We start from the raw sequence: 41,683 nt of genomic DNA on the forward strand, positions 1-41,683 counted from the left end.
CTCTATGAACAGCGAAGCCATAGAGAGTGTCGGCCGGGTGGGGAGGGAGACGACGCCAAACTCCCCAGCTCAGCCCATGTTTCTCGCGTACCCTGATCCGATTTTGATCGGACTCGGAGTCGCATCAGAATCGGATCAGGTCCGGATCAGATCCGGATCAGGTCCGCATCGGATTCCGGCGTCGAGAGAACGAGTAGGCCCCGCTGGCGATGCCAGCGGGGCCTATTCGTATGCGGTTCAGTGCTGCTTTTCGGGTGGGCTACATGCGGCTACTGGGCGTCGTCGGGGTACCGCCAGCGGATCCGGGTGACGAACGTGTCCGGGGTGCAGCCCTTGTGGCTGCGGCAGAAGAACTCCACGAACGCCTCCGGGCTCATGTCCGAAAATCCCTCGGCCTCGACGTCCTCTGGACTGATGAAGGCCAGGCGCTCCCGGCGGACATCGAGGACTTCGACGTCGACGATACGGACCAGCGGCTCGCCAGCCTTGCGGCCCATGACCTTGCGGCACAGAGTGAGCCGCGTGCCGGGCGTCAGCGTGAGCCAGCCCATCCGGCGGGTGACGGTCTTTCTGCGGGCGCGGACCGCGTCCTCGGTCAGTGACACCGACATCAGTCTCGGCATGACGTGCTCCAAGCGGTGTCGGTCGAGTTGATCCCGGTCATGTTGTGATCATCCTTTCGATTCGCTCGTGGTAGTTGTGGTGCAGACCGCTGGTCACTGACGGGCTCTTCCACGAGGTATTCCTGGGCCGCGGTGAGGGTGCGGGTCACCGAGGACGAGCTGAGGCTGACATGTTCGGCGATGCGCGCGTGTGACCAGTTCTGTTCGTGACGTAGGCGCAGGATCTCGGTCACCTTCTCCGGGTCACGCCGCCCGTACGGGTCAGCGCTGCACAGCAGCTCGGCGACCCGCACCCACCGGTCGACCTCCGCACCGGGCGCGGGTGCGTGGTGCGTGGGGGCGTCGAGCGCGGGCTGTTCGACGGTGCGCACGCCCGGGGGCGCCTGTTGCGCGGTGAGTTCGGTCGAGGTCGACCGGGTCTCGGTGCGAACCTCCCGCACCGACACGGTGCGTACCGGCTCCGGCCGCTGCGCTGGTTCCGGCTTGGTGCGCACCATGGGTTCATTACTGGTGCGGTCGGTGCGTGCGAGAACCAGCAGAGCGATGGTGGCTTGTCCGATGGCGCCGTCGATGATGACGGGGAACAGCCCTGCCAGTGATTTGCTCATACCGACTTGGATGGCGAGTTCCCGCAGGGCGTCGAAGGACAACGCAAACGCAATGCCCGCGATCGTGGCGGTGAGCAGGACAACTACCCAGTAGGCGAACCGTGCCTTGTTCTGGGCGCGGACGAGCAGACCGACACCGTGGGTTGCTGCCAGCAACGCTACTGGCGGGAAACACGCGACGAACGCTGCGATCCACCGCTTGTCCTCCGGTGCGTTGATCCAGGCATGGACGATGTTGCCCGCGATCGACATCGCCGCCACCAACAGCAACTCACCCCAAAAGAACCGGACCGCCGACGCCTCCTCCGGGGTCCGTGCACCGCCCTGCGCACTATCTGGTGCGCGGCGGTGCGCAGCAGAATCGCTCCTGCGCACCGCGTCCGCACCGGAATCGAATCCGGTCATCACTCACCTACCTCGAAGAGAGATTCGCAACTACTACACAGCCGCCCCGTCACAGACCGTCGGCCTTGCCCATGCCCCCAGGTGGTCAGAGGGGTGGGCCAGCCTGCGGTGCGAACCGCCGCGGTGATGGTGTCGATCTGTTCGGCGGCCCGGGGAAACCATGTGCGGATCTCGTCGAGTTCGCCCGGCTTGGCGAAACTGCCGCAGAGGCATTCGCCACTCATATGCAGCAGTTCGGTCACCGGGTTGACCGGTACATCTTTGGTGATGAGCCGGTAGGTGTTGAGGTCCAGCGAGGTCCAGTTCGCCAGCGGCGAAACCCAGATAACGGAGCCTTGCCGTTCATACAGCGGGACACGTTTGCGCCGTGCAGATTCTTGGCGTCGACGGCCCGCAATGAATACGACTCGCTCCCGGCGGCTGTCGCCGACGAGCTTGCGCTGAGCCTGCCGCAGCCCCCGTTCTTTCAACCGCTGGTACATGAGCCAGTGCATGGCCGGCCCGGGAAACCCGCGGGCGATCACCAACTCGGCGTATGACTGCGGCGGGTACTCCTCCAGCAGCGGTAACCCCCACTCCGTACAGGTTGTCCGGACGAATTCGCGTGTTTCTTCGATGCCGATGGTGGTGTTGCAGTGAATCGCGTGAGTCGCTCTGCGCCGGAACAAGTGCGCGAGCGCAGTCGAGTCGTTGCCTCCGGAGAACAGCACGCAGACCGCAGCAATCCGACGGTCATCCAGATGCGTTCGCACACCGTCGACCACGATCTGTTCGGCTTGTTCGATGAGCCAATACACGCGCGCTTCACGTTGGCTGCGATTCAACCTGGCTACGTCTTGCACCGGCGTCGGTGCATGCATTCCAGGCCGCACCGGATCGCCTGGCGCGTTCTCGATCTCGAACAGCACCGAATCGTGTGATGTGTCATGGTGCAAAGCATCGGTGCTGGGCACAACGTCCGCGGCGCCGGTCGGGTATCCGGTCACGCCCCACCTCGTTCCGCAGTGGGGGTGTAGACGGCGGTGAACAGTCGCGCCCGCGAGTACTCGGGGTCGGGTCCGGTGTAGGTGACCGACAGGGTCGCACCGATCTCGAAGTCCTCGCTACCGGCGTTCTCCAGCGCCAGCCCGATGGCCTGTTCCATGCGCCAGGACACATACAGGTTGCGCGGTCCGGCGCCGGTGTCGAGGGTGACTACGGTCTGCATGACCGGCTGGCCGTCCTCGTCGAGTTCGACCTCGCCGGGCGCGCCGCCGAACTTCAGCTTGGGTTCCTCGACGGCGGCGATGATGCGGCCGTAGACGGTGGTTCCGGGCTTGCTGGTCTTGGTGAACGCCGACGCGGGGCGTGCGGCACGGCGGAAACGCTGTCCGAAGGTGTTGGTGCTCATGATGGATGGGGTCCTTCCTGTTGTGGTGTTCAGCGGGTGCGGGTCCGGTCGGCCCGGTCGCGGCTGGTCGGTGTGGGGTGCAGGTCGTGGATGCTGCGCGGGGGTCGGGGTCGGTCCAGGTAGGCGACCGGTTCCAGTTCGTCGAGGTCGTGTCCGGCGTCGAGGTGGTCGCAGAGGTCCTTGCCGTCGCGGGCCTGCATCACGCGGACTTCGCCGACGCGCTCGGCGAGGGATTCGGCGACCTGGGCGGCGTGGCGGTAGCCGGGCCGGTCGCGGTCGGCGATCACGATCACCCGGCCAGCGCCACGCAGCCAGCGGGCGTGGTCGTCAGTCCACTTCCCCGCGCCCATCGCGTTGCACGTCGCCAGCTGCCTGGCCTGGCGGGCTCGTTGCACGTCCTTCTCGCCCTCGCACACGTACAACTCGCGCCCGGTGTCGAGCGCTTCGCGCACGTCGCCCAGCTGCCACGGCAGCGGAGCAAAGCCCGTATTGACCCACTCGGTTCCGGTCCAGCGCCGTTGGTAGAAGCTCTTGGCGTGCCCGTGCTCGTGCGGGGTGTGCAGCCGCACCACCGCGCCCTCGACGCGGCCGCCCGGCCACCGGTAGACGTAGGTGTCCACCGCCGCGGGCTCCCCGATCTGGGCACCCAGATCCCGCTTGGCGGGCAGGGGGAACCGGGCCGCCAGAATGGCTTTCTCGACCGGGGAAGCCACGTTCACCGGGCGGGCGGGCCGCCCGCCGCCCTCGTAGGGCCGACGAGCGGAACTCTGCTGGTTGGTGCGCTCTGGCAGCCGATCCCACAGATCGCGCACCCGCAACCCGATGCGGTCGAGCACGTCCTGGTCGTCGCAGCGGGCCCAGCAGCGCACCATCGTCTTGCCCTGCCGCGGGTCATACCGCACACCCAGGCTGGGGTTGTGGTGGTGGCCGTCGCCCTCGTGCACCGGGCACAGGTAGTTCGTCCACTGCTGCGGCTCCCGCGGCCACCGCGCTGGACCCACCCGGCGAATCAGCGCGTCGGTGACGATCTCGTAGGAGCGGCCCTGCTGCGGTGCCGGTTTGGTCATCGTCACCGCCCCCGCTCGATCTCCGGGCGCTGCGCGTCGGTGAGGATGCGGGCCTGCTCGATACTGCGCCGCTGCACCCCGTCCAACGAATCCGCGCCCGGCAAAGACAGCATCCGCCGCACGGCACTGGGCGACGGAGACCACAGGTCGTGCACGTCCTTCAGGTACTTCCACTCCCCCGGATGCGGCCCGTTGCGCCACTCCTGGTCGATGGCTTCTTGCTGGGCGTAGAGGCTGTGGATCTCCGCCTCGCTGGCGCCCGGCCGGTCCCGCAGCCGCGACAGCCGGTCGACCTCGGCGAACGCTTCGCGCATCGCTTCCTCGTGCTCGATGTGCATGCTCACCGCCCCCGCTCGATCTGACGGCCGCCCGATCGGGGTGTGGACTGCTCGGATGTGGCGCGGTCGATGTAGCGGCGGGCGGCGTCGCGGACTTTCTCGCTATCTCGACCGGCCAGTTGCCCGGCCTGGCGCAGACTGCGGTGCTGGAGGTCGGTGACTCCTTCGCCTCCGTTGTGGTCGATGTTGTCGAGGAACCGGAACATGGTGTCGGGTGCCTGCCGCCAGTCCTCGTAGGCGTCGGTCAGGTAGCTCCAGTGCTCGGCGTGCGGCCCTTCGCTCCACCGCTGATCGGTCTCGCGAAGCTGGGCGGTGATCCGGTCGCGGTCGGCGTCGGTGGCGTCCGGCCGGTACATGTCCTCACCCAGCTGGGTGTAGCGGGCGAACTCGACGCGCATTGCTTCCTCGTGCTCGCGCTGCATGTCAACGGCTCCTCTCGATACCGTTGCGGCCGTGGCCGTTCCGCTTCGGCCGTGGCCAGGACTGGGTGTCCGGACCGGCCTGCTCGCGGCCGGCGCCGGTGAGGTCGCGCAGGTAGCTGGCGCGCTTGCCTACCGGCCCGTGCTCGCCGGTGTCGTTGCCCGGCTGTACCGAGTTGCGAAGCTCATCCAGGGTCGGGTTCGGTTGCTCCTGCTCTACGCCGTTGCCGTTGCCGTTGCCGTGCTGGCGGTTGCCGTAGCGCTCCTGATGAGCGCGGGCAGCCTCGCGCGCATGATCCAGCACATGCTCGACCAGGCCCCGCTCAGAGGCTTTGCGCCCGGCCTCGAAAACCGCAGTGGCGTCGGCGATCTCCTGAGACAGGCCACCGCCGAACCGATCCCGTCCCGCCTGCGGTCCACGGCTGCCCAGCCGCTGGTCGGCCGGGGTCCGCTCGGACCGCGCGGCCTGGCGAGCCTGCTCGGCTCGGCGTTCGGGGCTGCCGAACCGCTCATGGGTCGGTGTGCGCTCGGCGAGCTTCGCCACCGCCTCGTCGCGTTCGCCACGCAGCTGGTCGCGCTCAGCGGTCAGCTGCTCGACACCCGGCCGGTCCCGCAATTCACCGATCTCCGCGGACAGGCGCAGGTTGCGGTTCTTCAGCGCCTCGATGTGTCCCTCGGCCGAATCGAGTTTGCGGCGGATCTCGTCGCGGTCGGCGGTGACCGAATCCAGGCCGCGTTGCAACATCCCGACCCGGCTTTCGAGCCGGTCCCGGTCGGCGGCCATGTCGTTCAACTGGCGCTCCACCTGCGCCAACCGGTCAACACCGGCGGTTTCGGGCGGGCGTTCACGGTCGGTGGTCCCACGCTGCCGCGGGGCCCGCTCGACCTGCTCGGCCTGCTCGCGGTGAACCTGCCCGGACAACGTCCGCTCCCGCAACACCGACTCGCGGTCGGCGAGCTGCCCGGCGACGGTCTCGGGGCGCCCGTAGTCGGCGTATTGCTTCGCGGCGTTGAGGGTGTCGCGGGTCTCGACCTCCAGGGTGGTGCCGTCCGCCCACGACGTGCCGCTGATGTTGCGCTGCAACCAGCTGGTGGCGGCGTGCTCGGTGGCGAACGAGCGGGATTCGGTGAGCTTCCCGCCGTCCGGGTCGGTCCACGTCATTCCCGCGGTGTAGCGGTGGCGGTGGGGTTGGGCGGCGTCGATCCGTGCGAGCAGCGACTCCTCGGCGTTGCCGCGGCGCGCGGCGTCCAGGCTTTGCTGCCAGCCCTGCTCACGCTCTGCCTGGGCGCGCTGGCGGGCGTTGACCGTCTCACGAGCGACGTGGGCGCGGTAGCGCAGTGCGTCGATGCCGCGGACCTTATGCGCTTTGGCGAAGAGGTTGCCGACCTTGAAGTGGGGGAAGATCGTCGCTGAGTCCAACCCGTCGAGGGCTATGCCCTGCTCGGTGCGGGTCAGGTGCTCGTTGCCGATGAAGCCGCGGGCCAGGCGGTTGCGGTGCTCGGCCAGGGCATCAGCGTCGCGGGCGCGCCGGTCATGGTCCACGCGCGGGTCGTTCGCGCGCTCAGCGACGGTTTGGACGTGTACGCGGTAGCGGTCGATAGCCTGGCCGGTCCAGGTCAGCTGGTGCTTGCGCATCACCTCGGCCTCGCGGCGCTGCTCACGCAGCGTGCGGCTGATCTCCTTGCGGATCTTGCGGCGTTCGAGGAAGTTGCGGGCTTGGGCGTGCAGGCGGGTCAGTTCCGGCAGCGATCGCGCGAACTTGCGGGCTTCGGCGATCATCTCGTCTTCCGGGCTACGGTCGGTCATTGCGGTGAATTCCTCTCGGTGGTGGGTGTTTTCGGTAGTCATCGGGTCCGCTCGACGCGGTTGCGTCGGCGGTCGAGTTCGTCGGCGGCGGTGTCGGTGAGCTTGAGGCGGGTCGCATACCGGCCGCGGGCGCGAGACAGCCAGATGTCGGCGGCGTCCAACTTCTCGTCCGCCATCGCCAGCGCGGTTTCCGCGCCGAGCGCGGCGGCGACGGGGTCGATCGGATCGCCGAGGTTGTCGACCGCCAACGCGTCGGGGTGGCGTCGCAGGGCGGCGTACTCGCGCCGGATCTCGCTGACTTCGCGGCGCAGCTGGAACAGCCGGTCGTCGACGTTGTGCAGGCGCTCGTACAGATCAGCGGGCGCAGTGCGGATCGGGTCGTCGGGGATTCGGTTGGTGCTCAACGGTTTTCCTCCTTTGTGGTTGATTACTGGGTTTGGGTGGTGGTGGTGCGGTTGTTCTCGTGCTGGGTGCGGGCGCGGTCGACGCGCTCGACCAGGGCTCGCAGCAGCCCGACGATGGCGGTCGCGACGGCCGCGACGGCGTGGCTGATACCGGCGGTGACGGTGCCGATGGCCTGCGGCAGAGGCGGGCGGTGGGCGGCGTTCCACCACAGGTAGGCCACCCAGGCGCCGCCGTAGACGGCCAGCGGACCGACCACCAGCGGCCCCTCACCCCATCCGGCGGTCATTGCCGCGCCGACCACAACAGCGGAAGCTGCCGCGGTGCGGCGCGTGGTCTGCGCCCGTGACCGCGCCGGAACCGGCGCCACCACGGCGGCTTGTGCGTCGGGTTCGTCGTCGAGGTCGGGCACGACGCTCAGCCCCACCCGGCGCACCGGCCTGGTGTCGGCGGCGGGTCGTTCGGTCTGTGCAGGTGTCACAGTCGGGGCGGTGTCGAGGTCGGCGATACCCGCCAGCCAGTCCTCGACTTCGTCGGCGAACAGTTCGCCCGCGATCGCGGGATCGGTCGGTGTCGGGGCGGGGTCGGGCCGCCGTTGGTCCTCGTTGTCGTCGTTGTCGTCGTGGGGTCGGATGATGCGCATGGGGTTGCCTTTCAATCGGTCGGAGAAATAGGGGTCAGGCGGTCGCGTCGGCGGTGACGGGGTCGGCCTCGGGATCGGCGCTGGTGGTGCCGGGCAGGGGGCGCACGATGGCGAGGTCGACAGGCACGACGTGCCCGAACTGCGCGCGTCCGGCCTTGGCGTAGACGAACTGGCCGGTGTCGAACTGGCGGACACGGTCGGGGTCGACCAGCCACTTCTCACCGACCGACACCTGACCCTCGTCGCCGGTGCGCTGGCCCTTGATCAGGTGCCGCGACGGCAGCATGTGCCGGACCGACCCGAAGTGCTTGCACAGCTCTCCGGCGTTCTCGACGTAGCCCAGCAGCACCCCACCCGCACAGGACTTCAAGATCCGGTCGAGCGCCCACTGATCCCCGGCGACACCCTCGGGGCTCTGGGCGGCGAACAGCACGCTCACGCCTTGGGAGCGGCCCCGCTCGCACACCTCTTCCAGCCCGATCGAGCCCTGGCCGGTGGTGAGCGCGCTCAGCTCGTCGATGATCAGGGTGACGCTGCGACGCTGGTCCTTGGCGGTGCGGGCCGCGCGCTGCATCAGCATCCGCAGAATGGCGGCGACCTGGGCGCGGGCGGCGTCCTTGTCCAGGCCGGGCACGGTCACATACAGCACGTCGAGGTCGTCGAGGTCGACACCACCGTCGAACACCATCCGCCCGTCCTCACCCTGGAGGCTGTCGAACAGGTTGGATGCCTTGATCAGCATGTCGGCGAGCTGGTCGACCTTCTCCGATTGAAGGGCTTCGACCATCCGCTTCACGTCCGGGGCGTTGCCCCACAGATCCAGCAGCGTCTCGGGATTCAAGCGCTCCAGGAACTCCCGGCTCGACCGGGGCGGCCCGGCCGGGGCGTCCACGACGAGGGAGACGATGCGGCGGCGCAGCTCGTCGAAGTGCTGGCCTTCCGATGTCGACGCCTGTCCGGCGTTGAGCATGTCGCCGAGCACCGCACGCTGATCGCGGCCACGCATAGCCCACACGTTCAGGCGGGCGCCGTGGGGAACTTCGGCGATGCGGTCGGCGGCGATACCGCGGCGCTGGGCGATCTCGCGCAACTCGTGACCCAACACTTTGTCGTCGTTGCCGCCCTTGCAGGACACGACCACCAGCAGCGGGCGCGGGTGCTTGCCCCGCATTCCCGGCACGTCCTTCCACCGCTGCCAGGCGTTCCACTCGTATTCGAGCATCCCGACCGCGTACCGCTTGATCAGCTCCGTCTTGCCCGAACCGGTCGTGCCGAACGCGGCCATCTGGCGGCGCGCTTCCTTGTGCGGCACCACCATCCACGCCTGATGCCGCGCGGTCAGCTCCGACCACAAACCGAGAGGGTTCGCCGAACGCCGGCCCGCCAGCGGACCCAGCACGATCCCGTCCGTTGTGGTGAACGGGGCGCCGACCGACCGCGCCGCCCGAGCGGCCCCGGCGAACTGGCGTGCGGCCAGCGCCGCCTGCACCCGCTCGGTGCGGCCGAGGTTCTTCAACCCGACGGTGTTGGTCTTGTGCACGAACGACGCCCACCAGTACGTCGCGGCCAGCGCGGCCACCGGGGCACCAAGCACGACCATCGTTCGCAGTCCGCCCAGGTCGCCGTCGGCGACCCGCGCCGCACCTGACCACAACAGGGAGGCGGGGGTGATCCACGATCCGCCGGCCATCGCCGAGGCCGCGGGCAGCAGCAGCGACCCGATTGCGAAGTTGCGCAACCGGTGCGGCGCCAACGGCCACCGCGCCGCGACGGCCACGATCATGACCAGCATCGCCACGATCACGACACCGCACACCGTCGCTGTCGAGGCCGCGTCACCGACCGCAGACAAGTCCAGCCTCGGCAGATCCCAGCCTTCGACATGGCGGATCGGCGGCGCCTGCGGCACCAGCGGGCCGCTACCGGCGCCCGGCTCCACCGGGGGCGCGTCCGGCTGTCCGGTCGTGGGGACTTGTGCGCTGCCGTTGGGGTGGCAGTCCTGCGGGGTGATGATCCACTGGCAGTTGCTCATGACGCTTCCTGAGTGAGAAGAAGGTTCGGGCGCCGGGTCTTGCGGGCGGCGCGGCCCTGGTTTCGGCGGTTGAGGAACTGGCTCCACTCCTCGTCGAAGTCGCCGATCGCGAACAGCAACTCGACGGCGGCGAGTTCGCGAGGAAGCCGCTGGTAGGCGGCATTGACGGTGTTCATGACGCGCTGGGAACGGCACAGGTAGAGCAGGCCCATCACGGCCTCGTCCTCGCTGTCGCGTGCGGCGCGGATCGCGCCCGCAAGCGCGGTGTCCATGTGGACGCGGTCCTTGGCGCTCAGCTCGATCTCCAGCGCCCACCAGCCGTGCTGACCGCCGACCTCGCCGAGGAACCGCCCGTCATGCACGTGCGGGCGTCCCTTACGTGGGGTCCGGCTGTCGCTGAACACCACATGCCCAGACTTCGACTCCGCGGCAGCGACTTCGGCGCGGCGGCGCAGCACGCGCTCGGACACCCACAGCTGCGGGTCGGAACCGACCAGCATCACCCGCGCCTGCGCGACGGCGCGGTAGTGGTTGGCGAACATCAGCGGCGGCTTCCAGTCCTTGGGCCGCCACCCCAGATACCGCTCGGCCACCTCACGCCTCGGGTACACCCACGCCCGGCCACGCTGCACCGACAGCAGCGGATGCACCATCCGACGCTTCAACAGAGCGTCGGCGAGGTCGTAGGCGCTGCTGAGACTGCTGAAGCTCATGAGCTCGGCCAACACATCGACCTGCATCCCGTGCATGTCCACCAGCGCGGCCAGCGCCGCGTCTTGCTGCGCCGACAGGCCCTTACTGCGCCGCACAGCCAGCACCCGGCCCAACGACCCGTACGGGATGCCGATCTCCTCGGCGACCTCCTGCTTCGTCAGCCCCTGCTCACGCAGCCGCGTAGCCTCACCCAGGCACGACTCGACCTGAGCCAGCGAAATACCCAGCTGCTCGCCGATCTGCTGGTAGGACAAGCCCTGATCACGCAGCCCGCCTACGATCTGGGCACGGTGGTGACGCTCCAACGCGGTGTAGCGGTCGCCCCCCTTCCTCTTGTGGTTCATTGGGTTCGATCCCTTCCCTGCCGCGAGCTGCGGCTGTGACCGGCCGCGCGGCGGCGCTCGGCGATGTCGGTGCGGGCCTGCGCGATGAACTCGCGCATCTCCGTCGCATCCACCCCTCGCCGCTCCGCGGCCATCGCCGAGCGCGTCCACCGCGCCAGCTGCAATGCCTCCAGCTGCGCCTCGCTCGAAACTCGCTTCGGCACCGCTGATTCCGCGTCATACAGGTGCGCCTTCAGCGGCCCCCGCGAACCACCCCGCGCCCGCAGCATCTGCGCCTCGTACTCACCACCAGGGCTCATGCCCTCACGCGCGAGCTGGCGCCGAGTCCGCAGATGCTGCGGCGCCAAACCCCACGGCCACGTCGGGATACCGAACCGCTTGCCATCCGGATCGTGATAACGGCTCATCGCGAACGCTCGATCCCACGCGAACGCTCCCCCCGCAAACGGTCCCGCTCAGCCGCGACCTGGGCGCGGATCTTCACCGCCAACGCCGGACCATGGCGGTAGTCGAGCAACCGGTCCCACACCACAGTTCGCTCGGCGTGAACCTGCGCCTGATGCTCACCGACGTGCCGCGCCCTCGACATCTCGAAGTCGTTGTCGCGGTATCCCTTCGCCTCCGACACGTCGCCAGCGGTGAACACCATGTCGGCCAACACACCGTGAACGAGATCCAAGCGGGCCTTCTCGGCCTCCAGCTCCGCCTGCTCCCGGCGGTGGTCCTGCGCGCTCACCGCGCCACCCCCTCAGGCAGCTGCGACCGCGGCACACACGACCCCGCCGGTTCAGGCGGAACCCCGGCATCCACCGGACGGCAGATGTTCGGCGACGGCACGTAGTCCTGCTGATCGATCCACGCAGCGGTGCAGCCACCCATGCCGATGAGCAGCAGCACACCGAACGCGGCCAGCCGCACCATCGGCGGCAACAACCCCAGCGGGGCGAACACCGCGCTCGTGCCGGTGAACTCCGGCCCGGCCATCGAATGCAACGGGTTGTGTCCGCCACGGCGGTCGAAATGCGTGACCGTGTACCCCTGAATAGGTGGGTCCTGCCTCCACTGAGTGCTCATCGCCGCACCCCCCACCGACGCTGCGCCCGCCAGAACCAGACCGCACCGGACACCATCAGGACGAAGCCCACAACCCCCGGCGCCGTCAGCACCGTGTAGCCCACTGCCACCGCAGCGAGGGCCAAGCCGAAGGAGCGCATCACGCTGCCCTCCGATCGGTACTGCGGCCCAAGACGGCCGCGAGACGCGCACGCGCATCGGACGAGATAGGCGGCGCCGTGGCGACAATCTCGGCGACGTACTCCGCCAAGCGCTCGGCCTCGTTCTGCTGCTGGTCCGCAGCCTTCTTCGCGGTGCTCATGCCACGTCCTCAGGTACGGGCGCGAGCACCGGCTGAACCAGCGCCAGCAGTTCGGCGTGGTTGACCCGCAGCAAGTGGCCGTTGATCCGGAAGCCACGGAGGTGTCCTGCGGCGATCCAATTGCGGATCGTCTTCGTGTCGACGTCGACCAAGTTGGCCGCTGTCTTGAGGCTGATCAGTCGGCGGGCGTCGGACCCGCTGACATCACCGAACGTCTTGTGCGACACGGTCGATCACTCCTTCGAGAAGTAAGGGAAATGCGTTGCAATTCCTCACTTTTCGGGAAATCGACAGACGTAATCAGTAGCTGGCGACCTCAGGGGTGGACGTCGATAGAACGTCTCCTGTACAGTGAAGACGTCCCTAGTCGTCCCAAGGGGGTTGCGATGCCGAACGACAGGCTCCGAGAAGCACTGCTACGCAATGGCTTGGATTTCGCCGATGTCGCGGAAGCGACCGGCGTCGACGAGAAGACCGTCGAACGATGGATTACGAAGGGCCGCACACCCTATCCCCGCCACCGCCATAAGGTCGCGTCGATGGTGCGCGAAACGGAGAACTACCTATGGCCGGAAGCGCTGCCCGCGGAGCGCCGGATCGAGATGGCGCAGTCAGAACTGCTCCAGGTGTATCCGCACCGGAACTCGATCCCCCTCGACGTGTGGACACGCCTGCTCTCGCAAGCGACAGAACGAGTCGACGTACTCGTTCTGGCGGGCCTGTTCCTCGCGGAAGAACCATCCTTCGCTAGGACGATCAGGCAGAAGACCCGCGACGGTCTGAAAGTACGCATGCTGTTCGGTGATCCCGATGAGGACGAAGCGACCAAGCGAAGCGCCGAAGAACGGCTGGCCGCCGGAACCGTGCCAGCGAGAATCCGCAATGCCCTGGCCCTCATCGAACCGCTGTCGGAGATCGACGGTGTCGAAATCCGCTACCACCGGACCACGCTCTACAACTCGATTTTCCGGTTCGACGACGAGATGATCGTAAACATGCACGTGTATGGGCAGCCGGGCGCATACGCCCCGGCGATGCACCTGAAGCTGTTGCCAGCCGCCGACCTTTTCGAAACGTACACAACCAGTTTCGAACAGGTCTGGACCGAGAGTTACGAAGCCAACTTCGGGAGTCACGCATGAGCCGGACCGACTATTTTCATGATCCGACCGCCCCACCCGCGAACAGCATCAAGGTGGCAGTGAGCGCGCTGGTCCAGGACGACGAAGGGCGGATACTGCTCATTCGTCGCACCGACAACGGCAAGTACTCGATCCCCGGCGGTGGCCTCGAAGCGGGCGAAACAGTGGCACAAGCAGTCGTCCGGGAAGTAAATGAGGAGACGGGTATCGATGTCAAGGTCACTGAGTTAATCGGTGTCTTCTCGGACCCTGATCATGTCATCGCGTACAACGACGGCGAGGTCCGGCAGGAGTTCTCCATCTGCTTCCGCGCTCGACCGATCAGCGGCAAACCACGGCCGAGTGAGGAATCGGCTGAGGTCGAATGGGTTGCGCCGGAGAAACTCCGCGAACGGGATATCCATCCGTCCATCCTGCTCAGGATCCACACGGGCCTTGAAGGCACGACAGTTCCATACTTCACCTGAAGGGTAGGCGAGCCTTCAGCCGAGTCTCTGTCCGGTCGGCTGCACCAATCAGATGCGGTGCAGCCTCCGTGACCGACTGCGAGACGACATGGTCAGGGCCGTACCGTTCTTCCACTTCGGAGATCCGTTCACGAACCCCGGTCACCTCCCCCGTTGGCGTTGTGGTCATGTCCGCCCACCACAGCGCATCGCGCAGTGCAGTCTCCTCGTCAGGCCATCCGATGGACATCCCGCGGCGGCGAGCTTCAACACACGCGCACGAGTGATTCGCGACCAGACCGCACAATCGGTCACCGAAACCCCGTTCGCGAAGGAATTCCGCGCCATCGACTGGATGGAACCCGATTCGCTTCAAGGCCGGGGCGTAGCCGACGTCGTGGAGCCACGCTGCTGCCACCAGCAACGACGGATCATCCACCACGGCGGCGGCACAGCTGGCCTGCCTCGCCACCCCTTCAACGTGCGCTAGTCGCCGCGGCAGGGATGCAAGGTATCTGCGGGCCAACTGCTCAGCCCATGCGACTGTCTCCGCGCCCGTCATACTACGACCGTAGCGAGTCTGCACGTGAACCGTAAGTCGTGATTATCGTCGGCAGCCGATTCCCTCCGCACACTCTCATGCAGCATACGGACGTGGGATTACCTCACGGATGCTCCGTTGTCGCCTTCGTCTGGCCTATCCCGAAGTAGCGACTTTACAAGATTTAGTATCGAAGTCAGCAAGTCAAGCTGTTCACGTAAATAGTCGATATTCGGATCAGCATGCCCATGGATCAAACTATTCCGAAAGGTTCGAGAATACCTGATTGCTTTCATCAACTCATCAGACAATATCCCTTGGTCATGCAGACTACTTAAACTACGAACAAAGCTTGGCTGCACCCTGTCCGAAGCTGCATTTATTATGCGTTCGAGTTGCGCCCACATAATAGAATATCGGCCGACGAGTTGGTACCACTCCTCTTCGGACGGAACCCTGCCATCACCTACAGCCGGTCTCATCACTTCTCCCGGATGCCTATACATCCTAGAGAGATAAAGGTTAAGATAGTCCGGGTTATCGGCAATAACAGCGTCGGCAATCTGGTCAGTTAAAGGTCGACTTTCGAAATCAGAGTTGATTCGCTCAAGATGCGGTCGAAGGCTATCCGGCGTCGTCAGCTCTACGCGTTTCAGAAAATCGAATAGAACATCGACGCGGCCCATTTCGGTCTCTGAAATAGACTCCTCACGTAGGCGCTTAACATGACTAAGGAGATATGCGGCGAGCTCATAGTGAGTGACAAAGCTCCGCGCGCCTTCCTCAATTCTTCGCTGACCAGCCTTCTGGAGAAGCTCCAGAGCAACCTCTCCGGCGTGGACAAGACCGTTCAGCTGGTCAATGAGCTGTCTTTCTTGATCAGAGAGCGAATCCCCCAGCGGCTTATAGATTAAATCGTGCTCGACCTCGGACCAGCCGTGCATAAGAACGGAAGCGACCTGGACCTCAACTCGAGCTCGGGCAAACCGTATATCTTTGCCCTTGAGGCCGTCCTCTCTTACCGTTATCCTATAGTGCACTGCCGAATAGCCCGGAAACCTTCGCTCGACATGAGTAGACCCAGACTTTTCACCTTCCCCAGCGCTAACCAAGGGAAATTCTTTTTTCACTTCAATATCGAAAAGCCGAGAAATTATCGCCTCAACCCGACTGCGTTCACCAGGAAAATATAGAGCGATACGGACGCCAGCAAGATCGGGTATATCTGCACGTATCTCATCTGCTGAGGAATAACACTTCTCTGCATGCCTCTTTATACACTTATTGCGAAGACTATCGAAATCTTTCGCGCGACTGGTCACATAACAGCTGATCCCCTCAGCTTTGCACGCCTCAGTCACGTGTCGTTCGACTAGCCTCCCGACCTCTTGATAGAAGTCGAACTCTCGTCGATAATGCGCAAGGAAATCTGAAATTACCTCGTCCACCGTGCCCCTACTACCGAATGCATCATGGGCCAAATATCGGCCAATAGGATGCCGTTACTATATAGGCAAGTCCGAGATCCTGGGCTTCCTTAAGCTTTTTTGCCACCAGACGCTAGTCCGCTACGGAACTCGACCACGTCGCCGTCGGTCATGACGTAGTCCTTGCCTTCCATGCGGACCTTGCCCGCGGCTTTGGCGGCGGCCATGGAGCCTGCATCGACGAGGTCGTCGAAGGCCACCACTTCGGCCTTGATGAAGCCGCGTTCGAAGTCGGTGTGGATGACGCCGGCGGCCTTCGGGGCGGTGTCGCCCTGGTGGATGGTCCAGGCGCGGGCTTCTTTCGGGCCCGCGGTGAGGTAGGTCTGCAGGCCGAGGGTGTGGAAGCCGGCGCGGGCCAAGGCGTGCAGGCCGGGTTCGGTCTGGCCGATGGATTCGAGGAGTTCGGTGGCGGATTCCTCGTCGAGTTCGAGGAGTTCGGCTTCCACCTTGGCGTCGAGGAAGACCGAATCGGCCGGGGCGACGGAAGCTTTCAGCTCGGCGACCTTCGCCTCGTCGGTGAGCACCGACTCGTCGGCGTTGAAGACGTAGAGGAAGGGCTTCGTGGTGAGCAGCGAGAGCTCTTTCAGCAGCTCGGTGTCCACCTTGTCGGCCGCGGCGAACAGGGTGGTGCCGCTGTTGAGGATCTCCTGCGCGGCCTTCGCGGCGTCGGCGACCGGCTTGCGGTCCTTCTTGACCTTCGCTTCCTTCTCCAACCGCACGACCGCCTTCTCCAGGGTCTGCAGGTCGGCCAGGATGAGTTCGGTCTCGATCACCTCGATGTCGGCGCCCGGGTCGACGCGGCCGTCGACGTGCACCACGTCGTCATCGGCGAACACCCGTACCACCTGGCAGATGGCGTCGGCCTCGCGGATGTTGGCGAGGAATTTGTTTCCCAGGCCCGCCCCCTCGGACGCGCCCTTCACGATGCCGGCGATGTCGACGAACGACACGGTGGCGGGCACGATCCGCTCGGAAGAGAAGATCTCGGCCAGCTTGTTCAGCCTCGGATCGGGCAGGGGCACCACGCCGACGTTCGGCTCGATGGTCGCGAACGGGTAGTTCGCGGCGAGCACGTCGTTCTTGGTCAACGCATTGAACAGCGTCGACTTGCCGACGTTGGGCAGACCGACAATTCCGAGGGTGAGACTCACGAGGAACAGAGTCTACGCGGCGCGCCGACCCGGCTCTCCCGCGAGTGGCACATGGCGGAGAGGTCTCTCGGACTTCGCCGCAGCCATGTGCCACTCGCGGCCCGTTTCAGGGGATGAGGACGACTTTGCCGAGGTTGGCGTGGGCTTCGATGGCGGCGTGGGCTGCGGCGGCTTGGTCGAGGGGGTATTCGGCGTGGACGGCGGGGCGTAGTCGGCCGGAGGCGAAGTATTGCCAGAGTTCTTGGCGCCAGTGTTCGTAGACGTCGGGCTGGGTTTTCGCGATGCGGGCCATCTGGAAGCCGATGACGGATTTCGCGCCGACGAGCAGGTCGTAGGCCTGAATGGTGCCGCCGCCGGAACTGTAGGCGATCAACCGGCCACCGGGAGCCAGCGCCGCGATCGCGGGTGAGAGCAGATCGCCGCCGACGGCGTCCAGCACGTAGTCGGCGGGAGCCCCCCAGGACTCCTGGCCGTACTCGACCACGTCGTCGGCTCCGAGTTCCCGCACGAACTCCGACTTCGCGAGATCCGACACCGCGCCGACCACCCGCGCCGCGCCACGGACCCGCGCCAACTGGACCGCGAGGTGACCGACGCCGCTCGCGGCGGCGGTGATCAGGGCGGACTCCCCTTCCCTGGGCGATGCGGCACTGAGCGCACCGAGCGCCACCAGGCCGCTGCGCACCAGCGCGACCGCGTCCACCGCCGACGCACCGTCCGGAATCGGCGACGCCATGGCCGCCGAGAGCAGGGCGTAGTCGGCGTAGCCGTGTCCGAACACGAGACCGGTCACGCGGTAGCCGGGCCCGTATCGGTCGACGCCCTCGCCCACCGCGACCACCTCGCCCGCGATCTCGCCGCCCAACGCGATCGGTTCGCGCTGCTCACGCACCTTCCGCACCACCGGCAGGGTCACCCCGACCGCCTCGACACGGACCAGAAGCTCACCCGGCCCTGGTGTCGGGACTTCGACCGAGACGAGCTCGAGCACCTCGGGACCACCGCTGCGCTCGTACTGCACCCGCCGCATCACACCTCCAGAAATCGTCAGGAGGCGCAACGGTAACCGGATCGCGGGTGGTGATCACAGTCCACTACACGCTGTAGTGGTACATCTCACCGCTGGTCGAGACCGGCGGAGAGCAGCCGGAGCGTTGGGTCCGCGCCGATGCCGTGCGGTCCATCGTCGAGGCGATGGCTATGGCGGACCTCGCGCGGATGGTCATCGTCAGCAACAGCGCCCGAGTCGCCGCACCCGGCGACGATCGGTTCCCCCGCTTGGCGGTGAAGCCGCTGATCCCGTGCCCGCTGTTGCGGCACAGCCTGGCCGGCACGTCCGCGGCGGAGCACGTCGTCCGTGATTCGGCGCTGGACTGGACGATCGTCCGCGCACCTCAACTCTTGAGGCACTCCTGTCGGTCCCCCGGCGTAGCGTGACCGCATGGAGCCGACCTCCGAGGTGGTGACGGCGCGTCCGGCACCCACGCTCGCCTCGTTCATCGACCGGTACGTCGGTTATCGCATGTCCGGGTTCGCGGCGGGGATGCATCGTGGGTTGCCGTCGCGGCACATGACTTTCATCGTCGCGATCGGGCCCACGATCGACGTCGTCGAGCAGACGGATCCACGGCAGTCGCCCCAGAACTATCGGTGTGTGCTGAGCGGCCTGCAAGCGAGCACGGCGCTGATCGCGCACGACGGTCGTCAGGAAGGTGTGGCCGTGTCACTCACACCGCTGGGTTGCCGCACCTTGTTCGGCATGCCCGCAGCGGCGCTGTGGGACACGTCGGTGGAATTCGCCGACGTCGTCGGACCTGTCGGATCGGAGCTGTGGGAGCGATTGCAGTACGCGCCGAGCTGGCCGGAGCGTTTCGGTGTCTGCGATCGGGTGCTCTCGGCGCTGGCCGATCCGGTCCGTGTGGTCGGTCCAGAACTCACCTGGGCATGGCGTGCGGTGGTCGGTTCCGGCGGCGGAATCGCGGTCGGCTCGCTCGCCGCGGAGGTCGGGTGGACCAGACAGCATCTGACGCGCCGGTTCAAGCGCGAGTTCGGCCTGAGCCCGAAACTCGCGGCCCGGATCACGCGCTTCGAACAGGCGCGCCGGATGCTGGCGCACACGCCCTCCTACGTCACCATCGCCCAGGTGGCCGCCACGTGCGGGTATTACGACCAGGCTCATCTGGATCGAGACTTCGCCGACCTCGCCGGAACCAGCCCGACCGCGTGGCTGGCCGAGGAGATTCCATCCGTCCAAGCCCCGGACGAGTCCGCCGGATGACGATGAAGGCATGACGAATCCGACAGAAGTCAGCACCCGCACCGCCGTCTGGCCCACGCTCGTTTTCCGCGATGCCCGCGCGATGGCCGCCTTCCTGATCGAGGCGTTCGGCTTCCGGGAGGCCGCGCTCTACGCCCGCGAGGACGACCCATCGATCGTCGAGCACGCGGAACTGCGCTGGCCGCTGGGCGGCGGTGTCATGTTCGGCTCGGCAGGTAAGGACGACAGCCCGTTCAGTACCCGCCCGACCGGCACCAACTCGGTCTATCTCGTCTGCGAGGAGCCCGACGCGCTGTTCGCCCGCGCCACCGCCGCGGGCGCCGAAGTGGTCCGTGGCCTGCGCGACGAGGACTACGGCTCACGCGGCTTCACGGTCCGCGACCCGGAAGGCAATCTCTGGAGCTTCGGCACCTACTGGGGCGCTTGATCGGCCTGAGGGCGAAGCGCGGGCGTCACCGAAGAGCACCGGCAACCGGAAAGGCGCGCGAATCAGGCGAACCGAGCACACTCGCTCAGCGCCCGCCGAAGCCCGACATCGCGATGCCGCGGATGAACGCGCGCTGGGCTATCGCGTAGATGAGCAGCAGTGGGAGCAAGATGACGACCGCGGCGGCCATGAGGATGGGCCACTGGGTGTAGTACTGGCCTTGCAGCCGGACCAGTCCCAGTGTCGCGGTGGCGACGTCGTCGCGCTGGATCATGACCAGCGGCCAGAGGAAGTCGTTCCACACGGTGATCCAGGTGAGCACGGCGAGCACCATCAGAGCCGGACGGGTGTGCGGCAGCAGCACCCGCCAGTACACCTGCCAGGTGGAACAGCCGTCGAGGATGGCGGCCTCCTCGAGTTCCTCGGGCAGCGTGCGGAAGAACTGCCGCATCAGATACGTGCCGAACGCACTGCCGAACAGGCCGGGCACGATCATCGCCCACGGGGTGTCCACCCAGCCGAACGCCCGCATCAGCAGGAACTGCGGGATCACCGTCACGGTCAACGGCACCATCAGCGTCGCGAGGTAGGCCAGGAACAGCATGTCGCGCCCACGGAAACGCAGACGCGCGAAGGCATAACCGGCCAACGAGCAGAAGAAGACCTGCCCCGCCGTGACGCACAACGCGTAGATGGTGGTGTTGAGCAGCATCCGCCCCATCGGCAGCAGATCGAAGACCTTCCCGTAGTTCGACCACTGCGGCCGCTGCGGAAGGAACGCCGCATCGGCGATCTCGCCGTCCCGTTTCAGCGAGCCCGACACCGCCCACAGGATCGGCAGCAGCGCGCACCACGCGATGCCGACCAGCACCGCGTATATCGCGGTTCCGCGCACCACTCGCCGCACGATAGCCCGGTCGACGCGGCCGACCGCGATGAACGCGCGGTCGCGTCGAACCGGCAGCGCGCGCCGCACCGCCTCGTAGGTGTTCACTGTTCCACCTCCGACCGCCGGGCCATCCGCAGTTGCACCAGTGTCAGCAGGAACAGGATCGCGAAGATCACCCAGGCGAGCGCGGAGGCGTACCCGACCTCGTAGAAGCCGAACGCGTTCTGGAACAACATGATCCCCAGCAGGTACGTACCCGTCTCCGGCCCCCCGTTACCGCCGGTCAGCGCGTATGCCTGGTCGAACGCCTGCACCGAATTGATGATCGTGATGATGAAGACGAACGACAGCGGCCCCCGGATCAGCGGCACGGTGATCGCGAAGAATCGCCGCAGCGCCCCGGCTCCGTCGATCTTGGCGGCCTCGTAGAGCGTCTCCGGTACGCCCTGCATGGCAGCGAGCAGGATGACCGTCGCGAAGGGCACACTCTTCCACACGGTGACGATGCTGAGCGAGACCAGCGCCCAGTCGGGGTCGGTCAGCCAGGGCACCGCGTCGATGCCGATCCAGCCGAGCGCGACGTTGAGCAGCCCGTCGTCGGTGAACAGGAACCGCCACACCACGGCCATGGCGACCGCCGAGGCGACCAACGGCAGGAAAGCGATGGTGCGAAACACGCCTATGCCGGCCAATTTTCGATTCAGCGCGGCGGCGACGGCGAGTCCGATCAGCACCGTGGGCACCAAGGTCAGCAGCGTGAAAACGGCCGTATTGCGTAATGCGATGAGAAACAACGGGTCCGAGGTGAACAGCCGCCGGTAGTTGTCCACACCGACAAATCGCATGGGGCTGAACAGGTCCCACGAATGAAAACTCAGATAGAGCGAAAAACTCAACGGGAACAACAAGAAAACCGCGACGGCCGCCACGTTGGGTGCGACGAATGCCCAACCGGCCCGCTCGCGCCGCCGCGCCAATCGGGACGCGACCCCCGCTTTGCCCGATGTTTGCGATCGCCGCCCTGCCATCATGGCGTCTCCAGCAGCGCGTCGACGTCGGAGGCGAAACGGCCGTCCAACGAGGCGGCGGTGGCGGCGCCGCGCAGCACTCGGTTGGAGCCGCGCTCGAGCAGGGCGGACACCTTCCCCCAAGCGGGGGTGATCGGCAGCGGGCGGGAATTGGCCGGGCCCGCCGTGAACACCTCGAGATTGCGGACCTCCCGGTGCGCGGCGGCGAACCCCGGTGAGTTCATCGCCGACTGGAGCACGGGGACGAACAGCCCGGACGCGGCGATGATCGCCTGACCCACCGGTCCGGTAGCGAATTTGACGAATTCCCAGGCCTGTTCGACACGCGGGCTGCCCGCGGCGATGGCCAGGCCCGTGCTGCCGACGTCGGTGATCGCGCCGGGACCGCCGTGCGGGCCCACCGGCAGCACCGTGATGTCGATCGGGAGATCGTCGTGTCCGGCGAATTCGGAATACAGCCAATGCCCGCCCAGCGCCATCGCGGCCCGGCCCCGCCGGAACAGGTCTGGGGCCGAGACGGAAAGCGTGTCGGCGGCTTTCGGCGCCACGCGGTGGCGTACGGCGAGGTCGGCGTAGAACTGGAATCCCTCGGCGAACCGCGGATCGCCGAGGTTGGTCCTGGTCGGACGCACCGAGGGCGAGAACCATTCGGCGCCGTTGTTCATGCCGAAGCAGGCCGCCGAGAAGTACGGCACCCAGGCGTCGGCGAACCCCCACCGGGTGCGAGACGAGTCATGCCTGGTCAACGCCTCGGCAGCGGCCAGGAACTCGTCGAAAGACCAGGCGTCGCGCCAGCGCGCGGGCGGAGTGATCCCGGTTCCGTCGAACAGCTCCCGGTTGTAGTACAGGAAGACGCCGGACCACTGTTCGGGCAGGGCGTACTGCCCGCCCGCGTAGGTGAAGGTGTCGTACAGCGCCGGATAGCTGTCGGCGCGCAGCTGGGTGGCGTACCGCGGATCGCGGTCGAGCAGGGTGTTCAGATCCAGCAGTACCCCGCGCTCGGCCAGCCCCGCGTAGGTCAGCTCCCACGCCATCAGCACGTCCGGGCATTTCCCGCCCGCGCAGTAGGTGAGCATCTGCTGGAGCGGGTCCGGACCCGACATGATGGTGCGAATCCTGATGTCGGGATGCAGCTTCCGGAACTCGTCGATGATCGTCAGCCGGACCCTGGCCTCTTCCGGCCTGGCCTGGAAGAAGAAGGTCAACGCGTCGTCGTCGGAGCCGCAGCCGCCGCTCGCCAGTAGTGGCGCGGCCAGCGCCGACCCGAGCAGCGTCCGGCGACGGACCCTGGCGACGGGATTCGCACGCAACACAGCCCTCCTCCAGGGCGGATGTGGAGCTTCTCGAACGGCATGGCAGCATACGTTCGGCAATCACATGGTGACGGCCGACACATGAACAATATTTCACGGTGCGCGTCCGACGTCCGGAATCGGCACGACGGCGATCATCGATCGGTTACGTTGTCACGTGTTTGAGCAAGATCCTGCGCGTTTTACAGGAGAGTAGGCAGATGGCGACAATCGAATATCTGCGGACCGATCCCGATCTGCCGCCCGTCGGCGTGGTCGACAAGTCCCCGATCACACCGGCCAAGAAATTGATCTTCGCGGGGATCGCCGCACTCGGCGCCATAGCGTGGGCGGTGCTCGCCATCTCACGCGGCGAATCGGTGAACGCGGTGTGGATCGTGATCGCAGCGGTGTGCACCTACATCATCGCGTACCGGTTCTACGCCAGGTTCATCGAACGCAAGATCGTCAAACCACGCGACGACCTGGCCACACCCGCCGAAATCCTGGAGAACGGCAAGGACTACATGCCGATGGACCGGCGGGTGCTCTACGGGCACCACTTCGCCGCCATCGCGGGCGCGGGGCCGCTGGTCGGTCCGGTGCTGGCCGCGCAGATGGGCTACCTGCCGGGGACCATCTGGATCGTGGTCGGCGTGGTGCTGGCCGGCGCGGTGCAGGACTACCTGGTGCTGTGGGTCTCGATGAAGCGGCGCGGGCGCAGCCTGGGGCAGATGGCGCGCGACGAGCTGGGCGTGATCGGCGGCTGGTCGGCCATCGTGGGCGTTCTGGTGATCATGATGATCCTGCTGGCGGTGCTCGCGCTGGTGGTGGTCAACGCGCTCGCGCACAGCCCGTGGGGCGTGTTCTCGATCGGCATGACCATTCCGATCGCACTGTTCATGGGTGTGTACCTGCGGTTCCTCCGGCCGGGCAAGGTCGGCGAGGTCTCCGTGATCGGGTTCGCCATGTTGCTGCTGGCCATCGTCGGCGGCGGTTGGGTGTCGGAAACCGAGTGGGGCGCGGACTGGTTCACGCTCTCGCCGGTGACCATCTCCTGGCTGCTGATCGCCTACGGTTTCGTCGCCTCGGTGCTCCCGGTGTGGCTGCTGCTCGCCCCGCGCGACTACCTGTCGACGTTCATGAAGGTGGGCACCATCGTGCTGCTCGCGGTCGGCATCCTGGTCACGTTGCCGGTGCTGCACGCGCCCGCCGTCTCGTCGTTCGCGTCCAGCGGTACCGGACCGGCGTTCGCGGGTTCGCTGTTCCCGTTCCTGTTCATCACCATCGCCTGCGGCGCGCTGAGCGGCTTCCACGCGCTCGTTTCCTCCGGCACCACGCCGAAACTGCTGGAGAAGGAATCGCACGCGCGGATGATCGGCTACGGCGGCATGCTGATGGAGTCGTTCGTCGCGGTCATGGCGATCATCACCGCCTCGATCATCGACCAGCACCTGTACTTCGCGATGAACGCGCCGCTCGGTCTCACCGGTGGCACCGCGGAGAAGGCCGCGGCCTACACCAATAGCCTCGGGCTCAGCGGTCCGGCGATCACTCCGGCGGAGCTGAGCCAGGCCGCGAGCGATGTCGGCGAATCATCGATCATCTCCCGCACGGGCGGCGCGCCGACGCTGGCGGTCGGCATCTCCGAGGTGTTCCACCAATTCCTGGGCGGCGCGAGCATGAAGTCGTTCTGGTACCACTTCGCGATCATGTTCGAGGCGCTGTTCATCCTCACCACGATCGACGCGGGCACCCGGGTGGCCCGGTTCATGCTGTCGGACGCGCTGGGCAACTTCGGCGGCGCGGCGAAGAAGTTCCGTGATCCGTCCTGGCGGGTGGGCGCGTGGCTGTGCTCGGCCGTCGTGGTCGGCGCGTGGGGCTCGATCCTGCTGATGGGTGTGACCGATCCGCTCGGCGGCATCAACACCCTGTTCCCGCTGTTCGGCATCGCCAACCAGCTGCTGGCCGCCATCGCGTTGACTGTCGTGCTGGTGATCGTGGTGAAGAAGGGCCTCGCGAAATGGGCCTGGATTCCGGCGATTCCACTGGTCTGGGACCTCTTGGTGACGATGACGGCGTCGTGGCAGAAGATCTTCTCCGCCGATCCGAAGCTCGGCTACTGGAAGCAGCACAGCATCTGCCAAGCGGCGCAGGACGCCGGGAAGCTGTGCCTGACGGCGAAGACCCAGGACGACATGAACGCGATCGTGCGCAACACCTTCATCCAGGGCACTTTGTCGATCATCTTCGCGGTGCTGGTACTGATCGTGGCGGTGGTGGGCGCGCTGGTGGCCTTCCGCGCCTGGCGCTCCGGGGAGTCGACGACCACCGAGACGCCGGAACAGCCGTCGAAGATCTTCGCGCCCAGCGGATTCCTCGCCACCGCGGCGGAGAAGGAAGTCCAGAAGGAGTGGGACGAGTTGATCGCGACCGGGAAGGCGCGCGCCTCCGGCGCGGCACACGTACACGCGCAATGAGCGACTCCGCGAAGCAGGGCGCCGATCGGTCCGCGCGACCGCTCGGCGCCCGGCTGCGCGCCGCGGCCCGCGCCTGTGGCGACGGCGTCCGAGCGGGCGTCTGGTGGTTCGACTCGATCCTGGGTGGGCAGGACTACCAGCGTTACGTGGAGCACCTGCGGCGCAGCCATCCCGGCTGCGCCATCCCGACCGAGCGGGAGTACTGGCGGCAGCGGCATGCCGAGGCCGATCGCAATCCAGCCAACCGGTGCTGCTGACCGAAAAGATTTTCGGCGCGCGTCACCACATGCCGATTCGGTAGTTTTCACAACAGTTGACCGGGCAACGGCTGTGCGATCTCATCATCGTCGTGCGAGGTCGCGGCTACCCCCAGCACTGGTGGCCGATTCCCGCTAGCACGGGTTCGCCGCAGCTGCCATTGTGGTGTGCGTGACGATCACGGCATTGGATTTCGAACGTTGCTACCGGGCGGTGTCGACCCGGGATTCGCGATTCGACGGGCAATTCTTCACCGCGGTGCGAACCACTGGAATCTATTGCCGTCCTTCGTGTCCCGCGATCACGCCGAAGCGGGCCAACGTGTCGTTCCTGCCGACCGCCGCCGCGGCGCAGCAGGCGGGTTACCGTGCCTGCCGCCGCTGCCTGCCGGACGCGGCGCCCGGCTCGCCGCTGTGGAACACCAGGGCGGATCTGGCCGCGCGGGCGATGCGGCTGATCGGAGACGGCGTGGTCGAGCGGGCCGGGGTGCCGGGGCTGGCCGCCACGCTCGGCTATTCCCAGCGGCAGCTCACCCGGGTACTGACCACCGAACTGGGCGCGGGGCCGCTGGCGCTGGCCAGGGCGCACCGGGCGCACACGGCGCGGTTGCTGATCCAGACCACCGCGATGCCCATGTCCGACATCGCGTTCGCGGCGGGTTTCGCCTCGATCCGCCAGTTCAACGACACGGTGCGCGAGGTGTTCGCGGTCAGCCCCACCACCATGCGGCTCGAAGCGCAGCGCGCGAAAACCGGAACCCCCGCGCGTCCCGCGCCGTCCGGCAGCGGCTCGCTCACGCTGCGGCTGCCCTACCGGGAACCGCTCGACCGGGCCTGGCTGGAATGGTTCCTGTCCGCGCACGTGGTGCCGGGCATGGAATTGTGGGAGGACCGCGCCTACACCAGGAACCTGCGCACGCCGCACGGGCACGCCACCGCGCGGCTGAGCTTCCAGCGCGACCATGTGCGCGCGGATTTGTCCCTGCACGACATGCGCGACCTCGCGCCGACGGTGACCAGGCTGCGGCACCTGCTCGACCTAGACGCCGACCCGGTCGGCATCGATGAAGCACTCGGTGTCGGGCCCACGGCGCACGGCGGCTCCCCGAAACGGCCGCCTGAGCAGGCCGCCGAATATCTGCCGGACGCGGGGGCGGGGTCACCGCCGGAGAGCGAAGCGCTGACCGAGATCGACCCGGTCGACGTCGGTCGCCCGTCGTTCACCCCCGGCATCCGCGTGCCCGGGTGCGTCGACGGCGCAGAACTATTGCTGCGCACCATGATCGGGCAGCAGATCTCGGTGGCCGCCGCCGCCACGCACACCGCCCGACTGGTCGAGGCACTCGGAGAACGGGTGGACGGGCCGATCCCGCTGCTGTTCCCGACACCCGAGGTGATCGCCGAACGCGGCGCCGATATTTTGACCGGACCGGCGCGGCGCATCCGATCAATCACCGCGGCCGCCGAGGCGCTCGCCTCCGGGGAGCTGGCGCTGCACCAAGGGCGCACCGCCGCCGACCTGCGCCGCGACCTGCTCGCGCTGGACGGTGTCGGGCCGTGGACGGCCGATTACGTGACCATGCGCCTGCTCGCCGATCCGGACGTCCTGCTCGGCACCGACTTGGTCGTCCGCCGCGGCGCGAGCCTGCTCGGCATCGATCTGACGGACACCGCACGCTGGGTGCCGTGGCGGTCGTACTTGTCCATGCACCTGTGGAAAACGGCACTGACCAGCCGCGCCACACCTTCCATCGTCCCCGCGCTCGCCACTACGAAAGGCAGTGTCGAATCATGAACGCCAGCTTCGCCGTCCGCACCGACGTCGGTAGCGCCCGCACCGTCACAGCGGATTTCGCCGTCACGGAGACACCGCTCGGCCCGTTCACCACGCTCGTCGACCCCGACGGGGCGGTGCTGGCCTCCGGTTGGACCTCCGACGCGGAAAACCTGCGCGGCCTGATCCATCCCGCCTTGCGGCCCGGCCGACTGCGGCAGCGGGATTCGCTGGGCGAGGTGACCGGTGCCGTCACCGCCTATCACGAAGGCGATCTCACCGCGATCGACCCGATTCCCGTTCGCCAGCAGTCCGGGGAATTCCTCGTGCACGCCTGGGAAGTGCTCCGCGCCGTCCCGGCGGGAAGCCCACTCACCTACACCGAATTCGCCGCCCGCGCCGGCCGCCCCGACGCCACGCGCGCCGCGGCCAACGCTTGCGCCCGCAACGCCGCCGCCCTCTTCGTGCCCTGTCATCGGATCCTCCGCATCGGCGGCGCACTCGGCGGCTTCCGCTGGGGATTGCCGGTGAAACGGTGGCTGCTCGACCACGAGGGCTGAGGTCTCGCGACTCGCCGCGCAGGGCATCGGCCACGAGCAGGAGGACCTACAGCAACGGCGTGCGTCACGTCGGCGTGCTGGCCCGAGACGGCAACAGCCTGTCGTTCGGCGAGGCCGTAACGTGCTGATCGCCGACCGTCAGTCCTCGACGCTCAGTCAAGAGTGCGCCCGGGCAGCTCAGCGTGCCCCCGCGCGGCCTGCACGGTGCCGCTCATCCGGGTAGGTCGCGCGGACGCCTACGGTCGCCGTGGCCCATTCGCGCGGCTGATTTCCAGCCGGAAGCGTGCACGTCGTTTGGGCGGCTGCGAGGCGAACACGCCCACGCTCCGCTGCCTACGGGCCGGCTCTCGCGGGTGAGGACGTGATGCGCTGCGTCCGGACAGGCCGCTCGGCAGTGCAGCCGATATGTTCACGTCCGGTACGCAGCGGCCGGTAAACCGTCGGCAGCGTGTCGCCACGGCCGGGTGCACCCACCGCCTGCAGGGCTCAACCGCCGAGCAGCCGGAACCGCCGAGCAGCCGGAGTCCGCGCTCAGGCGATCGTCGCCTGGAGGTGGGAGCCGTCGCGGCCGCGTACGACGTGCAGGCGGCTGGGGATGCGCTGGCGCATCTCGTCCACGTGGCTGACCACGCCGACCACGCGTCCGCCCGCGCGGAGTTCGTCCAGCACGCCCATCACCGCGTCCAGGGTGTCGGCGTCCAGGCCGCCGAATCCCTCATCGATGAACAGAGTGTCCAGCACGAGGCCACCGGATTCGGCGGCGACCGTGTCGGCCAGGCCGAGCGCCAGCGAGAGCGAGGCCATGAAGGTTTCGCCACCGGACAGCGTCTTGGCCGGGCGGATGGCTCCGGTGTAGTCGTCACGGATGTCCAGGCCGAGGCCGCCTCGGCGACCACGCGGGCCTGCCTTGTCCGAGTGGACGAATTCGTAACGGCCGCCGGACATTCTGCGTAGCCGCAGTGAGCCCGCCTGCGCGACTTCCTCCAAGCGTGCGGCCAGGACGTAGGAGTGCAGGGACATGCGGCGGTTGTTCGCACCGCGCCCGGCGACCAGGTCGGCGAGACCGTCGAGTTCCTCGAACGCTCGTTGCGCCGGGGCGATCCGATCCACAGCGGCCCAGAGTTGGCCGCCGAGCTCCTCGAGCTGACTCGCTCGCCTGCTCGCCTCGGCATGGGCGGCCACAGCGGCGTTGAGCGCGGTCTGCGCGGCCGTCACCAGCGCGTCGAGTTCGGCGGGGTCGCCGGGCTCCTGCTCCGACGCCGCTCGGATCTCCGGTTCCGCCAGCACCGCTTCCGCCGCGGCACGGGCACGGTCGGCGGCCACGAGTTCCGCTTCGATCTCGGCCTGCCGCCGAGAGTCACGCGACGCGGCGTTGACGACTTTCGCGTAGGCGGTCAAGCGCGCGACATCGTCTCCCATCGTGTCGCGAGTTCGAGTGCCGACAAGCGCCGGTTCCTCGGCGCCGACGGAGTCCGAAGCGGCCGTCTCGGCGGATTCCGGGAGCTGAGCCGGACCACCGGACAGAGCCGAGCCCTCAGTAGTGACCGACGCGGAGCCCGGAGCCGACGACGAACCGCCATACTCGCCTTCCGGCACGAAACCCGCGACGCCGGCGAGATTTTCGACCCGATCGGCGATCAGGGACACCTGCTCACGCGCCGCCACCGCTTCGGCGCGGGCGTCGCGCAGGGCGATCGCCTCGGCGACGAGAGCGGCGAGCCGGGCACGGCGGCGGTCGATGGTCAGGTCGGCGCCCGCCGCGCTCCGCAGCCGGTCGGTGAGCTCGCCGAGGCGCCTTTCGGCGGAGGCGACGGTGGCGGCGACCGCGCTGCGGCGCGCCTCGGATGCGCGCAGCTCGTCGTGCAGGCGCGCCTCGTCGCCGCGCAGGCGCGTGAGTTCGGCTTCCAGCCCGTCGGCGTTGGCGGCCAGTTCCGAAGTGTCCTCGTAGCGGTCGGTCGCGGCGCGCAGGGCCGCGGCGAGTTCGACGCGGTCGGTATCGCCGCCGCGAGCGACCAGCGCTTCGATCTCGCGCTCCAGGCCGGTGATGCGAGCCAGCGCGCGATCGCGGACGTCCTCCGCGGCACGCTCGGCCGCCACCGCGGCTTCCTCCTCGTCCTTGGACACCGCGGTGTCGGTCGGCTGGGCGGGTGCGGGATGCTGCGCGGAACCGCAAACCGCGCAGGGGCTTCCGGCGACCAGCTCGCCGGCCAGTTCGGCGGCCATTCCGCTCAGCCTGCGCTCACGCAGATCCAGCACGAGTTCTTTGACGTCGAGATGCGCGGCGCGGGCGGCGTCGAACTCGATGCGGGCGTGATCGAGCGCGGTGCGCCGGGCGGCCAGCTCGACCGCGGCCGTGGCGGCCCCCTGCAACCGTTCGGTCTCCGCGGTGATGCCGGGCAGGGCGGCGACCGCTTCGGCGGCCTCGCGCAGCCTGGCCTCGGCCGCGGTGAGCACGGCGGGCAGCTCCTCGCGCCGCGCGGCGAGTTCGGTGACACGCCGGGCCAGCGTCGCGTCCTCGGTGCGCAGGGCGTCGAGTTCACCGCCGAGCCGGGTGGCGGTCGCGGCGTCGGTGCGCACTTCGTCCAGCGCACCGATCTGCGCGCTCCAGCGCTGGACCGCCGCGTCGATGTCGGCGTCATCGCGAACCCGGTCGCCGTCGACCAGTTCGGCGCCGCCGAGTTCGGCGCTCGCCGGTTCCAGCAGGCGGGCTGCGAGCCGCTCTGCCGCCGTGTGCTTTTCGCCCTCGCGCCTGCGCTGGGTTTGCACCGCCGTACGCGCTTCGTCGATGGCGGCGACGACCGGCGCGGCTCGGCGAGCGAGGTCGAGTTCGGCTTGCAGTGCGGCGCGCCGATCCGCGCCCGCCACGTAGTCGTCCAGTTGCGCGCGTGCCGAGCTCATGCGGCGACGCAATTCGCGTAGCCGACGCTGCTGTTCGGCCTGCTCCCGGACGCGCGCCGATTCCGCCTGGCAGCGTTCGACTTCTGCCGCGGCCGTGGCCAGGTCGACGCGCGCGGTGGACAAAAGATCCTGCGACCACCCGACGCATTCGCCCGTACCGACCGAATCCGCTACCCCCGCGGCCATGCCCACCTGCGTGATCAGCCGCTTGATGCCGTCGGTACGAGCATCCAGATCCGCTTCGGCGGCGCGGCGCTTGTCGGCGAGCCACTGCTCGGCGGTGCCGAAACGCTTCGTGTCGAAGAGTTTTTCGAGCAGCTTCTCGCGATCTTCGTTGTCCGCGCGCAGGAAGCGGGCGAAGTCGCCCTGGGGCAGCAGCACCACCTGGAAGAACTGGTCGGCGCTCATGCCGAGCAGGCGCAGCACCTCCTCGCCGATATCCGGTATCCGGGAGAGGTTTTCGCCTCGGCCGTCCAGCCAGGCCAGCGTCGCCTTCGGATTGATCGTGCGCATGCCCGTGCCGTCCCGCTTGGGACGCTGGAACTCGGGGCTTCTGGTCAGACGCAGTCGCCGCCCGCCCAAGGTCGCCTCCAGCACCACCTCCGGTGGTGTCTGCTCCGGTGCGTGATCGGAATGCAGGCGCTTGCTCTCCCCGCGCGCACCGGGCACCCGGCCGTAGAGCGCGAACGCGATGGCGTCCAGCACCGTGGTCTTGCCCGCGCCGGTCTGGCCGTGCAGCAGGAACAGCCCGTCGGCGCCGAGCGCGTCGAAGTCGACGACCGTGGTGGCGGCGAACGGGCCGAAGGCGGTCATCTCCAGCTTGTGCAGCCTCATGCCGCCGCGCCTGCTCCCGGCCTGGGCAGGGCGCTCATGCGGTCAGTTCCTCGGCGGCGGCCACGGTGGCCACCTGCTCCGGTTCGGCGACGGCGGCGGACAGCGCCCGCTCCAGCCAGGTCATCTCGCTCGAGCTGGGTGCGCCGCGGACGTCGGTGAGGAAGCTGTGGGCTACTTCGATGTCGCGGCGGCCGTGCACTCGCTCACGGTAGCGCAGGTCCGGGCTGCCCTCGGGCCGCACCCATTCGACGTGCACCGCGTAGGGGAACCGTTCGCGCAGCTTGCGCATGGCGTCGACCGGGCGGGCGACGTCGGTGAGCACCGCGGACACGTAGTGCTGTTCGGCCGTGCCGTACTCCGCGCCGCTCAGCAGTTCGTCCAGGGTGCCGGTCAGCTTGCTCAGGCCCCGCACCGTCGGTAGGTCCCGGCGGCGCACCGCTCGCAGGCCGGACGCATCCAAGTCGACGATCCAGACCGCTTTGCGATGCGCGTTCTCGCCGAACGAATACGGCAGCGGCGAGCCGGAGTAGCGCACCGCCTCCGCGAGCGTCTGCGGTGAATGCAAATGGCCGAGGGCCACGTAGTCGATGCCGTCGAAAGCGGCCAGCGGAACCGTCTCCACGCCGCCGACCGAGATGGAGCGCTCCGATCCGGTGGCTTCCCCGCCGACCACGAAGGCGTGCGCCAGCACGACCGTCCGCACCCCGGGCCGCCGCGCGATGTCGGCCCGTACGCGAGCCATGGCCGCGTCCAGGATCTCCGCGTGCGAGCGCGCTTGCGGCACTTCGAGTTCCGCGCGGGTGATCTCCGGTTCCAAGTACGGGATGCCGTAGAACGCCACCGGCCCGTGCTCGTCTTCCAGCAGCACGGGCCGATCGGCGTCGGCCACGGTGGTGCGCAGATGCAGCCCGCCCGCGGCGGCGAAGCTCGCGCCGGCGCCCAGCCGAGCGGGCGAATCGTGGTTCCCCGAAGTGGCCACGATCCGAGCCCCCGCACTGCGGATCGCCTCGAATCCCCGGTTGCACACCGCGATCGCGTCGGCGCTGGGAATCGACCGGTCGTACACGTCACCCGGCAGCACCACCACATCGACCGATTCCTCGGCTACCAGCTCCGCGATGGCGGTCAGTGAACGAGCCTGGTCGGCAAGCAGATCGACCCCGTGGAACGTGCGCCCGATGTGCCAGTCCGAGGTGTGCAGCATCCGCATGCCGCGAAACCGTAGGGCAAGGCACCGACAGACTTCAATCGCCCCGCCCGCTGTGTCGGGTTCGCCCGGCCGGAACCCGGCGTGTCCAGCGGACGTGTCCGAGTCGCCGGGGTCCCGTTCGGCGACGAGCCGAACCTCACGCACCTCTTGACCTCCCGAATCCCACGGCGTCGGCGATTCCGGATGCCAGAATCCGAGCAGCTATGTGAACTATGCGGCAACGCACTGGCCCAGCCGGTTTCCGACGCGATGCCGGGCAGTTGCCAGATGCTCGTTCTTGTCGGTGACGTACGGCACTATCTCCGCTATGACCGCACCGATGCTCGTCGCCCTCGTGCTGGTGTTCGCCGCCGGTCTCGGCCTCGGCTGGCTGGGTCGCGCCGCGCGGGACGGGCATCGCGCGGCGGCGGCCCAGGCGCGGCTCACCGCGGCGGCGGACAACGAACGGCTGCTGCGGCAGTCGCTCACCGCGGCCAACGAGGATGCCGCGCGAAGGCATTCGCACGCCGTCGGCGCGCTGGTGGAACCGCTGCGGGCGGCGGTCGGAGCGCTGAACGAGCACATCCAGCAGGTCGAGCGACAGCGGCTCACCGCGTATTCGAGCCTGCGCGAACAGGTCGCGAGCATGCAGCGCACGTCGCATCAGCTCACCGGGGAGACCGGCCGGCTGGTCGCGGCGCTGCGCGCGCCGCAAGTACGGGGACGATGGGGCGAGATCCAACTGGAGCGGGTGGTCGAGCTGGCCGGGATGACCAGGCATTGCGATTTCCGGACCCAGGTGAGCCGCACCGGTCACGGCGAGGACGACCGCACGGTGCGACCCGATCTGGTGGTGCGCCTGGCGGGCGGCAGGCACATCGTGGTGGACGCCAAGGTGCCGTTCGCCGCCTACCTGGACGCCTGCGGCTCCGACGACCCCGACGTGCGCGCCGAGCTGCTCACCAGGCACGCCAAACATCTGCGCGCGCATGTCGACCAGCTGTCGGACAAGGCGTACTGGGCCGCCTTCGACCCCGCACCCGAATTCGTGGTGCTGTTCGTGCCCGGCGATCCGTTCCTGGACGCCGCCCTGACCACCGACTCCGAGCTGTTGGAGTACGCGTTCGGCCGCAATGTGATCCTCGCTACACCGACCACCCTGATCGCGTTGCTGCGCACCATCGCCTTCGGCTGGCGGCAGGAGGCACTCTCCAAGGACATGGCCACCGTGCAGCGGCTCGGCCGTGAGCTGTACCAGCGGCTCGGCATGACGGGGAAACATCTGGATCGGCTGGGGGCGCAACTCGGCAGAGCTGTCGAGGCTTTCAATTACACAGTGGCCTCGGTGGAGTCACGAGTGATGGTCACCGCGCGCAAACTGCACGAGCTCGAGATGGCCGAGCAGGAGGTGCCTGAGATCGGGCGTGTGGATTCCCGGCCTCGCGCGGTGAGCTTCGCCGACGCGGGCGAGTAACCGGGACTATGGCCGTGCCGCCACGCCGCCGGGAGCGGCGGCAACTAGTGTGCATATCGTGGCTGCTTCCGAACGTGTGCGATCCCGGGTGCCCGCGCCGCAACGCTCGATCCTGCCGTCGGTGCCGGGGATCCCGGTCGGCGCGGCGATCTTGATCGCGGTTGCCTGCACGTTTCTGGGATTCCTGATCGATGCCAGCGGCGGCAGTGCCGAGCTGACCGGCACGTTCGCCGCGCTGTACATCGTGGGCTGTGTGGCGGCCGTCGCCGCCGTTCGCTACCGGGGCTTGTTCAGCACGATGGTGCTGCCGCCACTGCTGCTCTTCGTCGCCGTCCCGCTGGCCTATCAGCAGCTCACCGGCCGTGGCTCGACCTCGATGAAGGACATCCTGCTGAACCTGGCGATCCCGCTGGTGAACCGGTTCCCGACCATGATGCTGGCCACGGTGGTCGTCCTGCTGATCGGTGGCGCCCGGATCTACCTGCACCGCCGGGAAGAGGGGAGCGACAAAGCGCCACGCCGTGGCGGCAGCTGGGGCAAGTCACCAGCGAAGAAGACCAAGCCAGGCCGGCCCTCCCGTGGCCTGCCGGACTCCGCGCGCCGCAGAACCCGCCGCCCGAAGGACGAGCCCGCCGAGCCGGAGTCGGCCGACGCCGAACAGCCAGCTCCCCGACCGGCCCGCCGACCCGCGGCGCAGGTCGCCGATACCCCGCCGCGCGTCGCCCCCTCCCGTCCGCGCGAAGGGCGGGCTCCCGCCCGGGGCCCTGCCCGCCCGACCGGGGCCATGCCGCGGGCCGAAGCCGAACCACCGCGCGGCGCGGGCCGGCGCCGAGAGACGCCGCCGCACCCCCAGCCCAATGTGCGCTATCGCGAACGCGATTCGAACCGCCCGGAACGGCGCAGGCCAGAGAATCTGTAGGCGAGGTCGCTCGGTGCGGTCGGAGCTGGATACCGCACGCTCGGTGCGGGCCCGGCGTCAGCGCCGGGCATCGCGCAGTTCGCGGGGAAGGGCGAAGACGAGGGTTTCGTTGGCCGTGGTTACCGGCTGGACGTCGCCGTAGCCGTGCTCGGCCAGGCTGTCCAGCACACCGCGGACCAGGATCTCGGGCACCGAGGCGCCCGAGGTGATGCCGATCGTGCGGACGCCGTCGAGCCAGGCCGGGTCGATCTCGCGGGCGAAGTCCACCAGATACGCGGCCTTGGCGCCCGCACCGAGCGCCACCTCCACCAAGCGCACCGAGTTCGACGAGTTGCGCGAGCCGACCACGATCACCAGATCGCATTCCGGAGCCATCGCCTTCACCGCGACCTGGCGGTTCTGCGTGGCGTAGCAGATGTCGTCGCTCGGCGGGTCCTGCAGGGCGGGGAAGCGCTCGCGCAGCCGCTGCACCGTCTCCATCGTCTCGTCCACGCTCAACGTGGTCTGCGAGAGCCAGATCACCTTCGACTCGTCGCGCACGCTGACCTGGTCCACCGCGCCGGGCCCGTCGACCAGCTGGACGTGCTCGGGCGCCTCGCCCGCGGTGCCCTCGACCTCCTCGTGGCCCTCGTGACCGATCAGCAGGATGTCGTAGTCGTCGCGGGCGAACCGCTTCGCCTCCTGGTGCACCTTGGTCACCAGCGGGCAGGTGGCATCGATGGTGTGCAGATTGCGCTCGGCGGCCGACGTGTGCACCGCGGGGGACACGCCGTGCGCGGAGAACACGACGACCGCGCCCTCGGGGACCTGGTCGGTCTCGTCGACGAAGATCACACCGCGGTCGCGCAGCGTCTCCACGACGTGCCGGTTGTGCACGATCTCCTTGCGCACGTAGATGGGCGCGCCGTGCTTCTCCAGCGCCTTCTCGACGGTTTCGACCGCCCGGTCCACGCCGGCGCAGTACCCGCGCGGCTCCGCGAGCAGCACGCGTTTTCCGCCGTCGGCGACGGTGCTTCCGGCACCTGCCGAGCGGGCGATTCCGACGTTCAAGGGAATGGCCGAAGACATGCCCACAGGATACGTGCGGCCCGGGATCGCGCCACGTCCGGGAGTTGCCCGTCACATTCCCGCCGCGACCCGCGGATCGGGATCGTAAGCCGGGGTCTACGACCGGGTGCGACGATTGTTTCGGACGGCCCGCCGGGTTCCTGCGCGCATTTCCGCGATATGTGTGCGGTCCCGCCGATCGGCTACGACCCGCGAATACGCGAACCGCGCGCCCCTCCTTTGCATAACACACCATTTCCGGCAGGCTAGGACCATGTTTCGACCACCCTTTCTGGCCCGGGTCGCCGCAGGCGCGGCCGTATACGCCCTCGAGGAATCCCGTCGGCTACCCACGGCGGCAATGAATTTCCCGATCACGGCCATCAGTCAGGTGCTGCAGACGACGATGCACGTCCAGCAGTTCGTCACCAGTCTGGCCCTGAAGGGCGACGCGGTTTTCGACCGTTTGTCCAACCGCCCGGTCGAGCAGCCGGAGTGGGCCACCTTCGACGAGGACCTCGCCGACGACCCGAGCCCCAGCACGCTGCGCGCCAGCCGATTCGACCTCTACACCGCCGATGATCCCGACGCGTTCCCCGCGCCCGAATCCTTCGCCACAGACGACAGCCGCGCAGGCGCGACCAACGGCCATGTCGCCTCCGTGACGCCGATCGGCGAGCCACCGGCCGAAGAGCCGGACCCGGATACCGATCCCGAACCCGTCGCGGAAGCGCCCGTCATCGCCGAACCGGAAGTCGCCACCCGCTACGACTACGCCAACATGACCCTGGCTCAGCTGCGCGCCCGCCTGCGCCTGCTGACGATCGATGACCTCACCGCGCTGCTGGAGTACGAGCAGCACACCCGCGCCAGGGCGCCGTTCGTGACCATGCTCACGAACCGGATCGCCACTGTGCAGGCCCAGTGACCGAACCCCGGACACCCTCGTCGCCGACGGCTGGCCGGGAGACCTCCGGCCAACCCGCCGCCGCTCCGGCCAACTCCGCCGAGCATCCGTGGCCGGTGCGTTCGGTCTCCATCAAGGTCGCCCAGTGGATCGACCGGCTCGGCAGCATCTGGGTGGAGGGCCAGATCACCCAGATCAATCTCCGGCCCGGCACCCGCACCGCGTTCCTGGTGCTGCGCGACCCGTCCGCCGACATGTCGCTGTCGGTGACCTGCGATCCCGACCTGATCCGCAAATCCCCCATTCCCCTGCAAGAGGGCAGCCGGGTGGTCGTCTACGGCAAGCTCTCCTTCTTCACCGGGCGCGGCACGATCTCGCTGCGCGTGCTGGAGATCCGCCCCGTCGGCATCGGCGAACTACTGGCCCGCATCGAACGGCTGAAGGCGCTGTTGGACGCCGAGGGCCTGTTCGATCCCCGGCTCAAGCGTCCGATCCCGTTCCTGCCCGGAACCGTCGGCCTCATCACCGGCCGCGCGAGCGCCGCGGAGCGCGATGTGCTGAGCGTCGCTCGCAGTCGCTGGCCCGCGGTGCGTTTCGAGATTCGCAACACCGCCGTGCAAGGGCCGACCGCGGTATCGCAGATGCTGACGGCGCTGGCAGAGCTCGATCGGCATCCGGACGTCGAGGTGATCGTGCTCGCGCGCGGCGGCGGCAGCGTCGAAGACCTGCTGCCGTTCTCCGACGAGGCGCTGTGCCGCGCCATCGTGGCCGCGACCACGCCGATCGTCAGCGCGATCGGCCACGAACCGGACAACCCGCTCAGTGACTTCGTCGCCGACCTGCGCGCGGCCACGCCGACCGACGCCGCCAAACGGATCGTCCCGGACGCCGCCGCCGAACTGGCCTGCATTCGTGAACTGCGCGAACGCACCGCCGCGGCGTTGCGGGGTTGGGTCGACCGGGAGACCGAGGCGCTCGCCCAGCTGCGTTCGCGACCCGTGCTGGCCGATCCGCTGCGCGAGATCGATCGCCGCCAGGAAGAGATCGAACGCCTGCGCACGGCCACGCACCGCTGCGCCGAGCACTTCGTCCGCACCGAAGCCACGGCCACCAGGCATCTGCGCGAGAAACTCACCGCCGTCGGCCCCGCCGCCACACTCGCCCGTGGCTACGCTGTCGTGCAGCGGGTCACCGGCCGGGAACGCGAGGTGGTGCGTTCGATCGAGGACGCGCCCGCAGGCAGCCAGCTGCGCATCCGGGTCGCCGACGGGGCTGTCACGGCCGCCGCGCTCGGCACCCAGGCCCTCGGCGCCAAGAACACCGACACAGGGAGGAACTGACTTGGCCCAGTCCGGCAAGTCCACCGAAGCCGACGGGACGGGCGCCGACCCGGCCGACGACGCCGCCGAGATCGCCGGTTTCGGCTACGAACGCGCGCGCGACGAACTCGTCAACGTCGTCAAGATCCTCGAACAGGGCGGCCTCGACCTCGATGAATCCCTCGCCCTGTGGGAGCGCGGCGAGGCGCTGGCCAACCGCTGTGAGGAACATCTGGCGGGCGCGCGCAAGCGCGTCGAGGACGCGCTGCATCGCACCGACCTGGAGCGGCAAGAGTGACCATCCGCCGCGCCACGCCCGACATCCGCACCACCGACCTGGCCGCGAGCCGCGACTTCTACCGGCTGCTCGGCTTCCACGAGGCGATGGACCTGGGCTGGGTCGTGACGATGGCCTCGCCGTCCAACCCGACCGCGCAGGTCCTGCTCGTCGGCCCGGACGCCGAACAGCTCCAGCCGGACATGAGCGTGGAGGTGGAGGACGTCGACGCCGTGCACGCGGCGGTGACCGCCGCGGGCGCCGAGGTCGTCTACTCCTTGCGCGACGAGCCGTGGGGCGTGCGCCGCTTCTTCGTCCGCGATCCGAGCGGGACCATCGTCAACGTGGTGAGTCACCGCTGACGACGGCCCCCGGCCTCGTCAGCGCGATGCGGCCGCGGCGCGGAACCGGGCGACGCCGTCCGCGCTGCTCACCCGCTCGAATCCGGCCTTCTCCAGCACCCGCGCCGACGGCGGATTCGACAGCTCCACCTCGGCGTGCACCGCACGAACGCCGGGTGCGGTGAGCGCGTGCGCCGTGAGGGCGACGGTGGCCTCGGTGGCGTACCCGCGACCGCGCCGCGAGGCGACGATGCCGTACCCGAGCTCGAGGGCACCGCCGGCGGGCGGCCAGAACAGCCCGATCGATCCGACGACGAGACCGGTCGAGCGCTCGACGACGAGCCGGTGCCCGAACGGGCCGAGCCAGTCCGGGTGCACAACGAGCAGGCCCGCGATGACGCGATCGCCGTCGGCAGGGAAATCCGCCGCCCACTCGGCGTGACGGCGGCCATCGAGTACGGCGGCCGCCGCACCGGCGGTCCACGACCGCAGGATCAGCCGTTCGGTGCGCAGGTCGGGGGAAAGGGAAACAGACACGTGACACTCCTGGTCGTCGAAGAGAGACCGGTCCGCGTCCGCGGAAAAATCACTGGCGCGCGAACCGGCGAAAGGCATGCGAAAGACGGCTGAGGACAGCCATATTCATCGACCTCCGAAAACCGGTTCGGCACGTGTCTCGTGCCGCGGCAAAATTAACGAACGCGCGCCGCCGAAGACAAGCGGATTTCAGGGCTTCAGCGGTTGCGCCGCCGTGATCGCCTGGGCGAGCGTGCTGAACGCCGCCTGGTTGCCCGCGCCGGTGATCAGCACGCGGGACTGGCCGAGGTCGGCGATCCACGCGGTCTCCGAGCCCTGCTCGGCGTAGACGATCCATTTCTGCGCGCCGACCTGCTCGGTGCCACTGGCGTAGCGCGACCCGAGCACGAACCTGGCCAGCGCCTCCTCGGTCGCGTTGCTCTGGGTGAACCGCATGTAGGTGCCCTGCGGAGTGATGTAGCCGACCGTGCTGACCGGCCCGCCCCCGTTGCCGCCGATGGACTCGCGACTGCCGGAGTTCGGCGTCCAGTCCGCGGGCAGGTCCGGGTTGCGGATGGGGAACGGCAGGGAACGAGCGTCGGCGGTGAGCGCGGCGCGCGCGTCGAAATGCGGGATCTGACCCTGCGTCGGACCGTTCGCGGCGAAACTGCATTGGCTGGCCAGCCCGGCGAACACCAGCGCGATCAGGACCAACGGGATCAATGACCAGAACAGATCCCGGTAGTCGTTCAAGATGCGCGGCTTTTGGTACGACACGCTCCCAGTATCCACTCGTGCGGCGACGCCGCCCCCTGCACCCCGGCACCACGAGCAGGGGTGTACGGCCGTGCCACATCGAATGAGACAATTGACCGGTACGTACCGACGCACAGGAGGCCCCGCAATGACGGCAACTTCCCCCACACCTAGCCGCCGCGAGGCGCCCGACCGCAACCTCGCACTCGAACTGGTCCGCGTGACCGAGGCAGGGGCGATGGCCGCGGGCCGGTGGGTCGGACGCGGCGACAAGGAGGGGGGCGACGGCGCGGCCGTCGACGCCATGCGGCAGCTGGTCAGCTCGGTGTCCATGCGCGGCATCGTCGTCATCGGCGAGGGCGAGAAGGACGAGGCGCCCATGCTGTACAACGGCGAGGCCGTCGGCGACGGCACCGGCCCGGAAGTGGACTTCGCGGTCGACCCGATCGACGGCACCACGCTGATGTCCAAGGGCGTGCCCGGCGCGATCTCGGTGCTCGCGGTCGCCGAACGCGGCGCCATGTTCGACCCGTCCGCGGTGTTCTACATGCACAAGATCGCCGTAGGCCCCGACGCTGCCCACGTGATCGATATCTCGGCCCCGATCGCGGAGAACATCAGCCGGGTCGCCAAGGCCAAGAATTCCGCGAAGTCCGACCTGACCGTCTGCATCCTGGATCGCCCCCGGCACGCCGAGCTCATCCAGCAGGTGCGTGACGCGGGCGCCCGCATCCGCCTGATCTCCGACGGCGACGTCGCCGGCGCGATCGCCGCCGCCCGCCCCGACTCCGGCACCGACATCCTGGTCGGCATCGGCGGCACCCCGGAGGGCATCATCGCCGCCGCCGCGATGCGCTGTATGGGCGGCGAGCTGCAAGGCATGCTCGCGCCCAAGGACGACGAGGAGCGGCAGAAGGCCATCGACGCGGGCCACGACCTCGACCGCGTACTGACCACCGAGGACCTCGTCTCCGGTGAGAACGTGTTCTTCTGCGCCACCGGCGTGACCGACGGCGACCTGCTGCGCGGCGTGCGCTACTACGGCGGCGGCGCGTCCACCCAGTCGATCGTGATGCGCTCGAAGTCCGGCACGGTCCGCATGATCGACGCCTACCACCGCCTGACCAAGCTGCGCGAATACTCTTCTGTCGATTTCATCGGCGACGAACACGCGGTCCCGCCGCTGCCGTAATTTTGCAGCGCCTCCGGCGCTGGTGTTCGCGGCCCCCTTGTGGCTCGCGTTTTCGCGCACACCCCGGGGGACGTAGTAGCGGAAGCGGGTGGCGC

Annotated in this window: 46 protein-coding genes; 16 read left to right on the forward strand and 30 right to left on the reverse strand. The window is 68.2% G+C overall.

The annotated features are described in order from the left end of the window. Positions 1-269: 269 nt before the first annotated feature. Genes ACFV2O_RS31705 through ACFV2O_RS31790 form a run of 18 tightly spaced genes read right to left on the reverse strand, consistent with a single transcriptional unit; the run spans position 270 to position 12,394 of the window. Entirely contained in the window at positions 270-623 is a 354-nt protein-coding gene (locus ACFV2O_RS31705) for a hypothetical protein (protein WP_379255222.1), read from the reverse strand. After that, positions 611-1,636, reverse strand: a complete 1,026-nt coding sequence (locus ACFV2O_RS31710; protein WP_379255223.1) for a DUF2637 domain-containing protein — start codon at positions 1,634-1,636, stop codon at positions 611-613. Before ACFV2O_RS31710 ends, ACFV2O_RS31705 begins: the two co-directional genes overlap by 13 nt. Further along, positions 1,636-2,622, reverse strand: a complete 987-nt coding sequence (locus ACFV2O_RS31715) for a phosphoadenosine phosphosulfate reductase family protein (RefSeq protein ID WP_379255225.1) — start codon at positions 2,620-2,622, stop codon at positions 1,636-1,638. The genes ACFV2O_RS31710 and ACFV2O_RS31715 overlap by 1 nt, the downstream gene beginning before the upstream one ends. Beyond that, entirely contained in the window at positions 2,619-3,026 is a 408-nt protein-coding gene (locus tag ACFV2O_RS31720) for a hypothetical protein (RefSeq protein ID WP_379255226.1), read from the reverse strand. Before ACFV2O_RS31720 ends, ACFV2O_RS31715 begins: the two co-directional genes overlap by 4 nt. Positions 3,027-3,055: 29 nt before the next feature. Beyond that, on the reverse strand, positions 3,056-4,093 hold the full coding sequence (locus tag ACFV2O_RS31725; RefSeq protein WP_379255228.1) for a toprim domain-containing protein: 1,038 nt from the start codon (positions 4,091-4,093) through the stop codon (positions 3,056-3,058). Between the two features lie 2 nt (positions 4,094-4,095). Then, positions 4,096-4,437, reverse strand: coding sequence for a hypothetical protein (locus tag ACFV2O_RS31730; RefSeq protein ID WP_379255230.1), 342 nt, complete (start codon positions 4,435-4,437; stop codon positions 4,096-4,098). Continuing rightward, entirely contained in the window at positions 4,434-4,853 is a 420-nt protein-coding gene (locus ACFV2O_RS31735; RefSeq protein ID WP_379255231.1) for a hypothetical protein, read from the reverse strand. Before ACFV2O_RS31735 ends, ACFV2O_RS31730 begins: the two co-directional genes overlap by 4 nt. Before the next feature lies 1 nt (position 4,854). After that, positions 4,855-6,657, reverse strand: a complete 1,803-nt coding sequence (locus ACFV2O_RS31740) for a hypothetical protein (RefSeq protein ID WP_379255233.1) — start codon at positions 6,655-6,657, stop codon at positions 4,855-4,857. A 38-nt stretch (positions 6,658-6,695) separates the two neighbouring features. Continuing rightward, positions 6,696-7,061 (reverse strand): hypothetical protein, encoded by a 366-nt coding sequence (locus tag ACFV2O_RS31745; RefSeq protein WP_379255235.1) that lies wholly within the window; start codon positions 7,059-7,061, stop codon positions 6,696-6,698. 23 nt (positions 7,062-7,084) lie between these two features. Next, on the reverse strand, positions 7,085-7,702 hold the full coding sequence (locus tag ACFV2O_RS31750; protein ID WP_379255237.1) for a hypothetical protein: 618 nt from the start codon (positions 7,700-7,702) through the stop codon (positions 7,085-7,087). Between the two features lie 34 nt (positions 7,703-7,736). After that, positions 7,737-9,734 (reverse strand): hypothetical protein, encoded by a 1,998-nt coding sequence (locus ACFV2O_RS31755; protein ID WP_379255239.1) that lies wholly within the window; start codon positions 9,732-9,734, stop codon positions 7,737-7,739. Then, positions 9,731-10,792 (reverse strand): hypothetical protein, encoded by a 1,062-nt coding sequence (locus ACFV2O_RS31760; protein ID WP_379255241.1) that lies wholly within the window; start codon positions 10,790-10,792, stop codon positions 9,731-9,733. Before ACFV2O_RS31760 ends, ACFV2O_RS31755 begins: the two co-directional genes overlap by 4 nt. Beyond that, a complete protein-coding gene (locus tag ACFV2O_RS31765) occupies positions 10,789-11,199 on the reverse strand; it encodes an RRQRL motif-containing zinc-binding protein (RefSeq protein ID WP_379255243.1) in 411 nt (136 codons plus the stop codon). The genes ACFV2O_RS31760 and ACFV2O_RS31765 overlap by 4 nt, the downstream gene beginning before the upstream one ends. Beyond that, the gene (locus ACFV2O_RS31770; protein ID WP_379255244.1) at positions 11,196-11,528 is read right to left on the reverse strand and encodes a hypothetical protein; all 333 of its coding nucleotides are present in this window, start codon (positions 11,526-11,528) and stop codon (positions 11,196-11,198) included. The genes ACFV2O_RS31765 and ACFV2O_RS31770 overlap by 4 nt, the downstream gene beginning before the upstream one ends. Continuing rightward, the gene (locus ACFV2O_RS31775; protein ID WP_379255246.1) at positions 11,525-11,866 is read right to left on the reverse strand and encodes a hypothetical protein; all 342 of its coding nucleotides are present in this window, start codon (positions 11,864-11,866) and stop codon (positions 11,525-11,527) included. Before ACFV2O_RS31775 ends, ACFV2O_RS31770 begins: the two co-directional genes overlap by 4 nt. Continuing rightward, positions 11,863-12,009, reverse strand: coding sequence for a hypothetical protein (locus ACFV2O_RS31780; protein ID WP_280297074.1), 147 nt, complete (start codon positions 12,007-12,009; stop codon positions 11,863-11,865). The genes ACFV2O_RS31775 and ACFV2O_RS31780 overlap by 4 nt, the downstream gene beginning before the upstream one ends. Then, on the reverse strand, positions 12,006-12,167 hold the full coding sequence (locus ACFV2O_RS31785) for a hypothetical protein (RefSeq protein ID WP_280185998.1): 162 nt from the start codon (positions 12,165-12,167) through the stop codon (positions 12,006-12,008). The genes ACFV2O_RS31780 and ACFV2O_RS31785 overlap by 4 nt, the downstream gene beginning before the upstream one ends. Beyond that, positions 12,164-12,394, reverse strand: coding sequence for a helix-turn-helix domain-containing protein (locus tag ACFV2O_RS31790; RefSeq protein WP_379255249.1), 231 nt, complete (start codon positions 12,392-12,394; stop codon positions 12,164-12,166). Before ACFV2O_RS31790 ends, ACFV2O_RS31785 begins: the two co-directional genes overlap by 4 nt. A gap of 159 nt (positions 12,395-12,553) precedes the next feature. Between ACFV2O_RS31790 and ACFV2O_RS31795 the strand changes: the two genes are divergently transcribed. Both ACFV2O_RS31795 and ACFV2O_RS31800 read left to right on the forward strand, forming a co-directional pair. Then, positions 12,554-13,309: an XRE family transcriptional regulator gene (locus tag ACFV2O_RS31795; RefSeq protein WP_379255251.1), complete on the forward strand. Its 756-nt coding sequence runs from the start codon at positions 12,554-12,556 to the stop codon at positions 13,307-13,309. Continuing rightward, positions 13,306-13,776, forward strand: coding sequence for an NUDIX hydrolase (locus tag ACFV2O_RS31800; RefSeq protein ID WP_379255253.1), 471 nt, complete (start codon positions 13,306-13,308; stop codon positions 13,774-13,776). Before ACFV2O_RS31795 ends, ACFV2O_RS31800 begins: the two co-directional genes overlap by 4 nt. Here ACFV2O_RS31800 and ACFV2O_RS31805 read toward each other — a convergent pair. The 4 genes from ACFV2O_RS31805 to ACFV2O_RS31820 form a co-directional block, all read right to left on the reverse strand. Then, the gene (locus ACFV2O_RS31805) at positions 13,769-14,317 is read right to left on the reverse strand and encodes an HD domain-containing protein (RefSeq protein ID WP_379255254.1); all 549 of its coding nucleotides are present in this window, start codon (positions 14,315-14,317) and stop codon (positions 13,769-13,771) included. The two genes, ACFV2O_RS31800 and ACFV2O_RS31805, sit on opposite strands and share 8 nt — an antisense overlap. A gap of 98 nt (positions 14,318-14,415) precedes the next feature. Then, positions 14,416-15,618: a hypothetical protein gene (locus ACFV2O_RS31810; RefSeq protein WP_379255256.1), complete on the reverse strand. Its 1,203-nt coding sequence runs from the start codon at positions 15,616-15,618 to the stop codon at positions 14,416-14,418. Positions 15,619-15,833: 215 nt separating this feature from the next. After that, entirely contained in the window at positions 15,834-16,934 is a 1,101-nt protein-coding gene (ychF, locus tag ACFV2O_RS31815) for a redox-regulated ATPase YchF (RefSeq protein ID WP_379255257.1), read from the reverse strand. Between the two features lie 106 nt (positions 16,935-17,040). Then, positions 17,041-17,964, reverse strand: coding sequence for a zinc-binding alcohol dehydrogenase family protein (locus tag ACFV2O_RS31820; protein ID WP_379255258.1), 924 nt, complete (start codon positions 17,962-17,964; stop codon positions 17,041-17,043). A 92-nt stretch (positions 17,965-18,056) separates the two neighbouring features. Between ACFV2O_RS31820 and ACFV2O_RS31825 the strand changes: the two genes are divergently transcribed. The 3 genes from ACFV2O_RS31825 to ACFV2O_RS31835 are packed head-to-tail and all read left to right on the forward strand — an operon-like array spanning position 18,057 to position 19,639. Then, positions 18,057-18,371: an NAD(P)H-binding protein gene (locus ACFV2O_RS31825; RefSeq protein ID WP_379255408.1), complete on the forward strand. Its 315-nt coding sequence runs from the start codon at positions 18,057-18,059 to the stop codon at positions 18,369-18,371. A gap of 4 nt (positions 18,372-18,375) precedes the next feature. Then, positions 18,376-19,212 (forward strand): helix-turn-helix domain-containing protein, encoded by an 837-nt coding sequence (locus ACFV2O_RS31830; RefSeq protein ID WP_379255259.1) that lies wholly within the window; start codon positions 18,376-18,378, stop codon positions 19,210-19,212. Positions 19,213-19,222: 10 nt separating this feature from the next. Further along, complete coding sequence (locus tag ACFV2O_RS31835; protein WP_355078623.1) at positions 19,223-19,639, forward strand: VOC family protein; 417 nt, start codon at positions 19,223-19,225, stop codon at positions 19,637-19,639. Between the two features lie 85 nt (positions 19,640-19,724). Here the strand turns inward: ACFV2O_RS31835 and ACFV2O_RS31840 are convergent, their stop codons facing one another. Genes ACFV2O_RS31840 through ACFV2O_RS31850 form a run of 3 tightly spaced genes read right to left on the reverse strand, consistent with a single transcriptional unit; the run spans position 19,725 to position 22,866 of the window. Continuing rightward, positions 19,725-20,576, reverse strand: coding sequence for a carbohydrate ABC transporter permease (locus ACFV2O_RS31840; RefSeq protein WP_379255410.1), 852 nt, complete (start codon positions 20,574-20,576; stop codon positions 19,725-19,727). Positions 20,577-20,629: 53 nt separating this feature from the next. Further along, a complete protein-coding gene (locus ACFV2O_RS31845) occupies positions 20,630-21,505 on the reverse strand; it encodes a carbohydrate ABC transporter permease (protein ID WP_379255411.1) in 876 nt (291 codons plus the stop codon). A gap of 50 nt (positions 21,506-21,555) precedes the next feature. After that, positions 21,556-22,866 carry an ABC transporter substrate-binding protein gene (locus tag ACFV2O_RS31850; RefSeq protein WP_379255261.1) on the reverse strand — a complete coding sequence of 437 codons (1,311 nt, stop codon included), beginning with the start codon at positions 22,864-22,866 and terminating at the stop codon, positions 21,556-21,558. Positions 22,867-23,069: 203 nt separating this feature from the next. On the opposite strand from ACFV2O_RS31850, the gene ACFV2O_RS31855 reads away from it, so the two are divergent. The 4 genes from ACFV2O_RS31855 to ACFV2O_RS31870 all read left to right on the forward strand — a co-directional run bounded on the left by ACFV2O_RS31855 (position 23,070) and on the right by ACFV2O_RS31870 (position 27,919). Then, the gene (locus tag ACFV2O_RS31855; protein WP_379255262.1) at positions 23,070-25,328 is read left to right on the forward strand and encodes a carbon starvation CstA family protein; all 2,259 of its coding nucleotides are present in this window, start codon (positions 23,070-23,072) and stop codon (positions 25,326-25,328) included. 53 nt (positions 25,329-25,381) lie between these two features. After that, positions 25,382-25,585 (forward strand): YbdD/YjiX family protein, encoded by a 204-nt coding sequence (locus ACFV2O_RS31860; RefSeq protein WP_379255412.1) that lies wholly within the window; start codon positions 25,382-25,384, stop codon positions 25,583-25,585. A gap of 163 nt (positions 25,586-25,748) precedes the next feature. After that, a complete protein-coding gene (locus tag ACFV2O_RS31865; RefSeq protein ID WP_379255264.1) occupies positions 25,749-27,380 on the forward strand; it encodes a DNA-3-methyladenine glycosylase 2 family protein in 1,632 nt (543 codons plus the stop codon). Then, the gene (locus tag ACFV2O_RS31870; RefSeq protein ID WP_355078620.1) at positions 27,377-27,919 is read left to right on the forward strand and encodes a methylated-DNA--[protein]-cysteine S-methyltransferase; all 543 of its coding nucleotides are present in this window, start codon (positions 27,377-27,379) and stop codon (positions 27,917-27,919) included. The genes ACFV2O_RS31865 and ACFV2O_RS31870 overlap by 4 nt, the downstream gene beginning before the upstream one ends. A gap of 531 nt (positions 27,920-28,450) precedes the next feature. On the opposite strand, the gene ACFV2O_RS31875 is transcribed toward ACFV2O_RS31870, so the two are convergent. After that, the gene (locus ACFV2O_RS31875; protein ID WP_379255265.1) at positions 28,451-31,651 is read right to left on the reverse strand and encodes an AAA family ATPase; all 3,201 of its coding nucleotides are present in this window, start codon (positions 31,649-31,651) and stop codon (positions 28,451-28,453) included. A gap of 34 nt (positions 31,652-31,685) precedes the next feature. Continuing rightward, entirely contained in the window at positions 31,686-32,861 is a 1,176-nt protein-coding gene (locus ACFV2O_RS31880; protein ID WP_379255267.1) for an exonuclease SbcCD subunit D, read from the reverse strand. A gap of 307 nt (positions 32,862-33,168) precedes the next feature. Between ACFV2O_RS31880 and ACFV2O_RS31885 the strand changes: the two genes are divergently transcribed. Further along, positions 33,169-34,314 (forward strand): DNA recombination protein RmuC, encoded by a 1,146-nt coding sequence (locus ACFV2O_RS31885; protein ID WP_355078617.1) that lies wholly within the window; start codon positions 33,169-33,171, stop codon positions 34,312-34,314. Between the two features lie 58 nt (positions 34,315-34,372). Further along, positions 34,373-35,233 carry a DUF6542 domain-containing protein gene (locus tag ACFV2O_RS31890; RefSeq protein WP_379255269.1) on the forward strand — a complete coding sequence of 287 codons (861 nt, stop codon included), beginning with the start codon at positions 34,373-34,375 and terminating at the stop codon, positions 35,231-35,233. Between the two features lie 57 nt (positions 35,234-35,290). On the opposite strand, the gene ACFV2O_RS31895 is transcribed toward ACFV2O_RS31890, so the two are convergent. Beyond that, entirely contained in the window at positions 35,291-36,301 is a 1,011-nt protein-coding gene (locus ACFV2O_RS31895; protein WP_379255271.1) for a 4-hydroxy-3-methylbut-2-enyl diphosphate reductase, read from the reverse strand. A gap of 253 nt (positions 36,302-36,554) precedes the next feature. On the opposite strand from ACFV2O_RS31895, the gene ACFV2O_RS31900 reads away from it, so the two are divergent. The 4 genes from ACFV2O_RS31900 to ACFV2O_RS31915 are packed head-to-tail and all read left to right on the forward strand — an operon-like array spanning position 36,555 to position 39,145. Further along, on the forward strand, positions 36,555-37,208 hold the full coding sequence (locus tag ACFV2O_RS31900; protein WP_379255273.1) for a lipid droplet-associated protein: 654 nt from the start codon (positions 36,555-36,557) through the stop codon (positions 37,206-37,208). Then, complete coding sequence (gene xseA / locus ACFV2O_RS31905; protein WP_379255275.1) at positions 37,205-38,527, forward strand: exodeoxyribonuclease VII large subunit; 1,323 nt, start codon at positions 37,205-37,207, stop codon at positions 38,525-38,527. Before ACFV2O_RS31900 ends, xseA begins: the two co-directional genes overlap by 4 nt. Position 38,528: 1 nt before the next feature. Beyond that, a complete protein-coding gene (locus ACFV2O_RS31910) occupies positions 38,529-38,804 on the forward strand; it encodes an exodeoxyribonuclease VII small subunit (RefSeq protein WP_379255277.1) in 276 nt (91 codons plus the stop codon). Continuing rightward, on the forward strand, positions 38,801-39,145 hold the full coding sequence (locus ACFV2O_RS31915) for a VOC family protein (RefSeq protein WP_379255279.1): 345 nt from the start codon (positions 38,801-38,803) through the stop codon (positions 39,143-39,145). Before ACFV2O_RS31910 ends, ACFV2O_RS31915 begins: the two co-directional genes overlap by 4 nt. An 18-nt stretch (positions 39,146-39,163) precedes the next feature. Here the strand turns inward: ACFV2O_RS31915 and ACFV2O_RS31920 are convergent, their stop codons facing one another. Beyond that, complete coding sequence (locus tag ACFV2O_RS31920) at positions 39,164-39,661, reverse strand: GNAT family N-acetyltransferase (RefSeq protein WP_379255280.1); 498 nt, start codon at positions 39,659-39,661, stop codon at positions 39,164-39,166. 189 nt (positions 39,662-39,850) lie between these two features. Next, positions 39,851-40,417, reverse strand: coding sequence for a DUF4245 domain-containing protein (locus ACFV2O_RS31925; protein ID WP_379255282.1), 567 nt, complete (start codon positions 40,415-40,417; stop codon positions 39,851-39,853). 127 nt (positions 40,418-40,544) lie between these two features. Between ACFV2O_RS31925 and glpX the strand changes: the two genes are divergently transcribed. Next, positions 40,545-41,588 (forward strand): class II fructose-bisphosphatase, encoded by a 1,044-nt coding sequence (gene glpX, locus ACFV2O_RS31930; RefSeq protein ID WP_356966745.1) that lies wholly within the window; start codon positions 40,545-40,547, stop codon positions 41,586-41,588. The last annotated feature ends 95 nt before the right edge of the window (positions 41,589-41,683 follow it).

The sequence above is a fragment of the Nocardia sp. NPDC059691 genome, assembly GCF_042733915.1.
Classification (GTDB): Bacteria; Actinomycetota; Actinomycetes; order Mycobacteriales; family Mycobacteriaceae; genus Nocardia; species Nocardia sichangensis.

Coding starts and splice junctions, on each gene's coding strand:
- ACFV2O_RS31855 (WP_379255262.1), top strand. CDS start 23,070: ATGGCGACAATCGAATATCTGCGGACCGATCCCGATCTGCCGCCCGTC.
- ACFV2O_RS31835 (WP_355078623.1), top strand. CDS start 19,223: ATGACGAATCCGACAGAAGTCAGCACCCGCACCGCCGTCTGGCCCACG.
- ACFV2O_RS31785 (WP_280185998.1), bottom strand. CDS start 12,167: ATGAGCACCGCGAAGAAGGCTGCGGACCAGCAGCAGAACGAGGCCGAG.
- ACFV2O_RS31800 (WP_379255253.1), top strand. CDS start 13,306: ATGAGCCGGACCGACTATTTTCATGATCCGACCGCCCCACCCGCGAAC.
- ACFV2O_RS31875 (WP_379255265.1), bottom strand. CDS start 31,651: ATGAGGCTGCACAAGCTGGAGATGACCGCCTTCGGCCCGTTCGCCGCC.
- ACFV2O_RS31725 (WP_379255228.1), bottom strand. CDS start 4,093: ATGACCAAACCGGCACCGCAGCAGGGCCGCTCCTACGAGATCGTCACC.
- ACFV2O_RS31755 (WP_379255239.1), bottom strand. CDS start 9,734: ATGAGCAACTGCCAGTGGATCATCACCCCGCAGGACTGCCACCCCAAC.
- ACFV2O_RS31805 (WP_379255254.1), bottom strand. CDS start 14,317: ATGACGGGCGCGGAGACAGTCGCATGGGCTGAGCAGTTGGCCCGCAGA.
- ACFV2O_RS31740 (WP_379255233.1), bottom strand. CDS start 6,657: ATGACCGACCGTAGCCCGGAAGACGAGATGATCGCCGAAGCCCGCAAG.
- glpX (WP_356966745.1), top strand. CDS start 40,545: ATGACGGCAACTTCCCCCACACCTAGCCGCCGCGAGGCGCCCGACCGC.
- ACFV2O_RS31710 (WP_379255223.1), bottom strand. CDS start 1,636: ATGACCGGATTCGATTCCGGTGCGGACGCGGTGCGCAGGAGCGATTCT.
- ACFV2O_RS31870 (WP_355078620.1), top strand. CDS start 27,377: ATGAACGCCAGCTTCGCCGTCCGCACCGACGTCGGTAGCGCCCGCACC.
- ACFV2O_RS31720 (WP_379255226.1), bottom strand. CDS start 3,026: ATGAGCACCAACACCTTCGGACAGCGTTTCCGCCGTGCCGCACGCCCC.
- ACFV2O_RS31705 (WP_379255222.1), bottom strand. CDS start 623: ATGCCGAGACTGATGTCGGTGTCACTGACCGAGGACGCGGTCCGCGCC.
- ACFV2O_RS31880 (WP_379255267.1), bottom strand. CDS start 32,861: ATGCGGATGCTGCACACCTCGGACTGGCACATCGGGCGCACGTTCCAC.
- ACFV2O_RS31735 (WP_379255231.1), bottom strand. CDS start 4,853: ATGCAGCGCGAGCACGAGGAAGCAATGCGCGTCGAGTTCGCCCGCTAC.
- ACFV2O_RS31895 (WP_379255271.1), bottom strand. CDS start 36,301: ATGTCTTCGGCCATTCCCTTGAACGTCGGAATCGCCCGCTCGGCAGGT.
- ACFV2O_RS31830 (WP_379255259.1), top strand. CDS start 18,376: ATGGAGCCGACCTCCGAGGTGGTGACGGCGCGTCCGGCACCCACGCTC.
- ACFV2O_RS31760 (WP_379255241.1), bottom strand. CDS start 10,792: ATGAACCACAAGAGGAAGGGGGGCGACCGCTACACCGCGTTGGAGCGT.
- ACFV2O_RS31765 (WP_379255243.1), bottom strand. CDS start 11,199: ATGAGCCGTTATCACGATCCGGATGGCAAGCGGTTCGGTATCCCGACG.
- ACFV2O_RS31775 (WP_379255246.1), bottom strand. CDS start 11,866: ATGAGCACTCAGTGGAGGCAGGACCCACCTATTCAGGGGTACACGGTC.
- ACFV2O_RS31885 (WP_355078617.1), top strand. CDS start 33,169: ATGACCGCACCGATGCTCGTCGCCCTCGTGCTGGTGTTCGCCGCCGGT.
- ACFV2O_RS31750 (WP_379255237.1), bottom strand. CDS start 7,702: ATGCGCATCATCCGACCCCACGACGACAACGACGACAACGAGGACCAA.
- ACFV2O_RS31795 (WP_379255251.1), top strand. CDS start 12,554: ATGCCGAACGACAGGCTCCGAGAAGCACTGCTACGCAATGGCTTGGAT.
- ACFV2O_RS31820 (WP_379255258.1), bottom strand. CDS start 17,964: ATGCGGCGGGTGCAGTACGAGCGCAGCGGTGGTCCCGAGGTGCTCGAG.
- ACFV2O_RS31900 (WP_379255273.1), top strand. CDS start 36,555: ATGTTTCGACCACCCTTTCTGGCCCGGGTCGCCGCAGGCGCGGCCGTA.